Source organism: Tangfeifania diversioriginum (assembly GCF_900141875.1).
GTDB lineage: Bacteria > Bacteroidota > Bacteroidia > Bacteroidales > Prolixibacteraceae > Tangfeifania > Tangfeifania diversioriginum.
This window is the reverse complement of sequence record NZ_FQZE01000018.1, coordinates 57,672-107,663: the sequence shown is the minus strand read 5'-3', so window position 1 is coordinate 107,663 and position 49,992 is coordinate 57,672. Positions and strand designations below refer to the sequence as shown.

The window sequence follows — 49,992 nt, the reverse complement described above, 5'->3', positions numbered from 1 at the left end:
CAACTTTCGAAAGTTAGCAATGAGTCTTTTATAGGCAAACCCGTAAAACGACTCTGACCACGTTCAGAGAACGTGGGTTTCTAATTTGAACTAAACCCACGATCGTACCGGGTACTGCGCCAAATTTTATCTCCACCCATGTACTCCGATTTAAAAACAGACCCGGTGAGCAAATAATAAGAGCCTTTTTTGAGGTAGCGTTCCAATGTAACATCAATTCCGTAATTCTTTCCTTTTCCTTCGTTGACCAAAATTTTATCGAGGTAATAATCATTGAGGTTTAGCACCGAAAAAGAAGTATTGGGCTCCACCGGAACGTCAAACAAATATTGGTAGTACGGCTCAACTTTCAGGTGAAGGACATCGGAAATATGCCAGTCGTAAGCCAAGTTAAAATGATGCGCTTTTGTCAAGTTCAAATTTTTATTGCCAGGCAAGTTTGTTGTGGAGTTAACTACATAGTAAAAATCCAATCGCTCGCGTCGGCTGTTTAAACCATAAGCTCCCGATAAAGAATGGTCTGGTCTGAAATTCCACTTCATACTCAACCGCGGCTCAAAATTGAAATTTTTGTTCAGATTAAAATACTGTGCGTTGAGCCCCGCACTAAGCGAAAATTTCGGTGACAACTCAAAAACCGATTGGGACCAGGCCGAAACCTGCAAATTGTTCCCGGAACCTTTGGCCACATTCTCCATTGGCCTATTTAGGCCGTAATTGGGCGTAACATTGTATTTCAAATCATAAATCATTCCTGTTGCCGTAATCCCAGTTCGGTTAATGTGGCGTGAGCTAAATTTCTTATTGATGTATGAATTCAGCACAATGTTCCAGTTTTTGTTGGTGATATCGACTACCTGCACATGTGAATCCAGCGAATCAACTTGTCCTACATCCTGAAGTATTCCGCTGTAGGTACCTGCCAACACTGTTTTGATATAGGTATCATTGTTCAGGTTATATTTATGCGTAATCCCGCCACTGGCTTTTTCCAGTGTTGTTTTTACATCCTGCCGGTCAGCATAAGATTCCCAGTCTTCTTTATCGAGCGGGCCAACCTTGTTATTGTCAGTCAGCCCGAGTCCCCAAATTGAAAATGTGCCAGCTTTTTTCGTTGGCAAGTTTAATTTGAATGAAAGGTCCTGGTATTTCAGGTTAACATCGGCAACCAGCCCAGTCAGCGAATACCGGTAATTAAAAATATACGAGCTGGTGTGCTTTTTGCTCAAGGGCCCTTCCGAAGCGAAATCAATTCCAATCAAGCTTACCTGAAACGTATTTTGATGCGTTTGGTTGTTTCCGTTGCGCATTTGCATATCAAATGCCCCTGAAAGCGCATTGCTGTATTCTGCCGGAAATGCCCCGTTAAAAAAATCGGAATTTCCCATCACCTGGCTGCTCAAAGCCGAGTACACCCCGCCTCCCAAAGAAATCATGTCGGCAAAATGTGTCGGGTTGGGAATTTCAACACCTTCCAAACGCCACTGGGTATATTGCGGCGCATTACCACGAATGGAAAGCGCATTGCTCGAAATTCCACCCGTCCCGGATACCCCGGCGAAAGAAGTTACCAAACGTGCCGGGTCGTTAAACGCACCGGCAAAACGATTGGCTTCTTCCACGCTCAACATGCGTCCTTCCGCCAAAGCCATAGGGTTTACGGCACGCTCCTTATTTACTTGCGGACGGACAGTTATTTCCCCTACCGATTGAGAGGTTTCTTTTAACGGGACTTCAACCGATGCTTCTCTTGCCGAGGTCAGCAATATTTCCCGGTAAATGTAGGGTTGATACCCAACAAAGGATACTTTAATATTGGCGTACCCCAGCGGAATTCCTCGAATGGAAAAATGCCCCAGGCTGTCTGAAATGGTTCCTATCGAGGGGTTTTCCAATAACGAAATATTGGCAAATTCCACAGGCTGTCCTGTTTCTGCATCGTAAACCGTTCCGCGGATGGTTTGGGTAAGTCCAGTTTCCTTTGCTTCCTGTTCTCTCTTTTTCGGAACCAGGATAATGTGGTAGCCATTAATTTTGTATTTGAGCCCGGTTTCTTTTAAAATTTCTTCCAAGGCTTTTCCCAGACTCACATCTTTTAATGAAAGGTTGATTTTTTGCTTCTCGTTTATTTCCGATTTTTTGTAAGCTATGCTATAATTGGTTTGTCGTTCAATTTCGTTAAAGGCATCTTTTAGTGAAATATTCTTTTTTTGAATTGTTATACGTTTTTCCTGTGCCATTGACTGCTTTGAGAAAGCAAACAGGAAAATTGAAAGGATAAGAAATACTATCGTTAAATTTTTTAAGCTCATTCTATTACATTTGTATTGTTGATACTAAGTTACTTTTCGCAGAGTTGGTTTTGTATCTTCGTTTTGAACCTGTAGAAAGTGTCCGCTTTTTACCGGTTCTGTTTTTTCATAGGCATGTTTTTTTGAAGTTTATACTATTTCTTTTTCAATATAATTTGTCCGCTTTTCGAGGAATAGGAAAAATCCCCGGACATATCTGCCAAAACTTGAAGGATTTGCTCTGGGGTTTCTTTCCGATCAAATTTTATGGTATAACGTTCAGTTGATAAGTCAATTGATTTATCTGTATCAATAGAAATATTAAAGCGCCGTTCGAGTGTTTGCAAGATTTCACCCAGCGTAGCTTCCGAGAATATTAAGTTCCCGTTTTTCCAATCCGGGATGTCTTCGACATTGATTTTTACTACTTTTAAGGCTGACGTTTCGCTGTTGTAAACCAATTGTTCATTCGGCTCCATTTGTTGTTTTTGATTTTTTGCAGTTTGAACTTCAATTTTTCCTTCTTGTAAAGTTGCTACCGTCTGGTGCTCATCAGGGTAGGCTTTTAGATTGAATTTTGTCCCCAAAACTTTTACAGCCAGGCTTTTTGTTTCTACTACAAAAGGCTTTGATTGATTCTTTGTTACCGAGAAAAATGCTTCCCCGGTTAAATGAACCGAACGCACTTTCTGACTGAATTCTGAAGGGTATTTCAAAGAACTCCCGGCATTGAGCCAGACTTCTGTTTGGTCGGGCAATGTTACTTGCTTCGTTTCTCCGTATGCTGCCGAGATTTCAATCATTGCTGTCTTGGCATCGTGTTGCAAATAAAACCAAACGCCACCTATTCCGACAAGCAGAATAAAAATGGCTGCCACTCTTGAGAAAACTTTTAACCGGACGGTTTTCGTCTTTGGTAACTGAATGCCGATTTTTGTATTCACCCGTTTTAAAGCCTCAAATGTAGTCGTATCTTTTCTCGTGTTTATTGAATCCCAATATTCTTTTGAGGCTTGTTCCATCTCTTCCGTTACCGGATTTTTTGCCAGCCACTGCTGCACCTTTTCTTCGGTTTCCAAAGCATAGCGGTCGCGCAAGTACAGCCGTAACATTTCTGCCACATCTGTGTTTTTGTCCGATTTCATATTGCTGATTATTAAAATTTCAATAAAACTTTTCCGCCCGATTCCGGTTTCCAGGTCTTATCACTTTGGTCGTATTGATACTCAATACCCACTTTTATTTTTGTTTTCTCGTTGGAATCATATTGCAGTCCTGCCCCGAAATTAGTTGTTGGGAAAAAGGTTCGCATATCAAACGTGGGGTCTGAACTGTTTCCGGGCGTAACATATTGCCCCCATGTTTGAAATTGTAGCTTGTTTGTAATAGCGTAACTCAACAGGAAGTTACTGCCTAAAACAATTTGTTTGCTCGAAAAAAGATAACCGTATTGTGCACTAATAAAAGCGCCATAATCTAACGCCAATTTGTCGGATAAATTGAAGCTTCCCAATGTCCCTCCAAAATTTTGATAATCGCCCAGTCCGGGGTACAACGGCAAAAACATAAAGGACGAGTCTCCATTCAGGGCATTTAAATATTTCAATTCCCGATTAAAATTAAAGCTTGCTATTTTCTGGTCAATTGGAGTTCCTTGAAAACTTTCATCCATACTCCCCAATTCCGGCATTGCCAGTTTCGGAGTAGGTTGAACCGATTGTAGTTGTAAATCTCCTTTTTCCTTCATTGAACGGGGAACCGAGGTTGTATCTTTTTGCTGCTCCTGCCCTTTTACCTGAAATACAAAAAAAAATTGTATTGCCAGAAAAATTATCCATAAATGCTTATGCTTCATATTTATCATTTTTATAAGGAGTACAATTAAGTTGGCAGAAACTCAATAAAAAATCTAAATTTTACTAAAAAAACTTTATTCTGGTTGAGGGAAGTAAATTGGACTTTGCACTCTGAGGAGGAAAATCTACCTTCGTCGTTTTATGACAATAATCGACCAGTCCATATTATCCGCGTTGAAAAAAGGGAATCATCCGGCTTTTGAAAAAGTTTTTATTTTCTACTACACAAAGGTAAGAACTTTTATTTTGGGTTATGTTAAAACAATGGCCGACGCGGAAGAATTGGCCGAAGACGTTTTTGTTGGCTTATGGCAAAATCATAAAAGTATCGACCCCGGAAAATCATTCGATTCGTATTTATACACCATCGCAAAAAACAAAGCTCTTAATTTTCTGAAACGGAAATACGCAACCAAAACCATTATTGAGGTGCAGGCTCCTTCAACATTTTCCCATAGCCCGGAGGAGGAATACATTGCTTTGGAAAAGGCGCTTTTAATTGAAATGATTGTTGAAAAAATGCCCGTCCAACGAAAAAAAGTCTATCTGCTTCGGCAACAAGGCCTGACCAACGAAGAAATAGCCAGGGAACTGGAAACCACCAAACGGAATGTGGAAAGCCAGGTTAGTTTGGCTTTAAAAGAAGTTCGCACTGCTTTCAGGGATTACCTGATTGTTTTTGTTTAGGGTTCCACAACCAGCTAAAGAAATACGCTTAAATCGGAACACTGCCTTTATTCATGCCCCTCAGTAAATACTCAAACTAAAAATCACTATTTATAATTTAAGCCTTTTCGTTTGTTTTTTTGCACTTATAAACTTCATTACAGCCTCATAATCTCCAATCAAAAAGTTCGACATTTTTCCGTTTGGAAATCACAAAATCTGCTGATTATCAGCAGATTTTTTTATTTAGCATTCCCTGAATCAGAACTTTTGGTTAATTTCTTTCTACCGTATAGTGAATGAAAAAAGGATGCAAACAGTTCTGTTTACATCCTTTATAAATTAATCTTTGACTCCTTTACTCTTAAAAATTATTCTGCATTAAGTATAAGCTTTCTAATAACCTGATTTCCACTAATATTTAATTTTACTAAATACATTCCCGAAACGTTACCCGACATATCGAAGGTAATCCGTTCGGCAGCGTTAAATTGTCTGTGCAATACCTGTTTCCCGGTTATGTCAAGCACTGTTAATTCAATGTCGCGGGCAGTAGAAGATTCGATATCAACATTCACCATCCCCTGGGTGGGGTTCGGATAAAGGTTCACTTCAAATTTTCCTGCTCCTATATTGTCAATTGAAGTTGGATATCCCTCAACACAAACCTGGAATGTATCGGTAGCAGTCAGTTCACCATCAAAGGCTTCCACTACCACAGCATAACAACCTGTATCAGCAATCATAGGTGTTGCATATAATGTATCTCCGGCAAATTCAACCCATGCAGGAAGTACTTCTTCACCTTCAAACATTGCAGTAATTGTTAAAGGATTCCCGTCCGGGTCATCAAAGTATTCACCAGGAACTGCACTTAAAGGAATTTTTAAACCATAAGAAGCAGCCACACTTTGATCTGCAACCGGATTCACTAAAACCGGGGCGTGGTTAACTTCTTCTACAACTACTGTAAAAGTTTCAGAAACACTGGCGCCTTTACTATCTGTAACAGTAACCGTAATCTCACTTTGACCGCTTTTCCCGGGGGCAATATTCAGAATTAAAGAACCGGTATCCGTGTTGGGATAATTCACATCGACAGATGTAATCAAATCCGGGTTTGTATTTTCTGTGGTTAGAGTTACCGTCTGTTTTTCACAATCATTACCATACGAAATCCCGTGCAAATCAACAGTTAAAACCTCAGTATCTTCTGTTACCAAAACATCAGGAATCGGATTTATTGAGGGTAAATCGTTTGTTGAAGTGATTATTACATTGAAGGAGAGCGTTGTACTGTTTCCGGCATCATCCGTTGCAAGCCAGGCTTCAGTAGTTGTACCGACCGGGAACAATCCGTCAGGGCCAATGCCTTCGGTTTGTACCAATGTTAAATTACAATTGTCTGTTGCAGTTATTTCAGGATACTTTATTTCTGTTTCACAAATTCCCGTTTCAACTTCCACCTCAATATCTGAAATCGTTTCAACAGTTGGAGAAATCGTATCGTGAACAGTCACAACGGATGTGCAAGAAGATTGATTTTTACTTGGATCATCCAGAAAGAGTGTCACTATATTTTCACCAATATCATTGCAATCAAATTTTGACTGGCTTATTGCGGCAAACATGATTCCGCAGGCATCATAACTCCCACCTCCCAGCAAGTTATAAGTTCGGGCCCATTCCGGAATATTTGTATTGTTATGGCTATCATTGATGTGTCCCGGAAAAATGCGGGCGGTTCCGTTTTCATCGAGATAAACATCGATGTCTTTACAAACAGCCACGGGAGCAATCGTATCAAGAACGGTTACCGTTGTGTTTCGGGTTGCGCTGTTTCCATATTCATCGGTGGCAGTTAGAGCAACAGAAACATCGGTGTTGGTATGTACACATTCAAATGCACGCGGAAAAACCTCTATTTCAACTGATTCAACTGGAGTACAGGCATCGGAAATAAAAGTTGCCATTTTATCAATATCGCGGGAGTTAAGAACATACTCCCCATTTTCACGCAGGTAAATTGTTAGAGGCTGAACTTCAACAACCGGGGCAACATTGTCTTCCACGGTTACCATTGCTTCTGCTGTACTGATGTTATCGTTGTTGTCAGTTACGGTCAGTATTACCGTGTTTGATCCCACATGCGAGCAGTCAAAGTCAGTTTGTGAAAGTTCCAGCGACGCAATTCCGCAGGCATCGTTGGAGCCGTTGTCCACTTCGGCGGCAGTTATTGAACCGTTCCCGGTTTCATCCAACTGAACGGTAATGTTTTTTGTAGCCACCGTCGGTTTGATATTGTCTTCTACTGTTACAATCGCATTTCCTGTTGATGAATTACCATTCATATCCTTTACTGTTAAGGTAACTTTCTTTCCATCTGTTTTTGTCGCAATCAGTCCGGAAACAGGAGTATTTAAGCCAGTAAAACCCACTAACTCAGTTTCACCTGTAGCTTTATCGATCGTAAAAATTCCGCCATTACTTCCCATTCCACTTTCTCCGGCGTATAGGTTTCCATCAACCATAACAAGTGCCCCAAGAGGAAAAGGAATGTCGGCTACAGGCGTAAATTCACCTGTGCCCAGATTAATCGTTCCAAATGTTGAGACTGAACTTCCAGTAGATTTAAGTTCAGGATTACCTCCGCTAACGCCAAACATAATCTCATTTTCAGCATCATAAGCCATGCCTCTCATCGATCTGGCATTTACGAATGAACCAACAGGAGAAATAACGCCAGTTTCAGGATTCAGTATTGCCAGGCTACCGGTAGTAACCTGTGCTACATACCATGTACCGTCAACCACCGCTCCACCCTGAAAATCTCCAGCTCCACCGGACGTATTAACAGGTTCATTTATGAAGTTTCCAGTTTCAGTATCAAACAGGGAACCATATCCACATCCATTGCGTGTTTGAGCCCAGGCTTTTTGTGTTTCCGGATCATACAACATTTCACCCATGCCACAATCATCAATCATGAACTCACTGGAGATAACAGCGGCATTTCCGGTAGTAATATCGAGACTGAAATAATTGCCGGCGTTATCACATCCAAATACCATCTCTCCTTCATCTGAAATATCTGAACAGGAGAATTGGGTCTGCGACAATGCCAAAGACTCAATTCCGCAGTTATCATTTGATCCATTGTCAATATTCTCCGGCCTTATGGATGCATTACCACTTGCATCGAGGTGCACGGTAATATTTTTTGTAAAAACTAACGGAGCCACATTATCTTCCACAGTTACCGTTGCTTCTGCTGTGCTGACGTTATCGTTATTGTCGGTTACGATCAGTGTTACCGTGTTTGCTCCCACATGCGAGCAGTTAAAATCGGTTTGTGAAATCGCCAGGGTTGCAAGGCCGCAATTGTCGGACGAACCATTATTTACCGAAGCAGCGGAAGTTGAAGCATTGCCGTCTGCATCCAGGTAAATGGTCACATTCTGAGCGACCGCTGTCGGGTCAATATCGTCAACCACGGTTACCGTTGAAGTTGTTGTGCCGGTATTGCCGTTGACATCGGTTACCGTGAGTGTGACTGAGTTGCTTCCCACATGACTGCAATCAAAATCAGTTTGTGAAAGCGCCAGATTTGCAAGGCCGCAATTGTCGGACGAACCATTATTTACCGAAGCAGCGGAAGTTGAAGCATTGCCGTCTGCATCCAGGTAAATGGTCACATTCTGAGCGACCGCTGTCGGGTCAATATCGTCAACCACGGTTACCGTTGAAGTTGTTGTGCCGGTATTGCCGTTGACATCGGTTACCGTGAGTGTGACTGAGTTGCTTCCCACATGGCTGCAATCAAAATCAGTTTGTGAAAGCGCCAGGTTTGCAATGCCGCAATTATCGCTTGAACCATTGTTAACCTGAGCCGCTGTGATGCTTGCGTTTCCGGTTGCATCGAGCTGAACGGTGATATCCTGTGTAACAGCTACCGGTTTTACCTGATCAATAACTGTTATAACTACTTTTTTCTCCGAACTGTTACCTGATTCATCTGTAGTTGTTACGTTAATTTCATTTTCGCCAACTTCAGAACAATTAAAATTACTCTTACTTAAAGTGATTTCGGTTTCCCCGCAATTATCAAAAGCCGTTTCAAAAAAATAGAATTCATAAGGTCTGGCACCAAAAAGCTCTATGGTATTTGGCGTGGATGAATAATAGTTATAATCAACATAAAAATATGCCCAATAACTATCAGTTCTGTCTAAAAACATTTGATGTACTTCTGAATTGTTTACTTTGAAATAGGATCCATCCAATTCTTCCGGGGAAATAGGTAAACTACTAATTGATAAGGCCATTTCATTTCGAGGATACATGTAGGCACTAAATGTAACCGATTCTCCCGGATACATATCCACCGGAGATATACCAGCTACACCATTTTCATCCAAATAAACAGTTAAGTCCCGCCCTTGTGCTTCAGGCGGGATGTTATCCACCACAGTAACTGTAGCAGTTGCCTCATCCGAATTGCCTTTTGCATCTGCAACTGTCAGGGTAACGGTGTTTTCGCCTAAATCCTCACAGGTAAAATTGGTTTCAGACAATGTCATTGAAACGATTGCAATGTTGTCGGTCGAACTGTTGTCAACCTGTTCGGCAGCAACTGAAGCCTGCCCTTCGGCATCCAGGTAAATGGTCACATTCTGAGCGACCGCTGTCGGGTCAATATCGTCAACCACGGTTACGGTTGAAGTTGTTGTGCCGGTATTGCCGTTGACATCGGTTACCGTGAGTGTGACTGAGTTGCTTCCCACATGGCTGCAATCAAAATCAGTTTGTGAAAGCGCCAGGTTTGCAAGGCCGCAATTGTCGGACGAACCATTATTTACCGAAGCAGCGGAAGTTGAAGCATTGCCGTCTGCATCCAGGTAAATGGTCACATTCTGAGCGACCGCTGTCGGGTCAATATCGTCAACCACGGTTACCGTTGAAGTCGCTGTGCCGGTATTGCCGTTGACATCGGTTACCGTGAGTGTGACTGAGTTGCTTCCCACATGGCTGCAATCAAAATCAGTTTGTGAAAGCGCCAGGGTTGCAATGCCGCAATTGTCGGACGAACCATTGTCGATGTCATCGACATCAATTGTTGCTGCTCCGCTGGCGTTGAGTTGCACCGTAATATTTTGTGTTACAACGTTTGGTACCACATTGTCTTCTACAGTGACAGTAAAAGAGCCTTCAGCTGTATTTCCGGTATCATCAGTAACAATAAAGGTATTTGTTGTAGTTCCTACCGGAAAAACAGCACCGCTTGCCAATCCTTCACTCTGTGTAATTGTAGTCTGCCCGCAATTGTCAACACCCTTAATCCCAGTTGTTAAATAAGTAGTAAATTTCAAATTCCAGTCCGGATAACCATAACTACTGGAGTAATATGTCCCATCCGGGTAATTTTTTGGTCTGTTGCAAAGAAAGCCGGTTCCTGTTCCCTGAATACGAAATGTATAAACGTTGTCTTCTGTCAGTAATGGCGCATCATCTGCGGGAAGGACAACTTCAATAGGACCACTGCCGATGGTTCCGAAATCATAATTACGGGTAAATATTTTTTCACCGGAAATACCATCTCCTTCATAAACTTCAAGCGAAAATATCAATGTGGTTTTGCCGTTATGGTAAAGCCGAAGTTTTGTAAATTTACCGGTTTGCCCGGCTTTAAAGGATTGCCATTGATCGCTCCCGGCTGTTCCCAGGTTGTGTTCTGTTTGTGAAACATCCACAACTTCTTTGTTGTAATCGACAACCGTCCCGCATTTATCCGCATCACTGTAAGCTATAATGTTATCAGGGACAGTAATCGCCGGCGGGGTTTCGTCGATAGTTATTTTAATCGCATTCGATTCCACCGCCCCAGTCCAATCAGCGACACATTCGACGCGAGCCAGGCGTTTAAACCAGGTATTCACTGTAAGCTCTGCCGGAGAATAATTTTCTGAATTGCTGCCTGGAATATCGGAAAATCCGGTTGTCGCGCTTGTTGTTGATTGTTGCCATTTGTATTCGAGCGTACCGTCATATCCGGATGGGGATGTTAAATTAGTTAACTCATCCGGGATTCCCCCAAAACAAATGGTTTGATCGGAAGCTATTTCCCCACCATCTGAAAGACTCGGGAGAGCCAGGCCGGGAGCCGGATCCTGTTGATTTTGTTGCAAATAAGGATAGGAAACCAGGCATGTTGCAGGATCAGTAATCCCCCAAACACCCGAACCATCAGCAAAATCCCAACCGGCATCGGTAAAAGTACCCAGTGTTTTCATTTCATGAGTTGTTTTGCCAATTGCACCGCTTCCCCCGGCGCTGTTTTCCATTCCTGATGTTTCCATATCCCAAAAAGAATTATTTACATTGCTATAGTCGGGAAATTGATCATGCCCTATCAGACCGCCAACCCAAGAAGATCCGGTTACCAACGATGCACTAAAGCAGTTATCTATATAGGTTTCGCCAAACGTGGTGTATCCATGAAGCTGCCCAACCAACCCACCGGTATTGTATCCGGTTCCGCTTGCTGTACCAACACTGTAGGAATTTTGTATAGTTGAAGACTGGCATAAACCAACCAGCCCACCAACATGTCTTTCTCCACCAACATTACTGGTACTGTAACTGTTTTGAATTATTGAAAGGAAAGCATTACCAACCAATCCCCCGGTACTGTACGTGCCCCCTTTGACTGTCCCTTTACTATAACAGTTTAGTATGTATGAATTGGCAACTTTTGTAATGCCTGATGAACTGCAGTGACCAACCAAACCTCCCACATAGCTGGCTGTTTCACCGTTTACATCACACGTACTGTAACAATTACTTATAGTAGATTCAAAATTTTCCCCAACAAGCCCGCCGATATAATTATTTTGCCCACGCACGCTTCCTGTACTGTGGCAATTATCAATTGTTGATTTATATGTTCTTCCAGCCAAAGCTCCTACATAGACTTCACTTCCCGAAATATCCACATTCGTTAATCCCAAATTTTTAACGGAAGCATTATCAAGATAACCGAAAAGTCCCTGAAATCTGGTGCCACTTGTATATAACTGATCTATATTATATTCCTGGCCATCATACGAACCGGTAAATTTATCATCATAATTTCCAATGGGCGACAAACCTTTGCCACCAAACAAGGCTGTAGTGGAAGAAGCATCGATGTTCGCAGTTTGTATATAGTTTTTATCCCATTCGTTGTTGGTACCGGACAACCACAATAAATCTTCCAAAGTGGCTATTTCAAAGGGACTACCAACAGAGCCATCTCCTGTCCCGGGAGCCGGATAATTTGTCGTCCAGCTTACTCCCCCCATAAATGTTCCGGCATACGATGTTCCGGCATCATTGGTGAGCGAAGTTCCACTGCCGTCACTCATTTTATACCAAGCAACCAGTTCACTCCCGGTGCCAACCAGATCTGAACTCATGTTATCCTGAATTTGTTGTTGCGTACGAACGGCATTCCAAATGCGAATCTCATCCATTTTGCCAATAAAACAATCTGTAATCCTGGCATCATCGAAGTCCTGACCAATCGAGAAGCGGCCATCTGCATCAGGTTTTACAGAAACATTATATTGAAAATCAAATTGTCCATTCAGGTAAACATTTGCAATTTCGCTGCCAAAGTCAATCGATACGGAAATATGAGACCACTCATGAAGCGGAATTGTGCTGCTGCCACTCACAGAATTATCGACTCCGTTGTTGTAGCTAAGATGCAATTTTCCGTCTTTAACTCCAAACAGTATTCGGTTACCATAATCATTTTGATGAAAAGTAAGAATAAATCTCTGTCCGGATACACTTTCCGGATATATCCAGACTTCCATTGTTAACTCATTCGAACTACTAACAGCATGGCTTACACTGTCTGCTTTTACATACGAATTGTTGCCGTCAAATTCGAGGGCATAATTAAAATTTTGCGCATTTCCGCTAAAACTAAAGGCAAATACAAGCAGGAAAAATGAAAGTAAAATTTGTTTCATAATTATTCAGTTATTTGATTTTTGGCATAAAAATTTTATTCCGGCAATTACTTATTACCAGTGGGAACAAATTTTCTAAATCATGGATAGATATAGATTCAGTTCCGGCAAGGATTTTTTTGCAAATCACCAGCTCAATCGCGTCCTAAAAATTAGTTGTTCGTCCGGTGACAAAAATGAATTTATTTTTTTGATTATTTCAGAAAAAAATGGGCAAATTCCGAAAAGTTTCAATTTTCTTCTATTGAATAGACCACTTTCTCGCTGGCAATTCTTTTAAAGGTATAAGGTGTCATCCCGGTCATTTCCTTGAACTTTCGCTGGAAGGTTGACTGGTTACTGAAACCTGCCCTGAGAGCTACATCGCTGATACTTAGCGTTTGGATATGGTCGGATGACAGCAATTTTTTAGCTTCGTTAATCCGGTAGAATGCGATAAATTCATTAAAATGGATTTTACTCCCAATTGAAATGGCCTGTGATACGTATTTCTCATTAGTGCCCACTTCAGATGCGATGTCGGCAACTTTCAGTCCGGAATCGAGGTAGCGCTTATTTTGAATAATGTATTTTTTAATCTGTTCAAAAAGTTCCTCAAAAAACATATGGCTGGCCTTTTTCATTTCGTTTCCTTCATAAAATTGGTTCTGCTGAGCTACTTGTTGTTCTTGTTCGATAATTTTTGTCAATTCCATGTTACGCTTGTACAAAGCACGGTGTTCTCTGTGAATTTTCCGATTAAAAAAATAAATAACCACGATTGCCCCCAATGCCAGCAACAGAAGAACCACCGCTAAAATAATAATCATTTTTTGCTGTGCCGACTGTCTTTGCAGCGCCAGCATTTGCATATTTTTTTGTTCCACCTCGTGCAGGGTGCGCATTTCAGCAATTTTTTCACTTGATTTTTCATTGAAATTTTGCTGCAACAGCTCATTATGTTTGTCTAATACCTGCCTGTGTTTATCCCTGTTTCCGGTTGCAGCATACAAATTGGCCAGCATATAGTAAGCATTAATTTGCTGTTTTTGGGCATTGCTGCTTTCAAGCTGGGTTATAGCTTCATGAAAATATTCTTCAGCTTTCTCGTACTCTTTTTCAGCATAAAATAAATATTTTCCCCGGAGAACGTTGAAATTCCCACTTGTGTAGGGGTTCGAAAGTTTATCTGCAATACGGACTGCTTCTTCCAGCCCTTGTTTTGCCGCTTCAAATGCTTTCTTTTCCAGTAATAAATTGATTTTGTCGTGCGATGCCGAAGCAAGTTCCATCTGGTTCCCGGATTTCCGGTAAAAATCAATGGACTTGTCGTATGTTTCAACTGCTTTTTCTGAATTTCCGGAACGATCGTAAAGAATGGCCAGGTTGTGATAACACAGCCCAACGTGGTTGTCATCTTCCAACCTTTTAAAATAATCCAGCGCTTTGTCGAGGTAGGTTTCAGCTTGGTTGTAATGGGTCAGCCAAATGTATAAAAGCCCAATATTGATGTAAGACTGATGGATACTTAACGAATCTTCAAGCTTTTCGGCCAGTTGCAGCGATTTTAAATAAGCTTCCACTGCTTTTTCATATTCATTTTCATATTCCAGGTTCACCCCCAGGTTGTTCCAAAGGGCAGATGCAAATTCTTCGTCAGTGGCTGCCAATTCGGTTTCAAGTCCTTTATTGTAATACCCGGATGACAACAGGTGGTTCCCTTTATAATAATTGATGACTCCCAGCAGGTAGTAAGCGCGTCCGGTCAGTGAATCATTCTGGTTAACGAGGCTTCTCTCAAGCACTATTTCACTTAAACTGTCGGCTGCCTCCAAATTTTGGGGTATCATTTGTTTGGCATTGTTGATTAAACTTGTCAATGAATCGACCTCAACAGGCGAACGGGCACTTAATGTGGCTGAGATATGGATAAAACAAAGCGACAAGAGCGACTTTAATAAGCAACGATGAATGAAATTCATTTTAAAAAAAAGCATCCTGATGGTAAAACTTAGCCTGCAAAAATAAACTTTTTGACCAATCAGGATAACCTTCAGGTAAATATGGAATGAATAAAAATAAAAATAAATTTCACCCTACCCGATTATGCTAACTCATCAATTTTTTTGGCAAGTGAATAATCCTTGTCAGTAATTTTTCCTTCCGAATGGGTGAAGAGCATTACTTTTACTTTTTTGTATGAATGAAGTAAAATATCCGGGTGGTGGTCCGCTTCTTCAGCGAGTGGTAGAATTTTATTTACAAAACCTACAGCTTCTTCAAAATTTTTTAATTCAAACTCCTTTTCCAAATACTTATTTTCTGTTTTCCAGTTATTCATAATTTTCTATTTTAATTTGTTCTGTAAATACAACAGGTAAACGAGGGACGGTGTTCAAAAATATCGTCGCAGTTTTTGGCCAGGAATGTCGAAACTTATTTTAAAGTCTCATGTTGTTGTTTTAAATTTCAGTTAACAAAAAGAAAAAGTTATTAAAGAATTTTTTCTTTAATTTGATTTATCTTATATTTGAAGTGAAATAAGAAATAAACAAAAGCGCATTATAAAATGAATGAATCAAGAAAATATAAAACAAAAAAACAGGTTTCGGAGCCCACACTGAAGCGATTACCGGGCTATTTATATTTTCTTGAGCAACAAAAAGAGGAAGGTGTACTCAATATTTCAGCACCAACAATCGGTAAAAAATTAAGCTGCGACCCCACCCAGGTGGTCAAAGATTTATCGGTTACCGGAATTAAAGGCAAACCGAGAGTGGGCTACAATACTTACGAACTTATACACGCCCTGGAAGAATTTTTGGGATTCAACCGCATTAACGAGGCTTTTCTGGTTGGAGCTGGTAATCTGGGCTCAGCGCTTATGGCTTATCAGGAGCACCAGGAACTGGGCCTGAAAATAATTGCAGCTTTCGATACCGATGAAGTCAAAATTGGAAAATCAGTTGGAGGAATCCATATTCTTGACTACAATAAATTATTCACTCTCTCGGGCCGCTTAAATGTAAAAATCGGGATTCTTACCACTCCCAACAATGTAGCACAGGATGTTGCGGAAGATATGGTAAACTGTGGCGTTAGGGCAATCTGGAATTTCACTTCTGCCAATCTCGATTTACCCGAAGATGTAATTGTGCAAACAACTTCAATGAGTTCTTATGCAGCTGTTCTGCTGCGACGCTTGAATGATTCAGATAAATAACCATTAAAAAAAGAAAACCATGAAGAAAGTAAAAAAATTACTGAACTGCTTAGAAATTTCAATAAAGAATTTTTTCTTTAATTCCACTGAAAATGATAAAAATCAGGAGTGCAAAAATGAACTCAAACTTGATTTTAATTCTCCAGGGGACAGCAAGGAAAATGAGGTGGAAGAATACTTGAATAATTACAAATCGACTACGCGCTGGCAAACAGTTTAGCAAGGAAATTAGTACTCAAAAATTAAATTCAGATTTTATTTTATCTTTGTGTATAAGGGGTAAGGAGTTATTTGCCTCCGGTTGAATTTTATCAACCATAAATTTGAAATAAACAGCCCTTATTTTTATGAAGAAAAAAGTATTAGTCATTGACGATGATACTTTCATGTGTGACTTGCTCGTCAATCATTTACAGCAGAAAGAATTTGATGCAAAAGGCACTTATTCAGGCAAAACCGGTATCAAAATGGTTGAAAAAAATCATTTTGATATTGTATTGTGCGATTTTCGCCTTCCCGGAACCGATGGTTATGAGGTCCTTCAAACAATAAAATCAAAAAAGCCGCTGCTGCCGATTATTATCATGACAGCCTATGCCGAAGTAAAAATGGCAGTGAAACTCATTAAATCGGGAGCCTTCGATTACGTTACCAAACCAGTTCAGCCCGAAGAAATAATCAAGCTTATTAATAAAGCCCTTGAGCCAAAACAAGAGAGAGAAACCAGCACCACATTTCGTGAAAATTTCATTACCGGCAACAGCCACTCAATTCAAAAAGTAATGCAACACGTAAAAGTGGTTGCCCCAACCGATTTAACTGTTCTGATAGAAGGTGAAACCGGCTCGGGAAAAGAATATATTGCAAAGGCTATTCATTATGCCAGTAAACGAAAAGATAAACCATTTGTGGCAGTTGACTGCGGCGCTATTCCCAGGGAGCTGGCCAACAGCGAATTGTTTGGCCATATAAAAGGAGCTTTTACAGGTGCCATTAATGATAAAATTGGTTATTTTGAACAGGCAAAAGGAGGTACACTTTTTCTGGATGAAGTGGGCAACCTGCCCTACGAAAACCAGGTGAAACTGCTGAGGGCACTTCAGGAAAGGGTCATCAATAAAGTGGGCGATAACAAAGTTATTAAAGTAGATGTAAGAATAATTACGGCTTCCAATGATGATTTGGGGAAAATGGTTGAGGCCAACAATTTCAGGGAAGATCTCTTTCACCGCCTCAACGGGTTCAAGATTAGTTTACCCCCCTTGCGCGACCGTGGCGAAGACATCATGGAGTTTGCCCGGTTTTTTATTGACAAAGCAAACGTTGCTTTTAATAAATCGGTTAAAGGCGTTGATGAAGAGGCCGAAAAACTTTTTTATGAATATAGCTGGCATGGAAACTTACGTGAGCTGGAAAATGTAATCAACAGGGCAGTTTTGTTATCAAATGAGGAATTAATTGTTCCCAAAGTTTTACCGGACGAAATTCGCTTAAACAGCCTGAACAAAGAAACCAACAGGTTCAAATCAAGTAATCGGGAAGAGTTTACCCAACTAAAGGAAGCTACTTTGGTTACCGAAAAAGAGGTGATTACAAATGCGTTGATTGAAGCAAATTATAATAAATCGAAGGCTGCAAAAATTTTGAACATCGACCGGAAAACGCTCTACAACAAAATAAAACAGTACGGAATTGAGATTACCAAATAAACATTTTCAGGATTTTTTTTCTTCCTCTTTTTTCTTTGCATCCTTAAGCTTTTTCTTCCGATAGAGAAAATATGCAACAATGAGCACCAGTGGTAAAATGATGTATAAAACAATATTCTGCAAACTGAAATCGATTGGCTCGGGCTCATTTGGCGGGTAATGCTCGGGTGTTTGAGCAAATGCAGTTTGCACCAGTAAAAATACAAATCCAATATTTAGCAGTATTTTTTTCATTTTTTACTTTTTATTTACGTTCTACTTAAAAAAGCAAATGGAAGCTGCTATTGTTCAAAAAGTGGCAATGTGTTTGGGTATTGGGAAACTCTTCAAAAGGAGATTTTACAAATCCTCCTCCCACCTCTCAGAAGGATCTCTGGGAAGCGATACCGTTTTCCAGGAGAACTTCAGGATTTTGGGTTCGGCAAGCCGTTCAAAGTCTTCATAAGCCATCCTTATAATTTCGGTATGCGAACCGGCGTTGAATGCAATGTAATTATTCCCGCGAAAAACCTCGGCCACGTAAACCTCCATGTCGTAAAGGTGACCAAACGGCGGCATGGCACCAACTTCGCAATCCGGGAAATGGTATTTAAATTCGGCTTCAGAAGCCAATGTAACATTCTTACTACCAAATACTTCACTCAACAGCTTAAAATCGACCTGGTAAGACGCGGGTAAAACTGCCATTGCCATTTTCTCCCCAATTTTAATTATCACTGTCTTGGCAAATTCTTTTCCCGAAACATGAACAGACGAAGCAATTTCCTGTGCTGTGTAGGCACTCGAATGTTTTATGGAAACATATTTGACATTTTTTTCGTCAAGAAATGTTTTTAATTTTTTTACCGGCATATTTTTCTGTTTTATGGTTTATAAATTACTACAATTCGCTTTCAAATAGCCTGTTTAACTTCTGTTAACCGGGGATATATTCTACTGAATTTTATGAAAAATGTTTCATGAGCAGCAATTTAAAACTTACCCCGAAGGTAAAGGAAGAGGTGAATACTTGGAAATTAGATTGCTCCCCGTCATTTTTGGAAATGAGTCACACAAGCCGTAAATTTAATGCAATCTCAAAATTACTATTATGCAAGCCTGGGTAATTGATAAAATCAGCGATCTAACAAAAGAAAACAAAACACTTTCCCTAAAAAATTAACCAAAGCCCAAACCGAAAGATGGTGAGTTATTGATGGTGCAATAGGTTACCGGTCATTAGTTTTGTGTGGAGCAAATAACGGGGACACTATCGGCTTAACTGGTTGTGGTGCTTCGGCACATTTGGTGCTGAAACTTATAAAATACAAGTATCCTAAATCGAAAGTATATGTTTTTGCCCGGAACCCAAAAGAAAGGGAATTTGCCCGGGAACTGGGTGCTGACTGGGCTGGCGATTCTGCTGAACAACCACCGCAGCAATTGAATTGTATCATCGATACCACTCCGGTTTGGAAAACAGTACTTGCTGCACTTGAGTTTCTGAAACCGGGCGGCCGACTGGTAATCAATGCTATACGAAAAGAGAATATAGATGACCAGCATCTTAAAACATTTGATTATACCAAACATTTATGGATGGAAAAAGAGATAAAAAGTGTGGCCAATGTTACCGGCGACGATGTCAGAAATTTTCTGAAAACAGCTTCCGAAATTCCTATTAAACCGAATGTTACAACCTATCCGTTTGAAAAAGCAAACGAAGCCCTGCTCGATATCAAAAACCGGAAAATAAAAGGTGCCAAAGTGCTGAAAATTTAATCGCCCCGGGATTAAAAAATAAAGTCGATGGATTTCAGCCACGGATACGTTTATCCCCTGTTATTTCCCCAACAACTCCCTTTCTAAATTGTCAATTAGCATTTCCCGTTTATTGGCATCATATTTTGAGAAACCGCGATCGAAAAGAGTATAAGGAATATCAACTACTTTAGCTTTTTTCATGGCGACAACCGGTGTTCCGGTAATGTCTTCAAGTGCTGCTTTCAGTAAAGGTTCTGACTTGTCACCAAGGGGAACCGCATCAAAAAGTTCATCATCAACAGGGATGTCGGGAGAAAAACCATCTTTAAAATTAGTAACTCCCATGGAGTTGGCATAGCGCACAACTATTGGCTGAATTCCCCAGTTGTCGAATTCGTTGTAATAATCTTCGTTTTCGTAGTAAAAATCTGGTGTAACTGTTATTGATCCTGTGTATTTCCCATACGTAGAATTACCAATTGTAGTAACATCCATGTATGGTTCCAGTCCGGCGATTGTTAATTCAGAAGCAGAAGCTGTTCCACTGCCGGTTAAAAAATAAACTCTGTTTAAGCCCATTTTCACTGCTGTGGTGTCAACAAACGGAATCTCAAGCTGGTCTGTTATGTTTTTTGATTTCCAGTAGCTTTGGTATTTATCATTCCATTGAAAAGTAACCAGGGGTTCTTCCCCGTTTACTGTTGACAAGGGAGCAATTGAGCTGCAAAGATGCTGGGCTGCCGTGGTTACGCCTCCCGGGTTATAACGTAAATCGATAACCAAATCAGTAATTTGCTCGTCGAGGAAAAATTGCAATGCGGTATCGAGACTGCTGTTATATTCCGAAATGTATTGGGCATAAAAGAGGTATCCGATTTTGGAACCTTCGTGTTCTACGATATCGGTAATTACTACAGGATTCAGGTTCAAATCTTTTGAGCTCATGGATACGGTTTCTCCCGGGGAAATGCCTTGCTCACCCAGCACACCAAGCGTAACCGAAATACTGCTGCCGCTTAACAAATCCATGTAGTTTTCATCAGTTATTACACCGTTGTTGAGTTCCATTAAAATGTCGCCCCTTTTCAAACCTGCCTCAAATGCCGGAGTGTTGGGGTAAACATATTCAACTATTGCAAAATAATCACCTGTGTTTGAAAATGATCCGAACGCCAGTGAATACCCAAACGATTTTTCTTTCCCTTCAAAACTGTTGAGAAGTGCATCCACGTCGTCAGTAATATACGACCATTTATCCTCACTATAAATTAATTTCTCAAAATAGGCTTCCGGCTCAAATTCATACCGGATATCAATTTCGGGTATTTCATCGTACCAAAGGTAAACATCGTTCATTGCAGATTCAACAAACTCATTTATCTTTTGTGTCAATTCGGGTGCCTCCTGTTTATCCTCTTTATCGTTATCATCGCCGTTACCCGGGTCAGGAATCGGATCTTCTTTGCATCCTGCAACCACTGCCACAATTAGCAGTGCTAAAACCATCCATTTATTAATTGTTCTCATCCAACTTTTTTATTTCAATTTCACTACAAAAATAACAAATTATTTTACTGTTGTTTCATCATTTTTCTCCTTTGGATATTCTATTCTGACATGATAAATATTCATCAGTTTATTCAGCAACGTCTCTTTAATAATCTTAATATCCCTAAACGTTAAATCTGAGTCTTCCAGCTGCTTGTTCTTTATTTTCTGATCAACCATATTATTGACCAGTTCCTGGATATTTTCTTTTGTTTTTTCTTTTAAGCTGCGCGAGGCTGCCTCTATCCCGTCAACAATCATTACCACAGCTGCTTCTTTTGAGCGGGGAAGTGGACCGGGATAAATAAACGCGCCGTTGTCAACTTTTTTATCCGGATTTTCTTCCTGATGTTTCAGGTAAAAATACTGGGCTTTTGTGGTGCCGTGGTGGGTGGCAATAAACTCAACAAGCGACAACGGCAACTTGTGCTTTTTGGCCATTTTTACCCCTTTTTTAACATGGTCAATAATTATTTCGGCACTTTTCTGATAATTCATTTTATCGTGAGGATTAATTCCCACAACCTGGTTTTCAATAAAGAATTCGGGGGTGGCAATTTTTCCAATGTCGTGGTACAATGCGCCGGCGCGTATCAGAAATGGATTTCCGCCAATTTTCAGGATTATCTCTTCGCTTAAATTGGCAATTTGCATGGAATGTTGAAATGTACCGGGCGCTTCTTCGGCCATTTTCCGCAGCAGCGGCTGGTTGGTGTCAGCCAGTTCAATAAGTGTAACGTCGGATACAAAACCGAACATTTTCTCGAAAATAAAGATGAGTGGATAAACCAGCAAAAGAAGCACACTGCTGAGGGCAAACCACTGGAGCATTTTGAAATTGTACGATGCCAGGTTTCCTTCATAAATAACATGCAGGGCGGTATAAATAATTGCATAAGTTAGAAACACCCAAAAAGCTGCCATAACAAGATGAACCCTGCGGTGCATTTTGTTAAGGCTGAACACTGCAACTACACCGGCCGAAAACTGCATGAGCACAAACTCATAATTATTGGGAGCGTAAAAACCGGTGAGAATGGTTGCAATAAGCAGTGTGAAAATTGCGGTTCGCGAATCGAAAAATGTGCGGATTATGATGGGAAAAATGGCGAACGGAACAAGGTAAATGCTCAGGTTGGGAAAAGTGTTGATGAAATTGGTAAAAAATACAATGGTTACCAGAAACAACAACATGAATGATAGTTTGCTGAACTGGTGCAAAATATCGAGGCGGTATATGTACATAAACGTAAACAGCAGGCCCATGAAAAGCAAAACAAGCGAACCTTTTCCTATTTCCACCATGTAACTTTTTATGCCCTGCCCTTTTTCATTTTCATAGCTGGCTTCTAACGATTCCATAATCTGGAACTTTTCATCGTCAACAATTTCACCCTGAAGGATGATTCGTTCCCCGGTTTGCACCATTCCCCGGGTTGTCGAAATATTCCGGGTTACTTCTTCCATCTCCTTGCGGGTAGTGACCTCGTCGTACTCCAGGTTCGCAGAAATATACTGTTCTGTTTCCAGTTCGGTCAATTGCTCCGCCAATCCGGGATACTCATTTTCAAGCTGGCTTATTGTGTCCAGAATAGCATTATAAGCTGTCTTTTCAGAATGGATTTTTGACAATGGTGTTTTTACTACAAGATTACCCACCCGTTTTTTCAGTTCCTTTTCACCGGAAAGCACATTATAGGTTTCGGGAGCACGGGGCAAAATACCGGATGTATAAAAACTCTTTAAAGCATGGCTGAGTTTTAAAACAGCTTCGTCAAGGGTAGTGTCTCCCGGAGGAACAAGGGTCTGCCAGTTATTTTTTAATTTTTGGGTTTGAATTGAGACAAGTGTTGTATCGAACGAAAAATAGGGAACAACTGATTGAAGCTGTTCTTCTTTTTCACGGTTGATTTCTTCGTCGGTTTTTAGAATAGCAAAATCAAAAGGAGCTACCAGGTTTTCGTGTTTCCAAGGGAAACCTTTCTGGTATTCATATTTAAATTTCAGATCACCCGGCATGGCCAGGTAGAGCAAAACGGCTGTCATCACAAATACAAAAACCCAGTAAAATATTCGTGTGTAGCCTTTTAGTTTTTTTAAAAAATTATCCATTATCATAGTGTAATCTCTAAATGCATTAAAAAAGAACAACGCAATGTTTAAAAGTTAAAAATAACAATTTTGGAAGGTTTGATACCAACCCATTTTTTTTCATAGTTTTGTGTTCATTCATTAAAATGAGCGCAATTTAGTTTTTCAAAATAAAATTAAGAAATTAATTGAATGAACTACGGCATTTCCAGTTTAAGCCTTATTCCGGTAAGAAAAGATCCTTCCGAGAAAAGTGAAATGGTTACCCAGGTTTTATTTGGTGAACATTTTGAAATTAAAGAAGAGATGGTTGGATGGAGCTATGTTAATTTAGCATATGATGGTTATGAAGGCTGGATTGACAGCAAAATGATTACACCTCTCCCCTTGCGTTCGCTGAAAAAGCTGGAAAACCGGCCATTTGCCGTTTCGGGCGACATCATAAATGTAATTCCTGTTAACGAAGAACAAACCCTGATGCTGGTAGCCGGCAGCACACTCCCGGTTTGGAGGCCCTACCTGAAAGAATTTTCGGTGGGCAAAGACACTTACAAAACTTCCGGTGAGGTTTTTTACGGGAAACTGAAAAATCCCAGGGAAGTACTCATCCGGCAGGCACTGAAATATTTCAATGCACCATATTTGTGGGGCGGCCGCTCGCCTTTTGGGATCGACTGCAGTGGATTTACGCAAATAATTTACAAAATGGCAGGCGTGAAAATCCCGCGCGATGCCGGCGAGCAAGTAAAACTGGGCCGCGCCCTTAGCTTTGTTGATGAAGCCCAACCCGGCGACCTTGCCTTTTTCGACGACGAAGAAGGAAATATTGTGCATGTGGGCATAATCTGGAAACGTAATAAAATCATTCATGCTTCAGGGAAAGTGCGCATCGATAATGTGGATCAATTCGGTATTTTCAACATCGATTTGAAACGTTACACCCACAAAATGCGTGTAATGAAGAAAATAATTAATGCCGATGGAACGGATTGAGCTATTCATATACATTATCATTTTTGTTTTTGTAGTTTTCCTGATTATAAAATACTGGAAAACCGGAAGGAAAAATTAAAAATTAATATGTACAGTTACAAATATCCACGACCAGCATTAACGGTTGATGCAATCGTTTTTGTTAAGGATGAAAATGGCACGTCGGTTTTACTCATCGAGCGCGGGATTGAACCCTTTAAAGGACATTGGGCGCTCCCCGGTGGGTTTGTAAATATTGATGAACTGCTGGAAACGGCCTGCAAACGAGAGTTGAAGGAGGAAACCGGGCTGGAAGTGATGAGTATGGAGCAATTTAAAACCTACGATGCCATTAACCGCGATCCGAGGCACCGGACTATTTCTGTGATTTATTCAACTGAAATTTCCCAGAAAGCCAAAGTAAAAGGTAGCGACGATGCCGCTCATGCAAAATGGTTTCCTGTAAATAACCTTCCTGACATGGCTTTCGACCATTCAAAAATTTTAAGTGATTTTTTTAGCTGATACTATTTTCCAGAATGTTATAACTGTTGGGCCCTTCGTTAAACAACAAATCCAAAATGCTGAGATTGGGCACAAACCCAAATTTATCGGAAAAAACCTGCGTGTATTGTTTGGGGCTGAAACTCGCATCGGGCACAGTCTTTTGTTTTTTTGGTGAAAGCGCCTCCCGGAAATTCAGCGTATCTTCTGAAACCTTTTCAAAATCTTCGGTAAAATCCAAAGGAATATCCAACTCAAGTAATTCACATAATGTGTCAAGCACTTCCTGGTTTAAATCGAAAAGATATTTATGCCGTTTTGCAAAAAATGGGAAAATGTCGTCTTTGTAGAATTCGAAAAAAGGGGAAGAGTTATACGCTGAAAAGATAGTGCGCCAATGGTTACGCTGCCAGTCGGTATCGTACGAAATTTTCAAATCCCTGATTTTTATTTTCCTCCCGCGGCCTTTAACCACCGGAACCACCAGTGGAATAACTCCGTTGGCACCCATTATTTCACACCGGTTTCGGTAGGTTTGTTTGCTGAAATTTTCAAACTGCTCAATGTAAATTTTTTCAAACTGTAAAAACTTTGAAAAATACTGAACAGACGGGAAATAGGCCGTTGAAAGCAGTATGTTGTGTTTCGCGGTTGCCCCCATTACTGAATCACAATTTTTTCTGTTGCAGCCTGGCCGTTATTATCAACCAGTTTTAACAAGTACATCCCCGCATCAAGCTGCGAAACATCTATATGGATGACCTGCGCATTCAACTCATTTTTTGAAAGCACCAATTTCCCGGAAAGATTGTAAACCTGCAGACCGGAAACGGGGTCGGCTGCCTGAATGTTAACCTGCGAAGTGGCTGGATTGGGATATATTTTGTACCCGCTGTTTTCTGCCCATTCCGGAGATGCAGTAGAAGAACAGGTACCAATCATATTATTATCTAACCAGTTGAGGCGGGTAGTTATCCAGTTTTTTAATTTTTCAATTTCGCCTTCGTATGTAAGTGGTTGTTCGCCAATCTCGGAGGCACCCACATTTTTTCCAAGGATATCCCATTTTTGGAAATGCCGTTCCTGGGCATTTTCCACAAGCTGGTACATGGAGTCAATCATAGCAAAAATCCGCTCGTTCGACAAAACCGTGGCACGTTTTTCAAAATAGCGGCAGTTGGTTTGATTTTTAAATGCTTCGTCGTAAAAAAGCCGAATCATCCATCCCGGAGATTTCACCCCCGGGTTGCAGTTATTTACTTTGTACGACCAGCCGGAACCGTCAGTTGCTTTAAAAATGTAACATTCATTAATGTTTTTCCAGGCCCAGTCGAAGTCCCAAACAGGTCCGGCGGTAATTTTCCCGTTTTTATCTTTATGAAAGTAGCGGCTTTTTTTGAACCCATCATTATTGCGCGAAATTTCGCTTACAATGAAATAATCGATAAAACTTTCGGTATCGATGTAGTTTACGTAGCCGTTTACCGGATTGTCGAAGCCGGAACCGTATAAATTATTTTCAAACGCCGTAACATAGTTGCGAATGTAATTTTTTTGCTGACTGGTCAGCTCATCCCATTTGGGATCGTGGTAAACAAAGTGCACATTATAATCAGGATGATTCATGGGCGAATGCGGCGAAAGCCAGCTGTCGTATGATGTGTAGTAGTCAATTTTAAATATATATCCCCCTGTAAGTTCTTCGCCTGAATTGTCGTCTTCTTTAAGTTTCGCAATATCCACGCGGTCTTTGTCGCGTTTAATTTTTTCACCAAAAACGTAAATGCCCTGGTATTCATTGTTTACTATTACTTCAACCAAACGGGCACGTGGCGCATAATGGCCAAGACTTTCAAAAAGCCTGTAGCCCAAAATATTACGCATAAAAGTTTTGTCATTGTAGTTGGAGAGCAAAACCCAGTCATTTTCTTCGGGTAAGCCCAGCAACGGAATGTTCAGGTTATCTCCGTTAACGTCCCGGGTTTCAATTCCGTAAGGTGTTTGCGGGTAATGGATGGAGGATGATCCCCTTTTTTCGATACCAATATGCCCGTTATATTCATTTGGAAAATCAGTAAAACGGTTTTTCCCATTGCTGTTGTTGATGATTTTCATGCGGGCATATATTTTGGGCTCATCCGGAATGGTTTTCCCCTGGGTATCAATAATAACCAAGGGCAAATCAGTTGAAAAATTACTGATATTCTGAGCTTTTAACGACAAAATATGCAGTGCGAAAATCAGAAAAATGAGGATATATTTTACAAAGTGGCTGATCATCTAATCTCTATTTATTTACGGTTTAGTTATTAAAGGAATTTGTCTTTTTATTACTATTATGATTCAAAAATATAAAATTGGCGGCAGATTCAAAGCTTTTTAAAACGACTGGCCAAAATATAATTTTTATGGATGCAAATTGAATACAGTTTTGTGATTTCTTTTGAGACTCGCCGGGGTGTTTCAGCACTATTTGAAACCACCCGTGGTTGCCAAAAATTAGTTTGCATGCAGCAAAAAAAAGCCTCTTCGGAAAGAAGAAGCTTTAAAATATTGTTTTGTATTTTAGCTAATTGCCTACACAACATTTACCGCATCAACAATTTCCTGGCCTTTTTTAATGGCTTCCAGGTTGAGCGGAATTAATTTATGATAACGCTCCGGCAGCGATTTCTCCAGCCCTTTTTCAACGTTATCAATTTTTAAAATGGGTTTCACTTTCAGGTAGCTGCCAAAAACTATCATGTTAAACACTTTGGGATTGCCCATTTCAACGGCAGTTTTTGTCCCTTCTACTTTGTAAATATTAATGTCTTTCCGGGTTGGCGGATTTACAATACCGTTAGGATCGTAAAGTAATGTACCACCGGGTTTAACCGCTTTTTCGAACTTATCGAGGCTCTGCTGGTTCAGAATAATGGCAGTATCAAACTCGTGCAAAATGGGCGAACTGATGCGTTCATCGCTCACAATTACAGTTACATTGGCTGTGCCACCGCGCATTTCCGGCCCGTACGATGGGAACCACGTCACTTCTTTGTCTTCCATAATTCCGGAATAGGCCAAAATTTTACCCATTGAAAGTACACCCTGTCCGCCAAAACCGGCTATTATTAATTCTTCATTCATGATCCTTGATTTTAGTTGTTTGAAACGGGTTTGTCTTTTTCACTGTCTTTCATATCTCCTAATGGATAAAAAGGAAACATGTTTTCTTCCATCCATTCATTCGCCTTCACCGGGGTCATTTTCCAGCCCGAATTGCAGGTGGAAACCACTTCAACAAAAGAAGTCCCTTTTTTATCCAGCACATTTTTGATTCCTTTTTTCAGTGCCCGCTTGCATTTTCGTACTGCCGGTGCCGATTGTGCCGACTGGCGGGTTACGTAAGAAGTACCTGGAAGTTGTGCAACCAAATCGGTCATTTTCAACGGGTATCCGTTTAACTCCGTATCACGCCCACACGGCGTGGTTGAAGTGACCATTCTCTCGATGGTAGTCGGAGCCATCTGGCCGCCGGTCATTCCATAAATACCGTTATTGATAAAAACGACCAGTATATTTTCGCCACGGTTGCAGGCATGGATAATTTCGGCTGCTCCAATCGATGCCAAATCGCCATCGCCCTGGTAGGTAAAAACAAACTTTTCAGGATTAATTCGTACAATTCCTGTTGCCACTGCCGGAGCACGGCCGTGGGCTGCTTCCTGCCAGTCGATATCAATATAATTGTATGCAAAAACTGCACACCCTACCGGGGCAACCCCAATGGCTTTTTCCTGAAGTCCCATTTCATCAATGAGCTCGGCCATTAATTTGTGAACAACTCCGTGGGTACATCCCGGACAATAGTGCATCACATTATCCGTTAGCAATTCCGTTTTCCCGTAAACCTGATTTTCAGGTTTTATAATTTCTTTCACATCCATAACCTACTCCTTTAAAAAATTTTGTTCCAAAGCATCCACCACTTCACCGGGTGTGGGAATAATACCCCCCATCCGTCCGAAAAACTCAACACGCCGTGTACAACCTGCCTCATGAACTGCAAGTTTAATATCTTCAACCATTTGACCGGCATTCATTTCAACCGAAAGAAAACCTTTAACTTTTGGGGCCAGTTCACCAATTATATTTTTCGGGAAAGGAAACAAACTAATGGGCCTGAGCAGTCCCACTTTCAATCCCTTTTCGCGAGCAATTTCCACCGATTTCTGGCAAACGCGGGCAGAAGTACCAAAAGCAACCAAAACGTATTCAGCATCTTCAATTTGAAAAGTTTCGTAACGCTGTTCTTCAGCTTCCATTTGGCGGTATTTTTTCTGAAAGCGCTGATTATTAGCTTCCATCTTTTCAGAATCGAGCTCGAGCGACGTAATCACATTGCGCTCTCGTGAAGATGGTTTGCCGGTAGTTGCCCAACTCCCCCACTTCTCAATTACTTCTTCGTCGGTCCAGCGCTTTTTGTAATCTGACAGTTCCACCTTTTCCATCATCTGGCCAATGGCGCCATCGGTTAAAATCATAGCCGGGTTACGGTATTTAAAAGCCAGTTCAAAAGCCAAATCAACAAAGTCGTTCATTTCCTGAACCGACGACGGAGCCAGCACAATCATTTTGTAATCGCCATGGCCTCCCCCCTTCACGGCCTGTGAATAGTCGGCCTGCGAGGGCTGGATCGTTCCGAGTCCCGGGCCACCACGCTGCACATTTATTACAAGGCAGGGCAACTCAGCTCCGGCAATGTATGAAATACCTTCGGCCATTAAACTAATTCCCGGGCTGGAAGAAGATGTCAACACTTTTTTACCTGTTGCTGCAGCGCCGTAAAGCATATTAATTGCAGCCACTTCACTTTCGGCCTGCAGTACTTTCATGCCGGTTTCGTTCCAGGGCTCACGAAACATTAACATTTCCATCACTTCCGACTGAGGTGTAATGGGATAGCCAAAATAACCGTCGCAACCACAGCGGATTGCGGCTTCAGCCAGCACCTCATTCCCCTTCATTAACCTTAAATCTCCCATTGTCTATATTTTTCTGATTTATACTTTCACTCTGTAAACTGTAATGCAGGTATCGGGGCAAACCACCCCGCAATTTGCACATCCTGTACAAACATCCGGGTTTTCCATAAATGCATAGTGATACCCTTTGCTGTTCACTTCTTTGTGTAATGACAGCACATCTTCCGGACAGGTTTCCACACACAGTTCACAACCCTTGCATGCTTCAATGTCAACTACTACTGCTCCTTTAACCTTTGCCATATTGTATTTATATTTTATGCTAAAATTAAAAACCTTTTATTTCTAAAAAGACCAAAAAAATCAGGTTCTGCTAGAAATATTGAGAGTGATTAAAATCTTTAAGCTGAACCAATAAAAAACTAACAAATCAACAGTTAATTACTTTTCATGCATTAAAAACAAAACTCAGCGTCAAAACTATTTTTTACATGATGAAAAAAATGCAACTATTGTTGCTTATTTGGCAGCCACTTAAATTTTGTAAAGAAACCGGGTAAGAATATTCCGGTGAATGCCCAGATAGGAAGCAATATGCTGCCGTTGAAGCTTTTTCCCCAACTCGGGGTATTCTTCAAAAAATTTACGAATACGTTGTTCTGCATTTAACGATTGAAATGAATGCACCCTGTCCATGGCTTGAATATAACTTTCTTCGGCAAGGATACGGACCGTGCGCTCAAATTTGGGGTTATGATCGAGCAGGTATTTAAACTCGTCTTTTTCAATGCAAATCAATTCTGAATCTTCGTAGGCACGAATTGATTCAGTTGAATTTTTCCCGGCATAAAAGCCACGGTGGTTACTCACAATAAAATTATTGGGAGGGAAAAAAAACCTGGAGATCCATTCGGTACCGTTGTCTGAAACGTAGGTGGAATAAAGCAGCCCGTCAATCAATATCCCGATTTTTTTTGTTTTCTCTCCATAGTCGATGAAAGTCTCACTTTTTTTCAGTTCTACCGGTTTGTTTTTCAGGTCGAATTGGTTTATCAATTCAAGTGTCAATTTATACCGGGATATTATTTTGTTTTGATCCACGTTGTCTTTTTCAGTTCACGGAAGAAAAATTTTCATGAAATAACTTCAGTCGTTCTTCCAAATCACCAAATTGTTCGCGTTGTACAAACGATACACAAGCACGTATTCCTTCCTGGTTGCTACCTGTATTATCGAGTGCAATGGCGCTGATTCCGTAATACAACAGGTTGGCCACCAGTTCATGCCCGGTCATACCCGGATAAGCGAGTGTGAAATAAAAACCATCGGCAATAGGTTGGCCGAGGTCGTTTTCATAAACAATTTTAAAACCGTTTTCAACAAAAAGCCGTTTCATCACTTTGGCCTTTTCGCCGTACTCTTTAACACCTTCCACAAAATCAATCTCGCCGTCGTTGGCAGCTTTCAGCATGGCAGCAAGTGCCCACTGAGCCGAGTGGCTCGTACCCGAAGAAAGTGCGTACAACAGCCGGAGCGTAATTGTGCTTCCAAAATCGGTACCGCCAAAGCGCTGCTGCAGTGCCGGATAGTCGCGTTTATAAAGTGTGTCGGATATAACCATCAATCCGATTCGCTGGCCGGCGTATGAAAATATTTTGGAGCTGGAAATAAAAAGAATATAATTGTCAGTGTAATTGGCTACCGATGGCTGAAAGGGTGGCTCACCCGGGTTGGCCATATTTTTCCGGAAATCCATTCCGAAATAGGCCAAATCTTCCATTACAATTACATCGTATTTATTGGCCAGGTCGCCAATTATTTTCAACTCCTCATCGGTAAAGCAAATCCATGTTGGATTGTTCGGATTGGAATAAACAATGGTACAAATATTTCCTTTTGAGAGGAACGATTCGAGCTTTTCACGGAGTTTCTTACCTCTGAAGTTAAATACATCGAAGGTTTCAAATTTTTGGTCAAGCACCTGCATTTGCTGTTTTTGTACGGGAAATCCGGGATCGATAAACAGGGTGGTGTCTTTTCCCTTCACCGCGTTGGCAGCTGCCATAAAAGCAGCAAAAGTGCCCTGCATAGATCCCACGCTTGGGATGCAGCCTGCGGGTGAAACCCCGATATTGAGAAAATTCTTAACAAAACGTGCCGCTTCATTCTTCAGTGGTTTAATCCCGTCCACCATCGGGTAAATGGCGGCCACTCCTTTGCGCAGTGCATCAATTTCGGCGTCCACCCCGATTTGCGATGGCGGAAGCCCCGGAACACCCATTTCCATCCGGATGAATTTATCGCCTGTTGCTTCTTCCACCAGGTTTACCAGTGCCACTATTTCGCGGATGGAAGCTTTGCCGGTATCAGCAATGCGCAATTCTTTGATCTTTTCGTCAATAACTTTTTTGTTCAACGGAGTATTTTCCATTTTTGGTTTGTTTTTCCGGTAAAGGTAAGCTTCAGGTTTATGAAATACAATGAGATTTATAACGGTTCAGAAACCATTACAATCTTTTAAAAGTGAATTTTTAGTTACTAAAACCCAAATTCGGGACGAATCTGCTCCACCCACTTTTTCACCCGTTCATCGGTGAGTTCGGGCTCAAAATCTTCATCCACCGGAAGGCCCATAAATTTTCCGTCTTCAACAGCTTTTGAATCATCAAATTCATACTCATCGGCCGGAACCTGCCCAACCAGTTTCGCGCCGTTTTCCTTTAAACTTTTGGCCAGTAATCCAATATGATCGACAAACGTTTGCGCATAGGTAATGTGATCGCCCAAACCAAAAATGGCTAGTGTTTTCCCTTCGTAACGTGTTTTGCTTATTTCGGGCAGGAATTTTCCCCAGTCAGGATTTGAATAGGTGGAATGCCAGGTTTCGCTCCCCACAGTTGAAATACCAAAAATAATTTTATCGTATTTATCAAGGTCGGCAACAGTGGCGTCTTTTACACGCACCATTTCCACTTTGTCTGCCCCAATTTCATCTCTTACTTTGTTGGCCACCCGGTGCACCGAACCATCGAGCGGACCAAAAAAAATTGCAGTTTTACTCATATCATTAATTTTTTTTGTTTACTGATCGTGCATATGTAATTCTCCTCGTTCATATTCACCCAAAATAGCCAGGCTCGACACACTTTTTAAAACCTGGTGGATTGCCTTATCGTAATTATGTGGTTTTCCCCACTCAATATCCACATGAATGGTATATTCATTGGGTTTCCCGATTACGGGCACCGATTGTATTTTGGCAAGGTTGATTTCATTTTCGGCAAAAACATTCAGCGCACTCGCGAGTGAGCCGTAAAAATGCCCTACTTCAAAGCAAAGCGAGGCTTTATTGGCTTTTTCGGTAGGGTTGCCATGTTTTGAAAGTACAAGAAAACGGGTATAATTTTTCTTGTTGGTTTCAATTCCGGTTTCAAGAATTTCCAGGTTGTATAACTCAGCTGACCGTAAATTCCCAATTGCAGCAGCATTTGGTGGCCGTTCATCGGAGATAAGCTTGGCAGCGGCCGCCGTGTCCATTCCTTCATGCAATTTAGCATCGGGAAAATACTGTTCAATGTATTCCATGCATTGTTGAAAAGCAACGGGATGCGAATAAATATTGGTAATATCTTTTGCTTTTACTCCGGGAGACACCATCAGGTTCATCTGAATATGCAAGTAAATCTCCCCTATTATACGAAGATGGTAGTCGCGTATCAACTGGTAATTTTTAAGCAGGCTGCCGGCTATTGAGTTTTCAATAGCCATCACTGCATAATCGACCTGGTCGGAATCAACCATTTCACAAACACTTGTAAACGACTTACATTCAACAACTTCAATTTCTTCTTCGAAATATTTTACTGCTGCGTCTTCATGAAAAGATCCCACTATTCCTTGTACTGCAATTCGTTTCATTTTCTAAAAATAATTTCAAATATACTAATTCTGAATTGTTGCCGGTTCGGTTATTCAATTCCGGTGGCTAAAAAGTTTATAACTTATAATTGTTATTGCTCAACAGGGCATCGCGGTTTTTTTCGAGGCTCGCAATGCATTTGTCAATATTGGTGGGGCGAATAACAATTACTGCTGTTTCTTCATTCATGGTAAATGCGTAGAGGTATTCAATAAAAACACCTTCGGCATTGAGAATTTTCAGCATTTTCGACAACGCGCCCGGGCGGTTGGGGCTGTTGGCCAGTACCACATCGGTAGTGCGTGCCGAAAACTGATTCTCTTTTAAAACCGAATAGGCTTTTTCGGGTTCTGAAACAATTAACCGCAATACACCAAAATCGGATGTGTCGGCAACTGTAAAGGCAGAAATATTAATCCCGGCCTCGCCCAGAATTTGGGCCACTTCGTTTAACCGGCCCGATTTATTTTCCAAAAAAACCGAAACTTGTTTTGCTTTCATTTCATCTAAATTTTTCTGTTGTCGATAACACGTTTTGACTTACCGGAAGTGCGTTCTATGGTTTTTGGTTCCACCAGTTTTACATCAACCGAAATTCCCAGGGTTCCCTGGATGTTTGCCGTAATTTTTTTACGCAGTGCTTCCAGCTCGCGTATTTCATCTGAAAAGAACTGCTCCTGCACTTCTACCAGCAACTTCATCACATCGAGCGTCCCCTCGCGTTCCACAATTAATTGGTAATGCGGTTCGGTTTCGCTCATTTCGAGCAGCACGCTTTCAATCTGCGACGGGAATACATTCACGCCCCTGATGATGAGCATATCATCGGAACGGCCGGTACATTTTTCCATGCGCACCAAAGTACGGCCACAGGTGCATTTTTGGTAATTCAAACGGGTAAGATCGCGGGTACGGTAACGAAGAATTGGGATTCCTTCTTTGGTAACCGTGGAGAAAACCAGCTCACCCAATTCGCCTTTCGGGACAGGTTCGAGCGTTTCAGGGTCGATAATTTCAGGTATAAAATGATCTTCATTTACATGCATCCCGGCCTGTTGCTCACATTCGCATGAAACGCCCGGGCCAACCACTTCGCTCAGTCCGTAAATATCAATGGCTTTCAGTTCTAATTTCGATTCAATCTCACGCCGCATGTTTTCACTCCATGGTTCGGCACCAAAAATGCCTCCCCGCAGGTTCAGCGAATCAGGAGCAATCCCCATTTCTTCCATTATTTCGGCCATAAACAATGCGTACGAAGGAGTGCATGCAATAACCGATGTGCCGAAATCCTGCATAAGCTGAATTTGCTTTTTTGTATTTCCACCCGAAATGGGAATAACCGTTGCCCCGAGGTTTTCGGTACCGTAATGCAATCCGAGGCCGCCAGTGAAAAGCCCGTAGCCATAAGCTATCTGTACAATATCGTTTTTGTGCACACCAGCCATGCAAAGCGCGCGGGTAACAACTTCTGCCCACATCTGCAAATCGTTTCGCGTGTAGCCAACCACAGTGGGTTTTCCGGTGGTTCCCGAGCTGGCATGCACCCGCACAATTTCACTCATGGGCACACTAAACATTCCAAACGGGTAGTTGTCGCGCAAGTCCGATTTATTGGTAAACGGCAACTTGCTTAAGTCTTCAACCGATTTAATATCGCCGGGCAGCAAACCTTTTTCCTGCATTTTTGCACGGTAGCTGGGTATGTTGTGGTAAATCCGCTTGACGGTTTTTATCAGGTTCTCACTTTGAATATGCGTCATCTCATCGCGCGAAGCACATTCTATCTTCTCATTCCAAATCATCAGCAATAGTTTGGTAAATTTTTATTTTTTGTGAAGCGTAATTTCTACGAAATTTAAACACCGTAAACCATTTTATCATCGAGAATGGAGATACCATTTTGCTCAAGACGTTTTTTCGCTTCAATTACATCAGGTACATCGAGAATTAAAATGGCCATTCCAGTTTCGGAAATCAGGCGGCTGTAAGCATTTTCGATGTGAATGCCCACACGTGCAATTTTTACCAGCAGTTCGTCGAGCCCACCCGTTTCATCTTTCATTTCGAGTGCAATCACTTCCCGCAAAACCACCGAATTTCCTTTTTCAGCCAAAATTCGGTAAGCCTCTTCAGGTTGATCGACCAACAGGTTTAACACCCCCCAGCCATGCAATATATTGCTCAAAGTCAACGAACGGATATTGATTTTTTCTGCTTTTAAAAGATTGGTAATCCCCTCGAAATGAGCAATTTTATTTTCTAAAAATACGGAAACTTCAAATGCCATTGTTTTTTGATTTTTTTCCCAGGCAATACTTCCCTTAAAGAAAGCAGCCTGGTTTTAGTGTTAAATTCCAAACAAAAATAATAGTTATATCAGAATCTGTAAGCAATTGAGAGCATATTTCTGAAATTCGTAACATTTTCAGTATTTATTACTTTGCCTTTGTTGTTGTAATCATTTTCGCCGTAAGCAGCCGTTGTCCAGCTTAATTCCCATCCAAACATAAAATTTTTATAGTTAAAAATTAGCTGTGGCGAAATTTTGTAAACCCTGTCCACATCGGTGGCAAAACCATAAAAAGGACCGGTTGGATTTTCAGTAGTTCCCAGGTTTTTCAGGTAACCGGCAAAAAATCCAAATTTCCATTCACTGCCATAAGTAAAGTTAACCCAGTTGTAAATATGATTGAGCGGCGTGTAGGTTTCGGCTCCGGTAGCAGGATCCAGCGAAGCCACTGCATAACCGCTGGGTAAAATACTTTCGCACACATTTTGCCCGTACATCGATTTTGCTTTCAGCTGAAATTTATTTTCAGAGTATTTGAAATAGGCCAAAGCAGCTACTGTGTTTAATTTTTCACTGGCAGCAAAAGTTCCCTCTGTACCCGTGGTTGACGTGCGCGGCTGAATGCTTTTCCAGTCGAATGCCGCCCCCACTACCCAGTTTTCATTATAAAACTGCAATTGCGCATGAAGATTTGGCACAACTGCATCGCGCTGATACTGATAAGTTTTCCCGGCAGGCCCCGTGTTGGCATATTTAAACTGATAAACTGCCCCGGCAATAAAATCAAAATTATCAGACAAATGATAGGTAAATCTCAACTGGGGGCTGCGGTTAAATACCTGAAAAGGCAAGCCGGTATTTTCGTTTAAAGTGGATGGATACACTTTTTCGATGAAAGTAGGATGCCATGTTCTGCCAAAAAGCAAAGTTGATTTTGGCCACACAAACTGCGTGTAGGCATGCCTGAAACGAAGGCTATTGGTAGAGGCTCCACCGGTAAAGTCAACTTCAACATAAGCACCAATCGAGGCGCTGCCCATTTCGAGGCCCGATAAACTGGTTCCAAACCGTGTAAAAGTATTCAGAAACTGGGCACTTGGTTGCGCATTAATGTCCTCCCCGTTTTTATCATATTTTGGTTTCTCCGGAATCAATTCAAGTAACCGGTCGCAGGCATCAACATTCCGGCGGGTGTCAACAATAAAGTCGTTGCGCACAAATCCTGAAAAATCAATTTTAATGTTTTGAGAAGAAATAAACCCCTGGGAATAAGCAGCGGCTGAAGCAAAAACCATAAAAAGAACAACAAAATACTTCATGGTAATATTGATTTTGGTTAGCTGATAGTGATGATTCTTTTTCTATAAAATTAAAAGAAAAGATGCTCAATTATCTCACCGGGGTACAACTTAATGGTGGCTTCGTCTAATTTATTTTAATTATAAATAACGAACAGTGGCATCATTTTCTTCAATCACTTGTAACATCTGTTACAGAATTGAAGTACAAATTAGATAAATTTGAATTTAACTAAATCAATATAAATGGTATGCTGAAAAAACTATTGCCACCGCCAAAATGGAGATTCCCGGTAATGATTGCCTCCGCTGTTTTTATAGGAATAGCACTTTTCACCATTTACATGTCGCAAGCACATTCTTACCTTTCCGATGATCCCAAAGCGTGTGTAAACTGCCACATCATGGCCCCTCAGTATGCTACGTGGTCTCACAGCTCACATCGCGAAGTGGCGCATTGCAACGACTGCCATGTTCCCCACAACAATGTTTTCAACAAATATTATTTTAAAGCAAAAGACGGATTGCGCCATTCAGCGCTTTTCACATTACGGAAAGAGCGCCAGGTGATAATGATACTCGAAGAAGGTGCTGAAGTGGTACAAAACAACTGTATCCGTTGCCACGAGCAGCAACTGATTGATCCCAAGCTGGAAGCATCTGTGGATATGTATGCCGCAATACGCGAAGGACGGCGCTGTGTGGATTGCCACAGGGAAGAAGGTGGACATGGCCAAACGAACAGCCTTTCAAGCGCACCGCATGCCCGCGTACCACTGCCTCAAAACCCTGTTCCCGATTGGATTCGAAAATATTTAAACAACTAAAAAAATAAATTGAAATGAACAACAAGCTGAAAATAACCGAAAAGCGCCCGTGGCTGTCATGGGTTCTGTTTTTTGCCACCATCGTAGTGGTTTTTCTTTTAGGGCTGCTGGCCTCTTCTATTGTTGAACGCCGGATGGAAGCTACATTTGTAAGTGTCCCGCAGGCTGATATTCAGTCATACGAACCACGCAACGAAATTTGGGGAGAGAATTTTCCCCGGCAGTTTCAATCGTATTATAATACGGCCGACACCTCTTTCCGAAGTAAATATGGAGGAAATGCAATGATTGACATGCTCGCAGAAGGACCTGAGCTTGTTGTTCTCTGGGCCGGTTACGGTTTTTCAAAAGAGTACAATCAGGGACGGGGCCACTACTACGCCATAAAAGATGTGCGGAACATTTTACGCACCGGGGCTCCAACCAATGCCAACGACGGCCCGATGCCCACTACATGCTGGACCTGCAAAAGCCCGGACGTACCAAGAGTTATGGAACAGGAAGGGGTGGCTGAATTTTACACCGGAGCCTGGTCGAGACTTGGCCCCGAGATTGTGAACCCAATTGGTTGTGCCGACTGCCACGACAATGAAACAATGAACCTGCGGATTTCCCGTCCGGCGCTTATTGAAGCCTACAAGCGAATGGGCAAAGATGTGAACAAATCGAGCTACCAGGAAATGCGCAGTTTGGTGTGTGCCCAATGCCATGTGGAATATTATTTCAATAAAGATATTGCTGAAGGCGCCAATTATCTCACCTTCCCGTGGGATAACGGATACACCGCCGAAGCCATGGCAGAATATTACGACAACATGGAATTCTCCGACTGGACACACGCGCTGAGCCGGGCGCCTATGTTAAAAGCACAACATCCCGATTACGAAGTTTTCATGACCGGAATACATGCCATACGCGGTGTTTCGTGTGCCGACTGCCACATGCCATATAACAGCGAGGGCGGTCAAAAATTCACTGACCACAAAATGCAGTCGCCGCTGAATAACATTTCCAACTCCTGCCAGGTTTGCCATCGTGAAGAAACGAAAAGGCTGGTTCAGGATGTGTACGAACGGCAGGACCGAATTGCTGAAAGCAGAGTAAAACTGGAAGAACTGTTGGTCAGGGCACATGTGGAAGCTAAAAAAGCATGGGACCTGGGTGCTACCGAAAACCAAATGGAAGACATTTTGCAAGGAATTCGTCATGCCCAATGGCGTTGGGATTACGTGGCTGCCACTCACGGTGGCTCTTTTCACTCACCTGTTGAGATAGGCCGCACCGTGGCAAATGGCATCACTATCGCGCAGGAAACGCGCATTGATCTGGCACGGTTGCTGGCCGAGCTGGGACATAACGAAGTGGTTCCGTATCCTGATATTTCTACCAAAGCAAAAGCACAGGAATTTATTGGCCTCGATATGGATAAATTAAATGCAGAAAAAGAGGAGTTTCTGGAAACCCTGGTTCCAAAATGGGATGAGCAGGCGGCAGAGCGCGAGGCCTCGTGGGATACTCCCTCTGCGAATTAATGCTTTTGCCGATTCTTTCTTTCCTTCCTTTTTTATCCGCCGGGAAGACTGGAAACAGTCCAGCGGCTATGGTCCGCTTGACGAGTATGGTTTGGGGTGTTACCAATATTTACCCGTCGAGCGGATTGAAACCGCTTGACGGGTGAAGCCCACGGAATCGGCTTGGCGGGTAGGGCAATCAAATGTCTAAACTCTTTTATTGCTCCGGCAATTTTATCAACTCCACGCGGCGGTTCCGGGCGCGGCCATCCTCGTCATCGTTACTGGCAACAGGTGCCAAAGGTCCAACTCCGTAAGGCGTAAGCCTCTCTTCGGAAATTCCGTAATTAGTTGCCAGCGACGCAACAACGGCCTCAGCGCGTTGAACCGATAAATCCATATTGTGCTCCATACCTCCGGTAGCATCGGTGTGGCCTATAACCCCAAGATTGAGTTCTGGCTTTTGCTCCAAAAGTGATGCTATTTCAGCCAGTGTTGATTTCGACTTTTCTTTGATTGTAGCTTTATCAGTTTCGAAATGGATACCATAGATGCGAACACTTCCTTTTTCATCAATATCCTGTGCCATTGCATCGGCATTTATTTCAACCTGTACTTTGCCTGTAGCCATTGGTTTTTCTTCTAGGATCTGAAGAAGAGTTACAGGTTGATTGTCCTCATCAGCGTATTCACTAAGCAGGGTATGGGCAGAAATGTACATGTTCCCGTCATCTTGCGGTAGTCTGGCTAAAAAATAGCTCTTATCTTTTCCAATAAAAACATTTTTGCTGTGATCTCCACTGTAATGATCTCCAAGCATACCTTCGAAAATCGAGTATGGAATCTCATTTTTGTCGCTTAAACATTCATACACAATTTCGAAACCGGCCTCCTTTAGCGCCATTTGATAGTTTCGCTGTACCTGCAATACTGATAAACCTTCAGTGGGTAAGAAATACAAAATTTGTGTGACTTCCCCTTCCGGTACAATTTCCTGGAGCTCGCCATTCTCTTCTCCAGTATAAAAGGTCAAACGGTCATAATCATAATGCTCGTAGCCTTTTATGTAGGATCCTTCGTACCGGGAAATAATCGGGTGGTCTTTACTGCCTTCCACATCGTCCTGAGCATAAGTTGAAAAAGAAACACTAATCAAGAACACAATTAATAAGCTGAAATCCAGTTTTTTAAACATAAAATCCTCCAATTTTTTATTCCTGTAATTTCGAATTTATCAAATGAATAAGAGGATTGCAAAAAATTGGAAGGAAAATCCAGCCACAAAAAAACCTTCAGGGATTTCGGAACCCCTGAAGGTCTAAATCTCAGTGCCGGGTTGATGCAAATTGAATTCGCTTCTTTTTTCGGAGGATCGGAATCCGCCGGTTCCGGTCATTTACCTTTTACTCAACACTGTTTTCTCGTATTGTTGCACTTCCTGAATGTAGTTCTCCCCGGCAGGAACGTCATTCAGCAGACAGAAATAATCCCAAACCGCGCCAAATGGTTTTGCTTTCAGTTCTTCGAGCAGGGCCAACCGTTCAAAATAGTGCTCATTTTCTTCCCATTCCAGCAGTTTTTTGGTGGGTTCGAGCAAGGCAATTAAAAATGCTTTTTGCGCTGCCCGCGTTCCGGTAACATAAGCGCCAATCCGGTTAATGGACGCATCGAAAAAGTCGAGCCCGATATTTACACGGTTGAAAAAGTTGTTGCGGGCAATTTCAGACGCAATAAGCTGTACTTCTTCGTTCAGCGTAACCACATGGTCGGAATCCCAGCGGACCGGACGGGTAATATGCAGCAGCGCTTCATCGACAAACTGCAGGCAGGCCGAAATTTTATCGCCCACCTGTTCAGTTGGGTGAAAGTGGCCGTTATCGAGGCAAATCAGCTTGTTGTTTTTAATGGCGTAGCCCAGGTAAAAATCGTGCGAGCCCACTGTCATCGACTCAGCACCAATCCCGAACAACTTACTTTCCATGGCATCTTTAAGGTAATCTTTCGAAACTTCTTTTTCATAGCCTTCGTCGAGCGACTTTTTCAGCAGAGCGCGGTAACCATTCCTGTCAATGGGAACATCTTTCATTCCGTCTGGAATCCAGGTGTTGTGTACACAGGGTGTTCCCAGTTGTTTGCCCATTTCAGCACCAATTTCGCGGCAGCGCTTCATGTGTTCCACCCAAAACTGCCGGATACCTTCATTTTTCGATGAAAGCGTAAAACCGCTGTCAGCTTTGGGATGTGAGAAATAAGTGCCATTAAAATCCAGCCCGGTTTTTTGTTCTTTTGCCCAGTCGATCCACCCTTGAAAATTTTCCACCGAAATTTCATCGCGGTCAACCTTCTTGCCAAAAAACTCTCCATAAGTGGCATGCAGGTTCAACCGCTGTTTTCCGGGCAGCAGCTCCATCACTTTTCCCAAATCCTGTCGCATCTGTTCAATAGAATTGGCTTTCCCGGGGTAATTCCCGGTGGCCTGAATTCCGCCTCCCGACAGTGAAGCATCGGGAGTTTCAAACCCTCCCACATCGTCGGTTTGCCAGCAGTGCAGACTTATCACCACTTCTTTCATTTTTTCCAGCACCGCATCGGTATCTACTCCTAATTCAGCATACTGTTCTTTTGCCAGTTCGTAAGCTGTTTCAATTCTTTTTATTTTCATATCCTTTTAATTCTTTTTGGTTTACAACGGATAACTGAACCGGTATTCACCCGAGCCCAGTTTGAGCGTTACATTTCCGTCATTTTGCCGGAAATTACCAGAAACACTTTTTAACGGTTCATCATTCCTTAAAACCTCATCAGCAGAAGCTGACGGAAGTGTAATAGTTGCTGACGTGTTTGCCGGGATAGTCACATCATAAACCATCTGGTTGCCTTCTATTTTCCAGTTTGATTTTATTTCTCCGTACATTGATTTATAAACAGCTTTGGCATGGGAAAGTCCACCACCGGGATGCGGTGCAAGGAAAAAATGTTTGTACCCTGGATTTTTTGTATCGATTTGAATACCGGCCACGTAGTTGTATAACCACTCGCCAATAGCTCCATAAGCGTAATGGTTAAAACTGTTCATTCCTGCATTTTGGAAAGTGCCATCCGGTTTCTGACCATCCCAGCGTTCCCAAATAGTTGTTGCTCCCTGGGTTACAGGATAAAGCCACGAGGGATAATCTTTCCGGTTCAGCAGCATAAATGCCAAATCTTCATATCCGTTATCGGAAAGCGTTTTGCAGAGCAACGGAGTTCCCACAAAACCGGTGGTAAGATGTTTGAATTTATCTACATCACCAGCCAGGTACTCTGCAGCCCTGGGGACAAGATCTTCAGGAAGGAGATTGAATGCCAAAGCCAGCGAATAAGCCGTTTGCGTATGCGAAACCAATCTTCCTGCAGGAGTAACAAATTCATTTACAAATGCTTCTTTTACATTTCCGGAAAGGGCAGAATATTTTTCAGCATCGTTTGTTTTTCCTAAAACCTTTGCAATTTTCGCCAGCAATCCGCTTGAATAGGAGAAATAAGCAGTTGCAATCAAATCTTTTTCGGTGGTTGCACCGGGATAATCGGAACGGGTGGTTGCAAAAGCCAGCCAGTCGCCATAATGGGTGTCGCCAATCCAAAGGTAATCGTCGCCAGCGCGGTTTTTCATGTATTCTACCCACGCTTTCATGCTGGGGTACTGTACCTCCAGAATTCGTTCATCACCATAAGCAAGGTAAGTTTGCCACGGAACAATTAAGGCCGCATCGGCCCAGGCGGTAGAGCCGCCAGCTCCATTCAACACATCGGGAACCACGTGATTGACCTTACCGTCAGGGCCCTGATCGGCGGCTACGTCTTTCATCCATTTAGTATAAAACGGAGCTACATTAAAGTTAAATGCTGCAGTTGGTGCAAACACCTGGGCGTCGCCCGTCCAGCCCAGCCGTTCGTCGCGTTGCGGACAATCGGTTGGCACGTCCAGAAAATTCCCTTTTTGCCCCCACTGAATGTTGTGTTGCAATTGATTAATCAGCGGATCGGAGCAGGCAAAAGTTCCGGTTGGTTCCATGTCGGAGTAAATGACAACTCCGGTAATATCGTCTAATTGCGGAGTACCGGGAAAATTTTCCAGTTTCACGTACCTGAAACCATGGAAAGTAAAACGGGGTTCATAAATTTCTTCTCCTTCTCCTTTCAAAATATACACATCGGTTGCTTTGGCCGCACGCAGGTTTTCAGTGTAGAAGTTACCTTCCTTGTCCAGAACTTCGGCAAACTTCAACGTTACTGCATCGCCGCGATTTCCTTTTACTTTTAACCGCACCCAGCCTACCATATTCTGGCCCATATCGAAAACAGTTTCGCCTTTGGGCGTAGTAATTATTTCGATGGGCGAAATTTCTTCCACGGCTTTAACCGGCACTCCCTGGGGGGCAATCAAAATTTCTTTCGAATGATTAAGTTTTGCTACAGCTCCCCAGTTACTATCGTTGAACCCGGCAGTTGCCCAGTCCGGCATTTCCAGGCGTGCATCGTAGGTTTCTCCATTGTATATATCGGAAAAAATGATTGGGCCGGTGGTTGCTTTCCAGCTTTCGTCTGTTCCGATTGTTTCGGTTGAGCCATCAGAATATGTAATCTGAAGTTGGGCAATCAGCGCAAGTTTGTCGCCGAAATAGTTTCGCTGGTTACTAAATCCAATATTTCCGCGGTACCACCCATCGCCCAGGATAGCGCCCAACGCATTATCTTTCTTTACCATAGATGTAACATCGTAGGTTTGATACTGAATGCGGTTGTTATAACTGGTCCAGCCGGGTGTAAACAATTCATCGCCCACTTTTTTACCATTCAGATAAAGTTCATATAAACCGAGTGCGGAAACATAAACTCTGGCGGATTCAACTTTTTTTGAAGTGGAAAATTCTTTCCGCAAAAAGTGGCTGGGTTTCGAACCTTCACCTTCTTTTTCGTTTTCCATGGTAATCCACGAAGCGGTCCAAAGTTCAGGTTGGGTGAGCCCCATTTCCCAGAAAGCAGGTTCGCTCCATTTAGTGGCATTGTTTTGGTTGTCCCAAATGCGCACCTGCCAGTAAACACGCTGCATCGGTTCAAGTTCGGGACCCTGGTATTCCACATTTACCGACTGATCGCTGTTCACTTTTCCCGAACTCCAAATCAAACGGTTTTTCCTTTTCAGGTTTGCAGGAGAATCAGCAACTCTGATTTCGTAAGCTGTTTGAAGGACATCCTGTTGATCAGAAAAAATCTTCCAGCTTAATCGCGGTTTTTGAACATCGATACCCACCGGGTTGGTGTGGTATTCACAAACTAATTCTTCTGCCATAATTTTTTCTGCAGCAGAAACTGTTAAACTGCTGAACAAAAAAACAACAGTTAATAATTTTACTCCATGAATAATTCTTTTCATAATTTGTATTGTTTTAGTTATAACTATATTATTCCATATAAAAAACCTTTTTTAAAGATACTGATACCGGAGAGTTATCCGGATTGGTCTCCATGATGTCCGCCATATATTCCCACCATTTCTGCACGATTTCATTTTGCCCCAAATCCTGCGAACCGCTTCCTCCCGTCACTTTTTGAAATGCAAAAAGTGTATCGGTTTCCTCATCCAGAAAAATGGAATATTCGCTGATTCCTGCATCTTTCAGTAATTGTTTCAACTCAGGCCAAATCGCGTCGTGCCGATTTTTGTATTCTTCCCGCATTCCTTTTTTGAGGTGCATCTTAAACGCTACCCGTTCCATATTTGTAATTTATGATTTGAACACTTAATTATTGAAATTTAAAATTATCAATTATATTCACCACATAAAATACATTTTCTGACCAATTATTTGCATTTTTTGACACAAGAGTGAAAGATTTCATAAAATACCTGACCAGCAGTCGTGAAGATGAAAACTGGGGCACCTACCTCACCTCAGCCGGTTTGCTCAGAATTCCGCCGGAAACGGAATATCCTTCCCCCACGCATCCGGGAGGTTATTTTTTCACCTGGGAAAACGGACGTATTTTGCAGGAATACCAGGTGAATTATATTACTGAAGGGAACGGAATTCTGGAAAACAATCATGGTACATTTAATTTAAAAAAAGGGGATTTAATGGTCACTTTTCCCGGGGAGTGGCACCGGTATAAACCACACAGCAAAACGGGCTGGACAGAAAATTACATCGGATTTAGCGGTCCGGCGGTCGGTTTTTTTCTCGCCCACAAATTGTTCGATCCTGAAAACCCGGTTATTTCAACCGGTATTCACGAAGAAATTCTGGATGCATTTCTCCGGGTTTTTGAACTCATAAAAACCGAACCACCAGGATTTCAGCAAATCGCTTCCGGAATGTTGATTAAATTGCTTGGCTACCTCGTTGCGTTTCAAAAACAAAAAGAATTTTCTGGAAAAGAGATTGCCGGAATAATTGAAAAAGCCCGGTTCGAAATGCGCAATGAAGTGGATAAAAATTTTGACCTTGAGCAATTTGCTGCGAATAATAACATCGGCTATTCCTATTTTCGCCGGATGTTTAAAAATTTTACCGGCTTATCACCCCGGCAATATTTTCTGCAGTTAAAAATTATGCGTGCACGCGAGCTTTTGCTGACAACCGACAAAAGCATAAAGGAAATCAGCTACCTGCTCGGTTTTGAGTCGATCTATTATTTCAGCCGATTTTTTAAGCAGAAAGCCGGAACGAGTCCGTCGGAGTTTAGGAAATAAAAATATTTACTTATCTGCACTTACAACCAGCGGCAGGTGCTTTCCGCCAAACGGTTCTTTACTAAAATTGGAGAACAGCTCAAGGTTTTTGAAGCCAGTTTCTTCGAATAATCCTTTCAGTTCTTCGCTTCGAAGCGCCAAAAGCGAAGTTTCATTGTGGACTGTTTTTCCCTCCTTTTTCAACACAAGTTCGGTTTGAAATTTCACCAGCGGGTTGTTCTCTTCAAAAATATAGTTACGAATAAACCGGATATTTTCTGTTTCAATCAGTGGCAGTTCAGTCACGTTTTCATTTAAAATGTAATCGTAATTCAAAATTTGCAGTAAAAACTTTCCGCCTGGCTTTAAAACATTTTTGACTTCTTCCATCATATTTTGAATGAACCCCGGAGAAGTGAGGTGCACCAGCGTATTTCCAAAACACAACACCGCATCAAACCACTCCGACTGAAAATCGTTTGTCAGTTCCAGCATGTTCCCTACCTGAAAATGCAAATCAGAATATATGCGGGAACTTTTTGCCTGCGCAATTAAATCGGGGTTCAAATCAATTCCTGTAACTTTCGCTCCTTCCTTTGCAAGCCGATACGACAACTCCCCTGTGGCACAACCGATATCGAGAACCTTCTTCCCGGGGATCTGCTCCAACTGATTTTTTACAAACTGCAACTGTGCCGGCTTGTATGGAAATATTTCAGAATAATAATCTGAAATGGAACTGTAAAATTTGTTTTGCGCATCTTTCATTGCAGTAATTTTGAATGTTCAATTTTATAAAACAGGCAATTGCGATGGTTGTTTGGTTCATCAAATTTTCCTGCCATGCGCTAAGCGGATCAAACCGCTAAGCGCATTCTGCTATCTTTTAACGCTTCCTTCTTCTTCACTTCTCCACCCTAATCCGGGCATCCACGGCCAGAATCTCTTTTTCGTTGCCAAGCAGCGGATTAATATCCAGTTCTTTGATTTCGGTGGCAAACCGCAGCAAGCTCGAAAGCCGCACAATAATATCGGCAAACTGCGGAATATTTATGCCTTCCTGCTTGCGGTACCCCTGCATAAGTTTGTATGATTTAAGCTGCCGCAGCATCGACATAGCTTCTTCGTGACTCAGCGGAGCCAGGCCTGAAGCCACATCTTTCAGTACCTCCACATAAATTCCTCCCATCCCGCACAAAACAATGTGCCCGAAATTTTCTTCATAAGTTGCCCCGAGGAAAAGCTCGGTTCCGGAAGCCATTTGGGCAATTAGCACGCCCTCAACTCCATCGATTTCATTCAGGTGGTGAAACTCTTTCCGCACCTCTTCAGCATTTCTTACATTAAGCACAACGCCTCCCACATCCGTTTTATGCACCGGACCAACTACTTTCATCACTACCGGAAACCCGATTTTCATAGCGGCTAACACGGCTTCCTTTTCATTCTTTGCAACAATCTCTTCCACCCGCGGAATGCCGGCAGCATCAAACAACCGGTGAATAATTTCAGGCGGCTGATAACCGTTTTGGGACTCGTTCAGAATTCTACCAATGGCATCCACATTAATATCCTTTACGTAGATTTCATTTGAAGCCGGTTCCGGCGTGTTAATAACTTTGGTAAGCGCTTTTCCCAGCAAAACTTCATCGGGAAAATTTACGTTGCCGTGCGACAGGAAATAGGCAACATCTTCTTTTACATTAATAATAGAAGGTAAAATCGGGTAAACCGGTTTTTTGCAGGTCTGCATTTTTTTATCGAGCACTTCGTACACATCTCGGATCGGGAAAAGGCCGGGACTGCCAAAAATTACCGCCATCCCGTCCACATCGAAATCGTGCTCGCAGGCATCCACAATTTTCCCCAACTGCGCTGCGGTTCCGGTAGCCAGGAAATCGATGGGATTTTCGACGGAAGAGCCGGGGAAAAGTTTTTCTTTGAGCGCATCTTTTGCAGGAGAATCTTCAATACGCGGAATCTGCAGTCCGCCGTCTTCCAGCGCATCAGTGAGCATCACGCCCGGTCCGCCGGCATGGGTAATAATTGCCAGCTTCTCCCCTTTCAGTTCTTTGCACATAAACACGTTGGCCAAGGTTGTCAGTTCCTCCCGTCCGTAACAGCGAACAATTCCGGCTTTGCGGAAAAGCGCCTCAACAGCGGCATCCGAACTGGTCAGTGCCCCGGTGTGCGACGATGCGGCACGACTTCCAGCCTGCGAACTCCCGGCTTTTATCGCTGCAATTTTGCACCCTTTGTTAATAAGTGACGAAGCGTGGTAAAGCAATTTATCCGGATCGTCGATGTTTTCGATGTAAAGCAGTTTCACCCGTGAGCTGGCATTTTCATCGAAAGTTTCATCGAGGTAAGCCAGCACATCTTCCACGCCCGTCTGCGCGCTGTTGCCTACCGAAAACACATTGGCAAAACGCAGTCCTTTGGGAATTCCGGATTCCATAATAAACACTGCGGTGGCTCCCGATCCCGAAATAAAATCGCAACCTGCGGGTGTCAGTTTGGGAACAGGTGTGGTAAACACACTGGCATGATGCGGAGTCATTACCCCAATGCAATTGGGACCAATTAAGCATGCATTGTGCCGGTTCACTACATCCACAATCTCCTGCTCCAATTCCTTCCCCTCATCGCTGGTTTCGCCAAATCCGGCAGAAAGAACAATAAACGCTTTTGTTGATTTTTTTTCTGCCAGAATTTTTACCGTCTCCAGGCAAAACCTGGCAGGAATAGCCAGAATAGCCAAATCGACTTGCGGCAAATCATTAGCCTGCTTGTACGATTTCATTCCCTGAATTTCCTGATCTTTTGGATTTACCAGGTATAATTTTCCGGGAAAAGAATGCTCAATCAGATTCTTCACGATTTTACCTCCCGGTTTCGAAATATTATTGGAAGCACCTATAACGGCGATACTGTCAGGACGAAGTAACTTTTCGTTTATCATGCAATAATTTTTAGTTCCGATAAAAATAAATAAATCTTACTCAATCAGTACTGATATTTTTCAACCCAATTATTTAAATCTTTCAATGAATTGGCTATTTTTAACCAAACTTCAATAATGAGTGAAAGCAAAGAACAAAAAATTGCGGTTCTAATACCCCTCGCATCATCTGATAAAACACTCATCTTAAACGGGATAAAAATTGCATCGATTTTCCGGAAAGAACTTTGCCTGGTTTTTCATTGCCAAAAAAGAGACACAAGGAAGCGTGCAATTTTCAAACAAAAGTCAGATGAATATCTGGCTACAGTAAAAAAAGAAATACCGTCGCTAAAATCATCGAAGCTGATTATTACCGGGCCGGTTGCAGAAATGCCCGAATTACTTGCCGACGATTTTGAAACAATATTGCTGGTTGCTGATGCTAAAAATTACAGTCACTTAGCAAAAGCAGTAACAGAAAGTCCTGTTCCTTTTCTGTTTGTTGACACGGAGAATAGTCCGTCTGATTTCAAAAAAATAGTTCAACCGCTGGATTTGAGAAAAGAGAACACTGACAGTTCGTTATGGTGCTCGTGGTTTGGCCGCTTTAACGGCTCCGAAATTATTTCGGTGGCTGCAAACGATAAAGACAAAGATGATTTGAAACAGGTTGCTCAAAATGTATTATTGGCCAAAAAACTATTCAGCAAGTTTAGTATTACACATAAAATTTACAAGGGGCGTAAATCGAGCCTGGGGAATTCTTTTGAAGCACTTGAACTGGCAAAATCATCGGGTAGTGATCTGCTCATTGTTTTGGGCAGTTCGGTAATTACGCCACTTGACAAACTCATTGGACTGCCCGAGAAAAAAATCATCAGGCAAGCCCAGGGCCTTCCGGTGCTTTTGATTAACCCCAGA

41 protein-coding genes (1 of these 41 cut by a window edge) are annotated in these 49,992 nt (G+C 42.0%); 11 read left to right on the top strand and 30 right to left on the bottom strand.

Going from position 1 to position 49,992, the window contains the following annotated elements:
• Positions 1-80: 80 nt before the first annotated feature.
• The 3 genes from BUC07_RS12445 to BUC07_RS12435 form a co-directional block, all read right to left on the bottom strand.
• Positions 81-2,312, bottom strand: coding sequence for a secretin and TonB N-terminal domain-containing protein (locus BUC07_RS12445; RefSeq protein ID WP_083578234.1), 2,232 nt, complete (start codon positions 2,310-2,312; stop codon positions 81-83).
• 134 nt (positions 2,313-2,446) lie between these two features.
• Positions 2,447-3,436 carry a FecR family protein gene (locus tag BUC07_RS12440; protein WP_073169929.1) on the bottom strand — a complete coding sequence of 330 codons (990 nt, stop codon included), beginning with the start codon at positions 3,434-3,436 and terminating at the stop codon, positions 2,447-2,449.
• Positions 3,437-3,447: 11 nt separating this feature from the next.
• Complete coding sequence (locus tag BUC07_RS12435) at positions 3,448-4,146, bottom strand: hypothetical protein (RefSeq protein WP_139279572.1); 699 nt, start codon at positions 4,144-4,146, stop codon at positions 3,448-3,450.
• 142 nt (positions 4,147-4,288) lie between these two features.
• Between BUC07_RS12435 and BUC07_RS12430 the strand changes: the two genes are divergently transcribed.
• The gene (locus BUC07_RS12430; protein ID WP_073169925.1) at positions 4,289-4,834 is read left to right on the top strand and encodes an RNA polymerase sigma-70 factor; all 546 of its coding nucleotides are present in this window, start codon (positions 4,289-4,291) and stop codon (positions 4,832-4,834) included.
• A 350-nt stretch (positions 4,835-5,184) separates the two neighbouring features.
• On the opposite strand, the gene BUC07_RS12425 is transcribed toward BUC07_RS12430, so the two are convergent.
• From BUC07_RS12425 to BUC07_RS12415, 3 genes are all read right to left on the bottom strand, one after another.
• The gene (locus tag BUC07_RS12425; RefSeq protein WP_073169922.1) at positions 5,185-12,831 is read right to left on the bottom strand and encodes an HYR domain-containing protein; all 7,647 of its coding nucleotides are present in this window, start codon (positions 12,829-12,831) and stop codon (positions 5,185-5,187) included.
• A 230-nt stretch (positions 12,832-13,061) separates the two neighbouring features.
• Entirely contained in the window at positions 13,062-14,792 is a 1,731-nt protein-coding gene (locus BUC07_RS12420) for a tetratricopeptide repeat protein (protein WP_175552529.1), read from the bottom strand.
• 122 nt (positions 14,793-14,914) lie between these two features.
• A complete protein-coding gene (locus tag BUC07_RS12415; RefSeq protein ID WP_073169918.1) occupies positions 14,915-15,151 on the bottom strand; it encodes a 4a-hydroxytetrahydrobiopterin dehydratase in 237 nt (78 codons plus the stop codon).
• Positions 15,152-15,379: 228 nt separating this feature from the next.
• Here BUC07_RS12415 and BUC07_RS12410 point away from each other — a divergent pair, with 228 nt between their 5' ends.
• The 3 genes from BUC07_RS12410 (at position 15,380) to BUC07_RS12400 (ending at position 17,742) form a co-directional block, all read left to right on the top strand.
• Positions 15,380-16,033: a redox-sensing transcriptional repressor Rex gene (locus tag BUC07_RS12410; RefSeq protein ID WP_073169916.1), complete on the top strand. Its 654-nt coding sequence runs from the start codon at positions 15,380-15,382 to the stop codon at positions 16,031-16,033.
• Between the two features lie 19 nt (positions 16,034-16,052).
• Positions 16,053-16,253 carry a hypothetical protein gene (locus tag BUC07_RS12405; protein ID WP_073169913.1) on the top strand — a complete coding sequence of 67 codons (201 nt, stop codon included), beginning with the start codon at positions 16,053-16,055 and terminating at the stop codon, positions 16,251-16,253.
• Between the two features lie 127 nt (positions 16,254-16,380).
• Positions 16,381-17,742 (top strand): sigma-54-dependent transcriptional regulator, encoded by a 1,362-nt coding sequence (locus BUC07_RS12400; RefSeq protein WP_073169911.1) that lies wholly within the window; start codon positions 16,381-16,383, stop codon positions 17,740-17,742.
• 6 nt (positions 17,743-17,748) lie between these two features.
• Here BUC07_RS12400 and BUC07_RS12395 read toward each other — a convergent pair whose 3' ends face one another.
• Complete coding sequence (locus BUC07_RS12395; protein WP_073169909.1) at positions 17,749-17,976, bottom strand: hypothetical protein; 228 nt, start codon at positions 17,974-17,976, stop codon at positions 17,749-17,751.
• Between the two features lie 105 nt (positions 17,977-18,081).
• Positions 18,082-18,594, bottom strand: a complete 513-nt coding sequence (locus BUC07_RS12390; RefSeq protein ID WP_073169907.1) for an aminoacyl-tRNA deacylase — start codon at positions 18,592-18,594, stop codon at positions 18,082-18,084.
• Between the two features lie 372 nt (positions 18,595-18,966).
• Between BUC07_RS12390 and BUC07_RS12385 the strand changes: the two genes are divergently transcribed.
• The gene (locus tag BUC07_RS12385; protein ID WP_217652691.1) at positions 18,967-19,503 is read left to right on the top strand and encodes a zinc-binding dehydrogenase; all 537 of its coding nucleotides are present in this window, start codon (positions 18,967-18,969) and stop codon (positions 19,501-19,503) included.
• 60 nt (positions 19,504-19,563) lie between these two features.
• Here BUC07_RS12385 and BUC07_RS12380 read toward each other — a convergent pair whose 3' ends face one another.
• Both BUC07_RS12380 and BUC07_RS12375 read right to left on the bottom strand, forming a co-directional pair.
• The gene (locus BUC07_RS12380) at positions 19,564-21,012 is read right to left on the bottom strand and encodes a S41 family peptidase (protein ID WP_073169903.1); all 1,449 of its coding nucleotides are present in this window, start codon (positions 21,010-21,012) and stop codon (positions 19,564-19,566) included.
• Positions 21,013-21,051: 39 nt separating this feature from the next.
• Positions 21,052-23,145 (bottom strand): HD family phosphohydrolase, encoded by a 2,094-nt coding sequence (locus BUC07_RS12375; RefSeq protein ID WP_073169901.1) that lies wholly within the window; start codon positions 23,143-23,145, stop codon positions 21,052-21,054.
• Positions 23,146-23,316: 171 nt separating this feature from the next.
• Between BUC07_RS12375 and BUC07_RS12370 the strand changes: the two genes are divergently transcribed.
• Both BUC07_RS12370 and BUC07_RS12365 read left to right on the top strand, forming a co-directional pair.
• Positions 23,317-24,117 carry a C40 family peptidase gene (locus BUC07_RS12370; protein ID WP_073169899.1) on the top strand — a complete coding sequence of 267 codons (801 nt, stop codon included), beginning with the start codon at positions 23,317-23,319 and terminating at the stop codon, positions 24,115-24,117.
• Between the two features lie 87 nt (positions 24,118-24,204).
• On the top strand, positions 24,205-24,621 hold the full coding sequence (locus BUC07_RS12365) for an NUDIX domain-containing protein (RefSeq protein WP_073169897.1): 417 nt from the start codon (positions 24,205-24,207) through the stop codon (positions 24,619-24,621).
• Here the strand turns inward: BUC07_RS12365 and BUC07_RS12360 are convergent.
• The 14 genes from BUC07_RS12360 to BUC07_RS12295 form a co-directional block, all read right to left on the bottom strand.
• Positions 24,614-25,261 carry a WbqC family protein gene (locus BUC07_RS12360; protein WP_073169895.1) on the bottom strand — a complete coding sequence of 216 codons (648 nt, stop codon included), beginning with the start codon at positions 25,259-25,261 and terminating at the stop codon, positions 24,614-24,616. The two genes, BUC07_RS12365 and BUC07_RS12360, sit on opposite strands and share 8 nt — an antisense overlap.
• Positions 25,261-26,880: a CotH family protein gene (locus tag BUC07_RS12355; RefSeq protein WP_073169893.1), complete on the bottom strand. Its 1,620-nt coding sequence runs from the start codon at positions 26,878-26,880 to the stop codon at positions 25,261-25,263. Before BUC07_RS12355 ends, BUC07_RS12360 begins: the two co-directional genes overlap by 1 nt.
• Positions 26,881-27,177: 297 nt before the next feature.
• Positions 27,178-27,729, bottom strand: a complete 552-nt coding sequence (locus BUC07_RS12350; RefSeq protein WP_073169891.1) for a 2-oxoacid:acceptor oxidoreductase family protein — start codon at positions 27,727-27,729, stop codon at positions 27,178-27,180.
• 11 nt (positions 27,730-27,740) lie between these two features.
• On the bottom strand, positions 27,741-28,529 hold the full coding sequence (locus BUC07_RS12345) for a thiamine pyrophosphate-dependent enzyme (RefSeq protein WP_073169888.1): 789 nt from the start codon (positions 28,527-28,529) through the stop codon (positions 27,741-27,743).
• Between the two features lie 3 nt (positions 28,530-28,532).
• Positions 28,533-29,627, bottom strand: a complete 1,095-nt coding sequence (locus BUC07_RS12340) for a 3-methyl-2-oxobutanoate dehydrogenase subunit VorB (protein ID WP_073169886.1) — start codon at positions 29,625-29,627, stop codon at positions 28,533-28,535.
• 18 nt (positions 29,628-29,645) lie between these two features.
• Positions 29,646-29,870, bottom strand: coding sequence for a 4Fe-4S dicluster domain-containing protein (locus BUC07_RS12335; RefSeq protein WP_073169884.1), 225 nt, complete (start codon positions 29,868-29,870; stop codon positions 29,646-29,648).
• A gap of 231 nt (positions 29,871-30,101) precedes the next feature.
• The gene (locus BUC07_RS12330) at positions 30,102-30,668 is read right to left on the bottom strand and encodes a Crp/Fnr family transcriptional regulator (RefSeq protein WP_073169882.1); all 567 of its coding nucleotides are present in this window, start codon (positions 30,666-30,668) and stop codon (positions 30,102-30,104) included.
• A gap of 10 nt (positions 30,669-30,678) precedes the next feature.
• On the bottom strand, positions 30,679-31,998 hold the full coding sequence (locus tag BUC07_RS12325) for an aminotransferase class I/II-fold pyridoxal phosphate-dependent enzyme (protein ID WP_073169880.1): 1,320 nt from the start codon (positions 31,996-31,998) through the stop codon (positions 30,679-30,681).
• Between the two features lie 107 nt (positions 31,999-32,105).
• On the bottom strand, positions 32,106-32,630 hold the full coding sequence (locus tag BUC07_RS12320) for a flavodoxin (RefSeq protein ID WP_073169878.1): 525 nt from the start codon (positions 32,628-32,630) through the stop codon (positions 32,106-32,108).
• 18 nt (positions 32,631-32,648) lie between these two features.
• Positions 32,649-33,485, bottom strand: coding sequence for a prephenate dehydratase (locus tag BUC07_RS12315; RefSeq protein ID WP_073169876.1), 837 nt, complete (start codon positions 33,483-33,485; stop codon positions 32,649-32,651).
• 76 nt (positions 33,486-33,561) lie between these two features.
• Positions 33,562-33,987: an ACT domain-containing protein gene (locus BUC07_RS12310; RefSeq protein ID WP_073169874.1), complete on the bottom strand. Its 426-nt coding sequence runs from the start codon at positions 33,985-33,987 to the stop codon at positions 33,562-33,564.
• Between the two features lie 5 nt (positions 33,988-33,992).
• Entirely contained in the window at positions 33,993-35,291 is a 1,299-nt protein-coding gene (locus BUC07_RS12305; RefSeq protein ID WP_073169872.1) for a phenylacetate--CoA ligase family protein, read from the bottom strand.
• Positions 35,292-35,344: 53 nt separating this feature from the next.
• Positions 35,345-35,776, bottom strand: coding sequence for a hypothetical protein (locus BUC07_RS12300; RefSeq protein WP_073169870.1), 432 nt, complete (start codon positions 35,774-35,776; stop codon positions 35,345-35,347).
• Between the two features lie 89 nt (positions 35,777-35,865).
• On the bottom strand, positions 35,866-37,098 hold the full coding sequence (locus tag BUC07_RS12295; protein WP_139279571.1) for a hypothetical protein: 1,233 nt from the start codon (positions 37,096-37,098) through the stop codon (positions 35,866-35,868).
• A gap of 230 nt (positions 37,099-37,328) precedes the next feature.
• Between BUC07_RS12295 and nrfH the strand changes: the two genes are divergently transcribed.
• Together nrfH and nrfA are read left to right on the top strand one after the other, a co-directional pair.
• Positions 37,329-37,904 carry a cytochrome c nitrite reductase small subunit gene (nrfH, locus tag BUC07_RS12290; RefSeq protein WP_073169865.1) on the top strand — a complete coding sequence of 192 codons (576 nt, stop codon included), beginning with the start codon at positions 37,329-37,331 and terminating at the stop codon, positions 37,902-37,904.
• 14 nt (positions 37,905-37,918) lie between these two features.
• Entirely contained in the window at positions 37,919-39,436 is a 1,518-nt protein-coding gene (gene nrfA, locus BUC07_RS12285) for an ammonia-forming cytochrome c nitrite reductase (protein WP_073169863.1), read from the top strand.
• Positions 39,437-39,632: 196 nt separating this feature from the next.
• Here the strand turns inward: nrfA and BUC07_RS12280 are convergent, their stop codons facing one another.
• The 4 genes from BUC07_RS12280 to rhaM all read right to left on the bottom strand — a co-directional run bounded on the left by BUC07_RS12280 (position 39,633) and on the right by rhaM (position 45,174).
• Positions 39,633-40,610 (bottom strand): OmpA family protein, encoded by a 978-nt coding sequence (locus tag BUC07_RS12280; RefSeq protein WP_139279570.1) that lies wholly within the window; start codon positions 40,608-40,610, stop codon positions 39,633-39,635.
• A gap of 201 nt (positions 40,611-40,811) precedes the next feature.
• The gene (locus BUC07_RS12275) at positions 40,812-42,077 is read right to left on the bottom strand and encodes an L-rhamnose isomerase (RefSeq protein WP_073169860.1); all 1,266 of its coding nucleotides are present in this window, start codon (positions 42,075-42,077) and stop codon (positions 40,812-40,814) included.
• 21 nt (positions 42,078-42,098) lie between these two features.
• A complete protein-coding gene (locus BUC07_RS12270) occupies positions 42,099-44,831 on the bottom strand; it encodes a glycoside hydrolase family 78 protein (RefSeq protein WP_073169858.1) in 2,733 nt (910 codons plus the stop codon).
• Positions 44,832-44,859: 28 nt separating this feature from the next.
• Positions 44,860-45,174 (bottom strand): L-rhamnose mutarotase, encoded by a 315-nt coding sequence (rhaM, locus tag BUC07_RS12265; protein WP_073169856.1) that lies wholly within the window; start codon positions 45,172-45,174, stop codon positions 44,860-44,862.
• 110 nt (positions 45,175-45,284) lie between these two features.
• Between rhaM and BUC07_RS12260 the strand changes: the two genes are divergently transcribed.
• Positions 45,285-46,148: a helix-turn-helix domain-containing protein gene (locus BUC07_RS12260; protein ID WP_073169853.1), complete on the top strand. Its 864-nt coding sequence runs from the start codon at positions 45,285-45,287 to the stop codon at positions 46,146-46,148.
• A gap of 6 nt (positions 46,149-46,154) precedes the next feature.
• Here BUC07_RS12260 and BUC07_RS12255 read toward each other — a convergent pair whose 3' ends face one another.
• Both BUC07_RS12255 and BUC07_RS12250 read right to left on the bottom strand, forming a co-directional pair.
• Positions 46,155-46,895, bottom strand: a complete 741-nt coding sequence (locus BUC07_RS12255) for a class I SAM-dependent methyltransferase (protein ID WP_073169851.1) — start codon at positions 46,893-46,895, stop codon at positions 46,155-46,157.
• 136 nt (positions 46,896-47,031) lie between these two features.
• On the bottom strand, positions 47,032-49,089 hold the full coding sequence (locus BUC07_RS12250) for an acetate--CoA ligase family protein (RefSeq protein ID WP_073169849.1): 2,058 nt from the start codon (positions 49,087-49,089) through the stop codon (positions 47,032-47,034).
• Positions 49,090-49,206: 117 nt separating this feature from the next.
• On the opposite strand from BUC07_RS12250, the gene BUC07_RS12245 reads away from it, so the two are divergent.
• On the top strand, positions 49,207-49,992 hold the 5' portion of the coding sequence (locus tag BUC07_RS12245; RefSeq protein WP_073169847.1) for a hypothetical protein. Its footprint extends 27 nt past the window's final position; only the first 786 of its 813 coding nucleotides appear in the window; its start codon is at positions 49,207-49,209; the stop codon falls past the right edge of the window.

What these genes read in the sequence shown, in the direction of transcription:
- nrfH (WP_073169865.1), top strand. Translation starts at nt 37,329, where the DNA reads ATGCTGAAAAAACTATTGCCACCGCCAAAATGGAGATTCCCGGTAATG.
- BUC07_RS12315 (WP_073169876.1), bottom strand. Translation starts at nt 33,485, where the DNA reads ATGAAACGAATTGCAGTACAAGGAATAGTGGGATCTTTTCATGAAGAC.
- BUC07_RS12300 (WP_073169870.1), bottom strand. Translation starts at nt 35,776, where the DNA reads ATGGCATTTGAAGTTTCCGTATTTTTAGAAAATAAAATTGCTCATTTC.
- BUC07_RS12280 (WP_139279570.1), bottom strand. Translation starts at nt 40,610, where the DNA reads ATGTTTAAAAAACTGGATTTCAGCTTATTAATTGTGTTCTTGATTAGT.
- BUC07_RS12400 (WP_073169911.1), top strand. Translation starts at nt 16,381, where the DNA reads ATGAAGAAAAAAGTATTAGTCATTGACGATGATACTTTCATGTGTGAC.
- BUC07_RS12440 (WP_073169929.1), bottom strand. Translation starts at nt 3,436, where the DNA reads ATGAAATCGGACAAAAACACAGATGTGGCAGAAATGTTACGGCTGTAC.
- BUC07_RS12255 (WP_073169851.1), bottom strand. Translation starts at nt 46,895, where the DNA reads ATGAAAGATGCGCAAAACAAATTTTACAGTTCCATTTCAGATTATTAT.
- BUC07_RS12305 (WP_073169872.1), bottom strand. Translation starts at nt 35,291, where the DNA reads ATGATTTGGAATGAGAAGATAGAATGTGCTTCGCGCGATGAGATGACG.
- BUC07_RS12250 (WP_073169849.1), bottom strand. Translation starts at nt 49,089, where the DNA reads ATGATAAACGAAAAGTTACTTCGTCCTGACAGTATCGCCGTTATAGGT.
- BUC07_RS12410 (WP_073169916.1), top strand. Translation starts at nt 15,380, where the DNA reads ATGAATGAATCAAGAAAATATAAAACAAAAAAACAGGTTTCGGAGCCC.
- BUC07_RS12375 (WP_073169901.1), bottom strand. Translation starts at nt 23,145, where the DNA reads ATGGATAATTTTTTAAAAAAACTAAAAGGCTACACACGAATATTTTAC.
- BUC07_RS12420 (WP_175552529.1), bottom strand. Translation starts at nt 14,792, where the DNA reads ATGAATTTCATTCATCGTTGCTTATTAAAGTCGCTCTTGTCGCTTTGT.
- BUC07_RS12350 (WP_073169891.1), bottom strand. Translation starts at nt 27,729, where the DNA reads ATGAATGAAGAATTAATAATAGCCGGTTTTGGCGGACAGGGTGTACTT.
- BUC07_RS12355 (WP_073169893.1), bottom strand. Translation starts at nt 26,880, where the DNA reads ATGATCAGCCACTTTGTAAAATATATCCTCATTTTTCTGATTTTCGCA.
- BUC07_RS12360 (WP_073169895.1), bottom strand. Translation starts at nt 25,261, where the DNA reads ATGGGGGCAACCGCGAAACACAACATACTGCTTTCAACGGCCTATTTC.
- BUC07_RS12295 (WP_139279571.1), bottom strand. Translation starts at nt 37,098, where the DNA reads ATGAAGTATTTTGTTGTTCTTTTTATGGTTTTTGCTTCAGCCGCTGCT.
- BUC07_RS12335 (WP_073169884.1), bottom strand. Translation starts at nt 29,870, where the DNA reads ATGGCAAAGGTTAAAGGAGCAGTAGTAGTTGACATTGAAGCATGCAAG.
- BUC07_RS12435 (WP_139279572.1), bottom strand. Translation starts at nt 4,146, where the DNA reads ATGAAGCATAAGCATTTATGGATAATTTTTCTGGCAATACAATTTTTT.
- BUC07_RS12325 (WP_073169880.1), bottom strand. Translation starts at nt 31,998, where the DNA reads ATGGAAAATACTCCGTTGAACAAAAAAGTTATTGACGAAAAGATCAAA.
- BUC07_RS12390 (WP_073169907.1), bottom strand. Translation starts at nt 18,594, where the DNA reads ATGCCGGTAAAAAAATTAAAAACATTTCTTGACGAAAAAAATGTCAAA.
- BUC07_RS12370 (WP_073169899.1), top strand. Translation starts at nt 23,317, where the DNA reads ATGAACTACGGCATTTCCAGTTTAAGCCTTATTCCGGTAAGAAAAGAT.
- BUC07_RS12310 (WP_073169874.1), bottom strand. Translation starts at nt 33,987, where the DNA reads ATGAAAGCAAAACAAGTTTCGGTTTTTTTGGAAAATAAATCGGGCCGG.
- BUC07_RS12365 (WP_073169897.1), top strand. Translation starts at nt 24,205, where the DNA reads ATGTACAGTTACAAATATCCACGACCAGCATTAACGGTTGATGCAATC.
- BUC07_RS12415 (WP_073169918.1), bottom strand. Translation starts at nt 15,151, where the DNA reads ATGAATAACTGGAAAACAGAAAATAAGTATTTGGAAAAGGAGTTTGAA.
- rhaM (WP_073169856.1), bottom strand. Translation starts at nt 45,174, where the DNA reads ATGGAACGGGTAGCGTTTAAGATGCACCTCAAAAAAGGAATGCGGGAA.
- BUC07_RS12320 (WP_073169878.1), bottom strand. Translation starts at nt 32,630, where the DNA reads ATGAGTAAAACTGCAATTTTTTTTGGTCCGCTCGATGGTTCGGTGCAC.
- BUC07_RS12380 (WP_073169903.1), bottom strand. Translation starts at nt 21,012, where the DNA reads ATGAGAACAATTAATAAATGGATGGTTTTAGCACTGCTAATTGTGGCA.
- BUC07_RS12345 (WP_073169888.1), bottom strand. Translation starts at nt 28,529, where the DNA reads ATGGATGTGAAAGAAATTATAAAACCTGAAAATCAGGTTTACGGGAAA.
- BUC07_RS12430 (WP_073169925.1), top strand. Translation starts at nt 4,289, where the DNA reads ATGACAATAATCGACCAGTCCATATTATCCGCGTTGAAAAAAGGGAAT.
- BUC07_RS12445 (WP_083578234.1), bottom strand. Translation starts at nt 2,312, where the DNA reads ATGAGCTTAAAAAATTTAACGATAGTATTTCTTATCCTTTCAATTTTC.
- BUC07_RS12270 (WP_073169858.1), bottom strand. Translation starts at nt 44,831, where the DNA reads ATGAAAAGAATTATTCATGGAGTAAAATTATTAACTGTTGTTTTTTTG.
- BUC07_RS12405 (WP_073169913.1), top strand. Translation starts at nt 16,053, where the DNA reads ATGAAGAAAGTAAAAAAATTACTGAACTGCTTAGAAATTTCAATAAAG.
- nrfA (WP_073169863.1), top strand. Translation starts at nt 37,919, where the DNA reads ATGAACAACAAGCTGAAAATAACCGAAAAGCGCCCGTGGCTGTCATGG.
- BUC07_RS12425 (WP_073169922.1), bottom strand. Translation starts at nt 12,831, where the DNA reads ATGAAACAAATTTTACTTTCATTTTTCCTGCTTGTATTTGCCTTTAGT.
- BUC07_RS12340 (WP_073169886.1), bottom strand. Translation starts at nt 29,627, where the DNA reads ATGGGAGATTTAAGGTTAATGAAGGGGAATGAGGTGCTGGCTGAAGCC.
- BUC07_RS12275 (WP_073169860.1), bottom strand. Translation starts at nt 42,077, where the DNA reads ATGAAAATAAAAAGAATTGAAACAGCTTACGAACTGGCAAAAGAACAG.
- BUC07_RS12395 (WP_073169909.1), bottom strand. Translation starts at nt 17,976, where the DNA reads ATGAAAAAAATACTGCTAAATATTGGATTTGTATTTTTACTGGTGCAA.